This window comes from Paractinoplanes rishiriensis, assembly GCF_016862375.1.
In the GTDB taxonomy this organism is placed as follows: Bacteria; Actinomycetota; Actinomycetes; order Mycobacteriales; family Micromonosporaceae; genus Actinoplanes; species Actinoplanes rishiriensis.
The window spans coordinates 449,200-506,870 of sequence record NZ_BOMV01000007.1 but is presented as its reverse complement, the minus strand read 5'-3'; the positions used below and the strand labels follow the sequence as shown (position 1 = coordinate 506,870).

The following is a 57,671-nucleotide window of genomic DNA, read 5'->3' as shown; positions in this document are numbered from 1 at the left end:
GCAGCCTCGGCAGCAACGCGGTCCGCCTGCTGGAAAACCTGGAGAAGGCGAAATCCCAGCCGCTGTGGCGGGTGCTGGTGGCGCTCTCCATCCGGCACGTCGGCCCCACCGCGGCGCAGGCGCTGGCCCGGCAGTTCGGCTCGATGGACGCGATCGAGGAGATCGTGGCCCGGCCGGCACCGGCCCCGCCCGCCGAGCCGGCCGAGGACGAGGAGGCCACGAAACGCAGGCCCAAGGCCGAGCCCGACGTGCTGGCCTCGGTCGAGGGGGTCGGGCCGACCATCGCGGTGAGCCTGCGCGAGTGGTTCACCGTCGACTGGCACCGCGAGATCGTGCGTCGCTGGCGCGAGTCCGGGGTGCGGATGGCCGACGAGCGGGTCGACGACGGCCCGCGGCCGCTCGAGGGGATGACCCTGGTGGTCACCGGCACGCTGGCGACCCACTCGCGCGACCAGGCCACCGAGGCGATCACGTCACGCGGCGGCAAGGTGAGCGGCTCGGTGTCCAAAAAGACGGCGTTCGTGGTGGTGGGCGACAACCCCGGCAGCAAATACGACAAGGCGCTCGCGCTCAAGGTCCCGGTGCTCGACGACGGGGGCTTCGCGGTGTTGCTGGCCGACGGTCCCGAGGCGGCCCGTGCGGTGGCCGAGGTGGCCGGCGATGAGCCGGGCGACGAGAAGAGCGCCGAGTAGGACGCCGCGAAGCACGACGAAGGGGGCGTCGAAAAGGACGCCGAATTGCCGGAGTGACCCGGCGCCGACCCGGAGGGACCGGCGCTGAGCGGAGGGTCACCCATATGGCGTAATTTGCGGAGAATGAGCGTTTAAGGGCGTATGCCGATTTGATAACGCCGAAGCGGTTTCGCGATGACCGGACAATGCGGATCTATGGTGAAAAAGATCGGTTGATCCACCCCATTGTGGAGGTCGCATGGATGCCGCACGCCCCCGCAACCGCACGTCCGGCGGTCGTGTCCCGGGGGAGTCGGCGTCCGCGGAGCGGCTGGCCGGCCCGCGGCGGCGCCGGGCCGCGCTGTTCACGGCGCTGCCGGTCGCCGCGGCCGACGGGGTGCTGTGGGCCTGCTCGGCTCCGACCTTCGCCGCGCTGCCCACGGCGTACTGGCTGATGGCGGCGCTGGCCGTGGTGGTGGACGCCCGGCCGTACGTGCTGGCCGGTCGCCGGGCCAGCTCGGTGATCCTGCCGTCCATCTGCTTCACCTTCGCGATCGCGCTCGCCTGGGGCTTCGCCGCGGCGCTGGCGGTGCAGCTGGTCGCGGTCACGGTGGCCGGGATGCGGATGCGCCAGGCGGCCCGTCGCACCCTGCACCTCGCGCTGCAGCATGCGGTGGCGATCGGGGCGGCCGCCGTGGTGGCCGCGCTGGCCTCGCTGCGGATCGCCCCCGAGCCCGACTGGGACGACGCCCTGCTCACCGTGGCCGCGGCCAGCGCCTGGATTCTGGCCCGCTACGGCCTGGCCGCGATCGTGGCCCGGCTCGGCTCGCACCGCCGCCACGGGCCGGCTCGGCGCCGCAGCATCGAGGTGCTGGCCACCGCGGCCCTGCTCCTGCTCGGCCCGGTGGTGCTGGCCACCGCCCAGGTCGGGCTCGCCTTCGTGCCGCTGGTGCTGCTCGCGCTGCACGCCGTGCACCGGATGGTGCGCTCGGTCGGCGAATACGAGCGGGCCGCCCGGGTCGACTCACTCACCGGCCTGCCCAACCGGCGCGCGCTCAACGCCTCGGTGAGCGAGCCCGGCACCGGCCGCGCCCTGCTGCTGCTCGACCTCGACCGGTTCCGCACCGTGAACGACGCGCTCGGGCACAGCGTCGGCGACCGGCTGCTGATCGAGGTGGCCCGCCGGCTGGCCGCCGTGGTGCCGGCCCACGACCTGGTGGTGCGGCTCGGCGGCGACGAGTTCGCGGTGCTCGCCACCCGCGTCGACGGCGCACCCGAGGCCCGCCGGATCGCCTGCCACCTGGCCGAGGCGCTCAACCGGCCGTTCGCCCTGGACGGCACCCCGATCGACGTGACCGCGTCGATCGGCATCGCGCTCCAGCACGGCCCGGCCGCCGACAGCGCCACCCTGCTGCGCCAGGCCGAGGCCGCCATGTACGACGCCAAGCAGCGCGGCGACCAGGTCGCGGTCTACGGCCCGGACGCCGCCCACCACTCGCCGGACCGGCTCACCCTGCTCGCCGACCTGCGCCGGGCGCTGCGCGAGGACGCCGCCGACGACGGGATCGTGCTCTTCTACCAGCCGCAGATCGCCATCGCGACCGGCGAGGTGGTCGGCGTCGAGGCCCTGCTGCGCTGGCAGCACCCGGAGCGCGGGCTGGTCGGCCCCGAGGAGCTGATCCGGGTGGCCGAGCTGACGCCGGTGATGCGGCTGCTCACCGGCCGGGTGCTGCACGACGTGGTGGCCCAGCTCGCGGTCTGGCGGGACGCCGGCCGGCCGCTGCGCGCCGCGGTCAACGTGAGCGCCCGCGACCTGCACGCCGGCGACATCGCCGACCGGGTCGAGGCGCTGCTGCGCGACCACGGCGTGCCGGCCGACCTGCTCCAGCTGGAGATCACCGAGAGTGCACTGATGGCCGACCCGCACCGCGTCCTCAACACCATCACCCGGCTCGACCGGATGGGCGTGGCCATCTCGCTGGACGACTTCGGCACCGGCTACTCGTCGTTGCAGCATCTGCGCCGGCTGCCGCTGGCCGAGGTCAAGATCGACCGTTCGTTCGTGCTCGGCATGTCCACCGACCGCGGTGATGCCGCCATCGTGCGCTCGGTGATCGACCTGGCCGAGGCGCTCGGCCTGCGGGCGGTGGCCGAGGGCGTCGAGGACGAACGCACCTGGCGCCTGCTGGCCGCGTCCGGCTGCCACGCCGCACAGGGCTGGTTCCACGCCCGCCCGATGCCCACCGCGGAGCTGGCCACCTGGCTGTCCCGCTACCGCCCGGTGCGCCCCGGACCGGCGCCGATGGCCCTGCCCCTGCCGTAACGGGTGATGGCACCGTCCCGCCGGACGGCCCTTCCGCGGGGCGAAATAGACTCGTGCGGTCAGCGCACGACTCGAGAAAGTAGGGGCATGATGGCCGCCATCTCCCGCGAGGAGGTCGCGCATCTCGCGCGCCTGTCGCGGCTCGCCGTGACCGAGCAGGAATTGGATCAGTTCGCGGGGCAGCTCGACGTGATCCTCCAGTCGGTGGCGCGGGTCGGTGAGGTGGCCGCGGACGACATCCCGCCGACCTCGCACTCGGTGCCGCTGACCAACGTGTACCGCGACGACGTCCCGCTGCCGAGCCTCACGCAGGAGGAGGCGCTGTCCGGCGCGCCCGATGCGTTCGAGGGCCGCTTCCGGGTGCCGCGGATCCTGGACGAGGAGGACTGACCCGATGGCCGATCTCACCCGGATGTCGGCGGTCGAACTCGCCGCCAAGATCAAGAACAGGGAGGTCTCGGCGGTCGAGGTCGCCCAGGCCCACCTCGACCGGATCGAGGCCGTCGACCAGCGCGTCCACGCCTTCCTGCACGTCGACCGGGAGGGCGCGATCGCCGCGGCCGAGCGGGTCGACCGTGGCGAGGTCACCGGCCCGCTGGCCGGCGTGCCGGTCGCGGTCAAGGACGTGATCGCCACCAGGGGCGTGCCCACCACGGCCGCTTCCAAGATCCTCGAGGGCTGGCGCCCGCCGTACGACGCGACCATCGTGGAGCGGCTGCGCGCCGCCGGCACGGTCATGCTCGGCAAGACCAACATGGACGAGTTCGCGATGGGCTCCTCCACCGAATACAGCGCGTACGGCCCCACCAACAACCCGTGGGACCTCGGCCGCATCCCCGGTGGCTCCGGCGGCGGCAGCGCGGCGGCCATCGCGGCCTACGAGGCGCCGCTGGCCATCGGCACCGACACCGGCGGCTCGATCCGCCAGCCCGGCGCGGTCACCGGCACGGTCGGCGCCAAGCCCACCTACGGCGGCACCTCGCGCTACGGCCTCATCGCGTTCTCCTCCTCGCTGGACACCCCCGGCCCGTGCGCCCGCTCGGTCGAGGACGCGGCCCTGCTGCACGCCGCGATCGCCGGGCACGACGTCCGCGACTCCACCTCGATCCCGCAGGCCGTGCCCGACGTGGTGGCCGCGGCCCGGCTGGGCGCCGGCGGCGACCTCACCGGCGTCAAGCTCGGCCTGGTCAAGGAGTTCGCCGGCGACGGCTCCGAGCCCGGCGTGGCGGCCTCCTTCCGGGACAGCCTGGAGGCCCTGGTCAAGCTGGGCGCCGAGGTGGTCGAGGTGTCCTGCCCGCATTTCCAGTACGCGCTTCCGGCGTACTACCTGATCGCCCCCAGCGAGTGCACGTCCAACCTGGCCCGCTTCGACGGCGTGCGCTACGGCCTGCGGGTCGGCGACGACGGCAACCGCTCGCTCGAGGAGGTCATGTCGCTGACCCGCGACGCCGGCTTCGGGCCGGAGGTCAAGCGCCGCATCATCCTGGGGACGTACGCGCTGTCCAGCGGCTACTACGACGCGTACTACGGCCAGGCGCAAAAGGTCCGCACCCTGATCACCCGCGACTTCCAGCGGGCCTTCGACCAGGCCGACGTGCTGGTCTCGCCGACCACGCCGTTCGTGGCCTTCCCGTTCGGGTCGCGCACCTCGGACCCGTACCAGATGTACCTGGCCGACCTGTTCACCATCCCCACCAACCTGTACGGCGGCCCGGCCATCTCGGTGCCGTCCGGCCTGTCCGAGGGTCTGCCGGTCGGCTTCCAGATCATGGCGCCCACCATGGCCGACGACCGGATGTACCGGGTGGCCGCGGCCCTGGAGTCCGCAGTCGGCACGCTGACCCCGCCCGAGCTGTAACGGTCGCTGCCGGGAGAGGAGCGGGAGTGCTCACTCGGATCGAGATCGACGGGTTCAAGACGTTCCGCGATTTCGCCCTGGATCTGCCGCCGTTCCTGGTGGTGCTGGGACGGAACGGTGCCGGAAAGTCCAACCTGTTCGATGCGCTCCGCTTCCTCTCCCGGCTGGCGACCGAGCCGGTCCTGGAGGCGTCCCAGCACGCGCGCGGGCACCTGCTGGAGTTGTTCCACCGCGACGCCGACGGCCGGCTGGACCGGGAGATCACGGACGCCTTCGGCGAGACCCGGCGGGTGGCCGCGACCCGTCTCCGCTACGAACTGGCCATCGAGCTTCGTGAGGTGCCGGCCGGCTTCCGGCCGTTCGTCATTTCCGAGTCCGTACGCGCCCTGTCGCCGGCCGAGGACAAGTGGCGCGAGCGGTTCCCGATCTGGCCCACCGGCTGATCGGTGACCGGGCACGGTACGCCGGATTTCTGGACACCGGCCCTGGAGGCCTGATGCGGTATCTCCGATCGGCGCTGATCGCCGAGGGCGTTTCCGACGACCGGTTCCTGCCCTTCCTCAGGAGATTGCCGAGTCGATCTCCTTGGCCTGCTGCTCACCGTGCCGTCCTTTGCCGCTGTACGGGGAGCGCACCATCGAGGCTTTGACCGGCTTCGGTTACCGGCGGCGGTGAGCCGGTCAGGCCGGCGTCGTCGGTGAGTCCAGCCAGGCGTCGATCAGCGCCGTGAAATCCTCCCCGGTCTGCCGGTTCACGAACGTGGTGAACGACGCCCGGTCCTGCTGCGTGTTCCGCTGCGTCTGCACCCACGCCGTCGCCAGCGCGAAGAAGCGTCGATCGCCGAGCCGGTCGTGCACCTCCTTCAGCATCGCCGCCGGGCACAGATACACGTTGCTCTCCGCGAAGTACCCCGGTTTGGCCCAGGCCGGCGGTCCGAGCCGTTTCCGCGGCGCGGCGTCCCGCTCCCGGAGGCGTTTCTCGAGTTCGTCGTCGCTGTAGCCGTCGAGGGACTGGTCGTAGAGCAGCTGGGCGTACATCGCCCAGCCCTCGTTGAGCCACAGGTCGGCCCAGTGCGTCAGGGTGACCGAGTTGCCGAACCACTGGTGTGCGAACTCATGCAGCAGATCCTGGTCGAAGCGGTCCGCACGGACCCGGCCGCCCATCGTGATCATCTGCTGGGTCTCCATAGCCGAGGCCGAGTCGACCAGGACGACGCCGCCGGTCGGGAACGGATACGGCCCGAACCGCTCGACCAGGAACGACAGGTGGGACGGCGACTTCCGCAGGGCCGGCAGCAGCCGCTCGTCGACGCCGGGCCGGTACCAGTAGGTGAGTGGGACACCGCCGGGGCCGGTCGCGGTGAGCTTGCGGTAGCGGCCGACGGCCAGCGTCTGCAGGTAGGTCGCGACCGGGTCGGCGCTGGTGTAGCGGAATGTTCGTCCGTCAACGCCGGCCGGGGTGCCACCGGCGATCGCCGTCCAGCCGGCCGGGACGGTCACCGCGATGTCGTAGAGCGCCTCGTCGGACGGGTGGTCGTTGGCCGGGTACCAGGTGTAGGCCCCGTACGGCTCCTGCATGGTCCACAGCCCACCGTCGCGGGTGACGGTCAGGCCCAGCGGCTCGGTGTCGGTGCGGTGCGACGGCATCGGCGTGGTTCTCGGCCGGCCGCGGTAGCCGACCACGAGCGTGACCGGCCGATCCCTGGTCACCGCCACCGGCACCGTCAGCTTCTCGCCGGTCACGCCGGCCGGGACCGCAACACCGTCAACTTCAACTTCGATCATCTCGTACGGCTGGAAGTCGAGCCGGACGGATGCGGCGTCCACGGTGGGCCGGATCCGCAGCGTGGCGGTGCCGGTGAGCGTGCCCGCCCGCGGATCCCAGGCCAGGTCGAGGTCGTAGTGCAGCACGTCCAGCCCAGGATTGCCGTGCCCCGGATAGAGCGGATCGGCCACCGGGACCGACGTGCCGGGGTGCCGGGCCGGCACCGGGATAGCAGGCGCGGCCGGTGTCTCCGCGCAGCCGGTGAGCAGCGCGAGCACGGCCACTGCGGCGCGCAGCCATCGGTCCATGGCCGGACCGTACCCCGGGTCCGCGAAAAACCGTCGGTGCCGCCCACTACCCTGAACACCGTAAGAAATTCCGGGTCCAGTCTGGGAGCTCACCGCATGACCACCATCGCGCTGCCGACGTACGAGGACGCCATCTCCCGGTTCGAACCGGTGATCGGCCTCGAGACGCATGTCGAGCTGGGCACGCAGACCAAGATGTTCTGCGGCTGCCGCACCGACTTCGGCGCCGAGCCCAACACCCAGGTGTGCCCGGTCTGCCTGGGCCTGCCCGGCTCTCTCCCGGTGGCCAACCGCGCCGGCATCGAGGCGACCATCCGCATCGGCCTCGCGCTCAACTGCGACATCGCCGCCTGGTGCCGGATGGCCCGGAAAAACTACTTCTACCCCGACATGCCAAAAAACTTCCAGACTTCACAGTACGACGAGCCCCTGTGCATCGACGGCTACGTCGACGTCGAGGTCGACGGCACCACCTACCGCATCGGCATCGAGCGTGTCCACCTCGAGGAGGACACCGGTAAGACGCTGCACGTCGGCGGTGCGACCGGCCGCATCCACGGTGCCACCGAGTCCCTGGTCGACTACAACCGGGCCGGCATCCCCCTGGTCGAGATCGTGACCAAGCCGGTCCCCGGCCTGGGCGCGCTGGCTCCCGAGGTGGCCCGCGCCTACGTCACCGAGCTGCGTGACATCATCCGCTCGCTCGGCGTCTCCGACGTGCGGATGGAGCAGGGCTCGCTGCGCTGCGACGTGAACACCTCGCTCAACAAGCCCGGCGAGGAGTGGGGCACCCGCACCGAGACCAAGAACGTCAACTCGCTGCGCTCCGTCGAACGCGCCGTCCGCTCCGAGATCATCCGCCAGACCGCGGTCCTCGACGGCGGCGGCCGCATCGTCCAGGAGACCCGTCACTTCCACGAGGACCGTGGCGACACCAGCTCCGGCCGCTCCAAGGAGACCGCCACCGACTACCGCTACTTCCCCGAGCCCGACCTGGTCCCGATCGCCCCCGACAAGGCGTGGGTGGCCGAGCTCAAGGCCGCGCTCCCGGAGCGCCCGTCGGCCAAGCGGGCCCGCCTCCGCGAGGAGTGGGGCATCAGCGAAACCGACATGCAGTCGGTGGCCAACGCCGGCGCCGTCGAGTTGATCGAGCAGACCATCGCCGTCGGCGCCAGCCCCGCCGGCGCCCGCAAGTGGTGGATGGGCGAGCTGGCCCGCCGCGCCAACGAAACCGGCGTCGACCTGGCCGAGGTGGGCGCCACCCCCGTCCAGGTGGCCGAACTGCAAAAGCTGGTCGACGAGGGCAAGCTCAACGACAAGCTGGCCCGCGCAGTCCTCGAGGGCGTAGTGGCCGGCGAGGGCAACCCCACCGAGGTGATGGCCGCCCGAGGCCTGGAGGTGGTCTCCGACTCCGGTGCCATCGCCGCCGCCGTCGACGAAGCAATCGCCGCCAACCCCGAAATCGCCGCCAAAATCCGAGACGGCAAACACGCAGCCGCCGGCGCCCTGGTAGGCGCCGTCATGAAATCCACCCGAGGCCAGGCCGACGCCAAAACCGTCCGCGACCTGATCCTCGAGCGCCTCACCTAGCCACCCGGCAGGGCCTCAGCCCCTAAGCAGTCGCGCCGCCACCATCCGCCGCGCGCCCGGCCTTCAGCTGCGCGTCTGCGGCAGTCGTGCCGCGCCATCCGCGGCGCCCGCCGCCGCGTCGGCGCCCGCCACGCCCGCGCCCGCCACGCTGGGCGGCCCAGGCCGAGCTGTGGAACCAGGTCTCACATTCCGGCGTTGCTGGCCGGACATCGCGACAATGAGCGCGTTCTGCCGGCACGGAAAACGCGATCTTAAGGGGTCTGCTGCTTGCTGGGCTCGCTAACTCGACAACGTCGATGTCCGGCCTACCGGGATGACAAGGACGCTTGACATTTAGTCAAGGTGACTGGACTATCGGGAGCATGGCTAGCGGAGTTCGGGAACTGACCGGCAGGGAGTCGTTGCTGGTTTGGGCCGGCGTTGTCGTCTGGGTGGGTGGCATCTCGGGCGCGGTTTTGTTGGTGGTCCTGGCTGAGGCGGTGCCCACGTGGGCCGCTGCGACTCTCGCGGCCGTCGCCACCGGCGGGCTCATGCTCACCGCCGCGGTCGTGGGGCGTTCGGCACTGCGGCGGGACGGGCTGGAGCGCACCGTCAACGTCGAAGCCTCGGCGCTCGCGTTCTGGATCACGATGGGGGGCGTGCTCACCTACGGGATTGTCGACGCCTTTGCAGACGTACCGCGGCTCCTTGCTCCTTGGGTTTTGTTCTTCGGTCTTGTCTCGTGGAGTGTGGCGCAGGCCGCCCGCCTCAACCGGTACCGCTGATGGAGAACCGCCTCCGGGTGCTGCGGGCCGAACGCCGATGGACGCAGGAGCGGCTCGCCGGCGCGATCGGGGTGTCCCGGCAGACCATCAATTCCATTGAGAACGGGAAGTATGACCCCAGCCTTCAGGTCGCCTTCAACCTGGCCTTCGCGCTCGACTGCCGGATCGAGGACATCTTCATGCCGGAGCGGGCCTAAGAAGGCGAGGGCGAAACAGACGGCGGCTGCTCCGCGCCGATCACGTTTCGCTGCATCTCGATGTTGGACTCGCCGGTGCCGCCCACCTGGATGTCGTCGTAGGCCTTGAGCTGGCGATTCTCGTCGAAGTAGAGCACCGACAGCATGAGCGGCGTCGGGTCTTCCTTTTCCAGGCCGCGCAGGCCGGCGCCGCCCGTCGAACCCTCGACCATCAGGCGCGTCTGCACCGGCAGTTCATCCCCCGCGGGCGCGCTCGGGGTGGGCGAAGGCGACACCGGAACCGGCTCCGGCATGATGCTCACCTGCCGCTGGTGCATGTGCCCGGCCAGGACCAGCGGCACCACCCCGCTCAGCGGAGGCGCCATCGCCGGATCGTGTACCAGCGCGATGTCCACCGGCTTGTCCGAGCGCCGGATCGTCGTCGCCAGCTGGTCACCGGCCAGCAGCAGCGGCGAGGTCGCGTCCTCCTCGGTGGGCTCCTCGGACTTGTCGGGGGTGAACTCGGGGTCGCCGATGCCCGCGATCGTCAGGTTGCCCACCTGGGTGGTCGTGTTGTCCAGGACCACCGCGTTGCGCTGCCGGGCCACCGCCGCCTGGATGGCGCCCGAGTCGTGGTTGCCGCGCACGTAGAGGTACGGCACCCCGACCGACGGGATCGAGCTGGCGTAGTTGGTCTCGGCGCTGCTGCCCCAGTCGACCATGTCGCCGGTGTCGATCACCGCGTCGATGTCGAAGGTCTGCACCACCGTCCGGATCAGGCCCCACGAGCTCGGGTTCAGGTGCAGGTCGGAGACGTGCAGCAGGCGGGTGGTGTTGCCGGCCGGCTCGTACACCGGCAGCGAGCTGACCGTGGTGTAGAGGCGGCTCACGTTGCTGACGATCTGCTGGAGCTGGTCGGCGTAGCGGCCGTAGTTGTCCGCGATCCGGCGGGCGTCGCCGACCACCGCGGGCGCGTTGACCAGCAGTCCCTCGTAGCGGGGCTCGGCGATCGAGTCGGGGCGCAGGGTGCCGAACGCCAGGCCCAGGCTGCCCGCGGTGACCACCAGCGCGGTCACGCCGGCGGCCGCCACCCGGCGGACGTTGCGGAAGATCAAGGTGGACAGGATCAGGGCGCTGAGGACCGAAATTCCCAGGGTCCGTACGCCGAGGCGCATGACCCCCATGCGGACGTCGGCAACCGCGTTCTCGCCAGCCGAGCTGATCGCGGCCGGGTTGTCGATCAGCGCCTCGGTCCGGGACTGGTCCAGCGCGGCCAGGTTGACCGTCAGGTGCAGCGGGCCGTCGTGGCTGTCCAGGTGCAGCGACCCGAGCGGTGGCAGGTCGACCTCGGTGCCGCCCAGAACGGACGGGCTGATCGACATCTCGGCGCGGAACGGGCCGACGCTGACGCCCGCGTGCGCGAACAGCATGGTGCCGATGATCACCCCGCCGATGCTGACCAGGCCGACCGCGGCGGCGACCGCGCCCCGCCGGGTCCAGCGGTGGCGATAGAGGTCGGCGGCGGTCGCGGCGGCACGCCGCAGCCACGCCGGGTAGTCGAAGGTCATCAGCGGCTCACCTGCCCAGAGCCCGGAGTCGTCAAACGGATCAGCTGCGGCCGGCGCCGCCGTCCGAGAAGACCAGGCGGATGATGCGGTCGTCATCGGGGGTGGGGGAGCCGCCGTCCTCCTGGTTCGACGTGCTCGCCCACAGCGAGCCGTCGGGAGCCGCGACCAGGCCGCGCAGGCGGCCGTACTCGCCGTTCAGCAGGGCTTGGGGAGAGCCCAGCACGGTGCCGTTCTCGGTGATGTTGAGCAGCCAGAGCCGCTTGCCGAGCAGGCAAGCGGTGGCCAGGGTCTGCTCCAGGGCGGCCACGCCGGCGCAGTACGAGTCGGCGATCGGCCAGCTGTACAGCGGGTTGGTCAGTTTCGGATCGGTGCCCGCGCCGTCCGACCGGGCCCAGCCGTAGTTCTTGCCCTTGACGATCACGTTGAGCTCGCCGGATTTGGGCTGGCCGTTCTCCGTCGCGTACATGCGCTTGGTCTGATCCCAGGCGATGCCCTGCACGTTGCGGTGGCCGAGCGACCAGACCAGCGAGTTTTTGGTGGGGTTGCCGGGCGCCGGCTTGCCGGCCGTGGTCATCCGCAGGATCTTGCCGCCCAGGCTTTTCTGGTTTTGCGCCTGGGTGCCGTTGGTGCCGTCGCCGGTGCCGGCGTAGAGGAAGCCGTCCGGTCCGAACGCCAGCTGGCCGCCGTTGTCGTTGCGGGAGCGCGGGATGCCGGTGAGGATCGGCTGCAGCTTGCCCTTGAGCACCAGCTTGCCGATCCGGTTGTCCTTAGCCGTCGAGTAGTAGACGTAGACCGTCTTGTCGGTCTCGTATTTGGGCGAGACCGCGATGCCGAGCAGCCCGCCGTCGCCGGACGCCTGCACCTCCTCGAGCCGCTGCACCTCGGTGACCTTGAGACCCTTGGCGTCGGACTCGGGGCCGAGCTGCAGGATGCGGCCGGTGTCCCGCTCGGTGATCAGGGCACCGCCGTCCGGCAGGAACGCGATGCCCCACGGCACCTCGAGGCCCTTGGCCAGGATGGTGACGGCGACCTCCTGATCGCCCTGCGGCTCGGTGCCGGTCGACGCGTCCGCGGACGGGGTCGGGAGGTTGGGCGGTGCACCCTGCTGGTCGGCGTCCGGCGGGCCGAAGCTGCAGGCCGTCGTCAGCGCCAGCACGGCACCGAGCGACGCCGCCACGGCCCGGACCCGGCGGGACTGCTTGCGCACGCGACCTCCCTCGACGTTGACGCACCCCAGGGTAGCGGCGTCACCTGGGAAGCCCCCGATGATCACGTTACGGGTTGGTCGGGGTTTCGCCCATTTCCTGCTGGCCGGCGGCCAGCACCCGGGGCAGGTTGTCGCGGGTCACCCCGGTCAGCCGGATCACGTTGCCGTTGTCGAGCAGGGCGGAGATCTGACCGTTCGGGTCGGGGGCCAGTTCGGTGATCCGGGACCAGGGCACCGAGGTGCTGCCGAGCAGTGCCTTGACCCGCAACTCGTCGGGGTAGACGTCGGTGCCGGCCCGCCACGCCCAGACGAAGACCGCGACCGGGATCAGCAGCAGCGGCGTGAACGCCCACCGTGTCCCCGCGATCGGCGCCGCGCCGACGAACGCGATCACGGCGGCGACCAGGAGCGCGCCGCTCTTGCGGAGGCGCAGCAGGGGCTTCTGTCTCACCGGGGCATTGTCCCATCCGGCAGCTGTGCTGCTGCGTTCGGCCGGGTTACCCCCACATCCGTCCATACTCGACGATCTGCGGGTGCACAGCGGAACCGCTCGGCCGTAACCTGTTCGAGGGATGTTCGTTGATTCCAGGCAGCGCCCCCTAACAGCGCAGAGGATCCGTCGACGTGGCAGAGCCGTCCCCCGCGGCCGCCCGGCCCATTGACCGGGTGGTGCTGCTCAGTGTCCCCGTGGTCGCGGTCGTCGTGCTGCTTGCCGGCGTGCTCGGCTGGACCCCGCCGGCCCTCGCCCTCGCCATCGGGGTCGGCGGCACCGCGCTCTGGGCCGGCCTGCTGCTGATCCGCGCCGCGCTCGCCATCCACCACTCCGACGGCACCTTCGTGGCTTGCCGGGGCGCCGGCTTCGTGGGTCTGGCCGCGCTGGTCACCGGGCTCACCACGATGGTGCCCGCCTGGTCACCCCCGGGTGCGCAGGTCTGGGTCACCGCGGGGTTCGGCACGGCGGTGATCCTGTACGCGACCGGCACGCTGTTCCTGCCCGGCGGCTCCCCGGACTGGGCGACCCGGGTGCGGCGTGCCTTCGACGGCGCCGGGCTCGGGGTGAGTCTCGCCTTCGCGGGTTACCTGATCCCGCCGGTCAAGGCGGGCCAGCACCCGGACACCATGCCGATCACGCTGATCGGTGCGCTGGGCGTCTCGGTGGCGACCGTGGCGGTGCTGCGCGGCCGCCCGATGCGCCGGCCGACGGTCCGCTGCGGCGCCGGCGCGGTCACCGTGATCGTGGCGCTCGGCATCGTGGCCACCATGGTGGCGCTGGACCGGCCGGCCGGCGGCCCGGCTCTGCCGCTGCTCGGCCTGCTGGTCGTGGCCGGCCTGGCCGCGGTCGCCGAGGGCGGCAGCCGCCGCGGCCTGCCGACGCCGCCGCGCGAGCCGCGCCACCCCGACCAATACCTCGCGAGCTATCCGCTGCTCGCGATCCCGGCCGCGGTCGGCGTGCTGGCCGCGCTGTACCACCTGATCACCGTGCGCCACTTCGATCCCACCAGCATCGTGCTCGGCATCGCGATGGTCAGCGTGCTGGTGATGCGCGAGCTGCTGGTGGTCCGCGACATCCGCCGGTACGCCGGCCGGTTGCAGGCCGCCGAGGCGCACTTCCGCTCGCTGGTGGCCGGCGCCACCGACCTCACCCTGGTGCTCGACGACCGGCTGCGGATCAGCTGGCAGTCGCCGGCCGCGGCCCGGCTGTTCGGGCTCAGCGACGACGAGGTGCTGGGCCGGACGTTCCGCGACCTGATCCACCCCGACGACGTGCCGGCCGCCCAGGCGGTGATCGACGTGGTGCTGGCCGGTGAGCACGCCGACGGCCCGCCCGCGCTGGTCACCGCCCGGCTGCGGGACGGCGCGAAACTGTGGCGCGACACCGAGTCGACGATCTCCGACCAGCGCGCGGTGCCCGAGGTGGCGGCGCTCGTGGTGCACGTCCGCGACGTCGGCGAGCGCAAGCACCTGGAACGCACGCTGCACCGGATGTCGTACACCGACCAGCTCACCGGGCTGGCCAACCGCCGGGCGCTGATGCGCGACCTGCTGGCGTTCCGCCGGCGGGCCGGTCAGCAGGGCACTCTCCTGGTGATCGACCTGCACGGGCTGTCCACGATCAACGACAGCCGCGGCCGGGAGACCGGCGACGCCGTGCTGGTCGAGGTGGCCCGCCGGATCCGCACCCTGGCCGCCGCCGAGGATGTGCCGGCCCGGCTCGGCGGCGACGAGTTCGCGGTGCTCACCTCGGACGGCGCGGTGCTCGCGTACGCGCTGGCCACCCGGATCGCGATCGTGCTGGCCGAGCCCTATCAGCTGCCCGGCACCGTGGTCGACCTGCACACCAGCATCGGCCTTGCCGAGCTGGCCGGTGGTGCCGACTCGGACGAGGTGCTGCGGCACGCCGACCTGGCCCGCAAGCGCGCCCGGCAGCTCGGCTACGACCGGGTGGAGTGGTACGACCCGGATGTCGAGATGGCCCTCAACCGCCGCATGGAGCTGGAGAAACAGCTGCTCTCCGCGGCCGAGCGGGGCGAGCTCGACCTGGTTTTCCAGCCGGTCGTGGGGTTGCGTGACGAGCAGCCGGTAGGCGTCGAGGCGCTGCTGCGCTGGCGGCATCCCGAGCTCGGCACGATCCTGCCGGCCGAACTGCTGCCGATCGCCCGGGCCGTGGGCATCGCCGCCGAGCTGGACGAATGGTTGCTGGACGCCGCGTGCAGACACCTGGCGGCCTGGTCGGACGGCGACAACTCGTACTGGCTGTCGGTCAACGTGTCGCCGCGCGAGCTGCTCACCGCGCGTTTCCCGGACCGGGTGGCGGCCACTCTGCGCCGCTACGGCTTGGCGCCGGAACGCCTGGTGGTGGAGGTCGCCGAGGACTGGATCGCCGAGGACGTGCCGGCCATCGTGGCGTCCCTGTCCGGCCTGCGGAAGCTCGGCGTGCGCGCCGCGCTGGACGACTTCGGCGCCGGCCAGGCCTCGCTGTCGCACCTGCGGCGGCTGCCGGTGGACATGCTCAAGCTGGCGTCGTCGCTGGTCAACACGTCGTCCGAGGCGAGCACCGGCGGCGGTCCCGCGGTGATCGACGTGGTGGTGAGCCTGGGCCGCCGGCTGGGCCTGGAGATCGTGGCGAAGGGCCTGGAGACCCGCGAGCAGATCGAGCGGGCCGCCGCGGCCGGCTGCCCGCTCGGTCAGGGCTTCGCGCTGGGCCGCCCGGCGCCGGCCGAACGCATCGAGGCCTATCTGGAGACCCGCCGCGCCTAGGCAGCCGGGCCCGGCCTCGAGTGCTGGCGTTGCCCCGGCCCAGACAGATCTTGGTCCGGAAGCTGTCTAGTAGCGGGGCGGTGCGGTGCTGCCGCGCGGCGTCAGGTGGGCCGGTCCGGCCTCGACGTTGCCGACCTGCTTGCCGTCGATCGCGGCCAGCAGCTCGCGGGCCGCATGCGCGCCGTACTCGGCGATGTCGCGGGTCAGCGCGGTGAGCGGCGGGTGCACGAGACTGCACAGCGGAGAGTCGTCCCAGGCCACGATGGACAGATCGCCCGGCACCGCCAGGCCCATCTCCTGCGCCACCGCGAGTCCGGCCACCGCCATCACGTCGTTGTCGTAGATGATCGCGGTCGGCCGTTCCATGCCGATCAGCAGACGGCGGGTTGCCCGGCCGCCCTCCTCGCCGGTGTAGTCGGACGGGATGGTGACCGCCTCGAGCCCCACCGAGGCGCAGATGTCGTTGAACGCCCGGGTGCGCGTCTGGGTGTGCAGCAAGCCGGGCAGACCGCTGACCCGGGCGATCCGGCGGTGCCCGAGCGCTACCAGATAGCGCACCGCCTCGGTGATCGCGCCGGCGTCGTCCGACCAGATCTGCGGGATCTTGCCGGTCTCGCCGGGGCCGCCGATCACCACGGCCGGCAGCTGGAGCTGTTGCAGGACGTCGACGCGGGCGTCGTTCTCGCGGAGGTCGGTAACGATTACGCCGTCAATCCGGCGCTCGCCCCACCACCTTCGGTAGACCTCGACCTCGAGCTCGGGGGTGGCCACCACCTGCAGCGTGAGCGCGTATGAGCGGGCCGACAACTCGGCCTCGAAACCGCTGATCAGGCCCATGAACCAGGGCTCGATGCCGAGGATGCGGGCGGGCCGGCAGAGGGTGAGACCGACGGCCCGCGCGCTCGCGCCGGACAGGGCCCGGGCCGCGCTGTTCGGGTTGAACCCGATCTCCTGGGCGATGGCAACGATGCGTTGCCGGGTCGCCTCGGAGACGCCCGGCTGTCCGTTCAGCGCGTACGACACAGCGCCTTTGGACACACCAGCCCGCCGCGCGATGTCGGCGATCGTGGGCCGCTTCACTCGGACTCCTCTGTTCCCGCAGAGCTTACCGGCAGACGATTCGGTAGAGCGCTCTCACGCTACCGCGCGGCAAGATCGACTGACGGCGGGCGGAAGGCTTGATCGGTTAAGTGTTACGGGACACGTGGCCGTTTGTAAACTGCGATCGTCCGGAACGTCGTTTTCAACCCACTTATCCGTCGCTGACAACGTTAGGAAATCAACCATGTAACACGCTATTGACACTCGTCGAGGCCCGTCATAGCGTCTCCTGAACTTACCCGGTTCAGTAAATTCACTCCTCTGTGGAGGCGCAATGGAACGGCTTGGCAAACGGGGTCTGCGCGTCACTGTCGCAGCAGGCCTTGCAACGGCGCTGGCCCTGGCGGGCTGTAGCGGCCAGAGCCTTGAGGGCGACGGCGACAACAAGGCTGCTCAGGGCCAGATCACGCTCAAGATCGCCTTCTGGGGCGACATGGGCCTGGACGCGCTCAAGACGAAGTACGAGGCGGCCAACCCGAACATCAAGATCGAGCTCAACTCGGGCGAGTACAACGCCCAGCACGAGGACCTGCAGAAGAAGCTGGTGGCCGGCAACGGCGCGCCGGACATCTCGGCGGTCGACGAGGGCTTCATCGTGCAGATGCGGGCCCAGGCTGACAAGTTCGTCAACCTGCTGGACAAGGGCGGCGCCGAGTACGAGGCGAAGTACCTGCCCTGGAAGTACAACCTGGCGAAGTCCGCGGACGGCAAGCTGATCGGTCTCGGCACCGACGTCGGCGGCCTGGCCATGTGCTACCGCTCGGACCTGTTCGAGAAGGCCGGCCTGCCCAAGGACCGCGAGGCGGTCAGCAAGCTCTGGACGGACTGGGACCAGTTCATCGAGGTCGGCAAGCAGTACACCGCCAAGACCGGCAAGAAGTTCGTCGACTCCGGCACCAACCTGTTCAACCCGGTGCTCGCCCAGCAGCCGGTCGGCTTCTTTGACGAGTCCGAGAAGCTGCAGATGGAGGGTGGCCCGAAGGTCGCGTTCGACGTGGCTCTGAAGGCGATCGACGCCAAGATCTCGGCGAACCTGGCCAGCTTCCAGCCGAACTGGGACCAGGGCTTCAAGAAGGACCAGTTCGCCGTCCTCGCCTGCCCGGCGTGGATGCTCGGCCACATCCAGACCACCGCCCCCAACCAGAAGGGCAAGTGGGACATCGCCGCGATCCCGGGCGGTGGCGGTAACTGGGGTGGCTCGTGGTGGACCGTTCCGGCCCAGGGCAAGAACGTCGACGCCGCGGCCGACTTCGTGAAGTGGCTGGTCGCCCCCGAGCAGCAGATCGAGGTCTTCAAGACCGTCGGTAACCTGCCGTCGCAGCCGGCTCTGTACAAGGACACCAACGTGCTCGAGTTCAAGCACGAGTTCATGAGCAACGCTCCGACCGGCCAGATCTTCGCCGCCACCGCTGAGGCCCTCAAGCCGCAGTACCTGGGCAAGAAGAACGGCCCGACCCGCGTTGCCGTGGAGAACGTCATCACCCGCGTCCAGCAGGGTGGCCTCAAGTCCGACGCCGCGTGGGCCGAGGCAGTGAAGGCAGCTGAGAAGGCCGCCAACTCCTGATCTGAAGAACACCCCAGCAGCGGGGCGGCTGATGCCGCCCCGCTCTGGCCTTACTTAGGAGTGGCCGTGTCCCTCACTCAGCTCAGGCCCACGCCGCAACACGCGGCGCCCCCGAAGAAGCCGGGCTGGGCCAAGCTATGGCTCTATCGCTTCGACACCAAGCTGATCCCGTACATCTTCATCGCGCCGTTCTTCATCCTCTTCGCGATCTTCGGGTTGTTCCCGATCATCTTCAACGCGATCGTGTCCCTCCGGCACTGGCGACTGGACGACCCGGAGAAGACCGGCTGGGCGGGCGTCGAGAACTTCACGAAGCTGCTGACCGACTCCGACTTCTGGAACGCGCTCTACAACACGTTCGGCATCTTCATCCTGTCCAGCGTGCCGCAGCTGCTGGCCGCGCTGATCATCGCGAACCTGCTGAACCGCAAGCTGCGGGCGACCACCTGGTGGCGGATTGGCGTCCTGCTGCCGTACCTCACCCCCGTGGTGGCCTCGACCCTGGTCTTCGCCGTCTTCTTCTCGCGCGACAACGGCATGGCCAACTGGTTCCTCTCGCTGGTCGGCTTCGGCGAGGAGGCCCCGCTCGACTGGCGCGCCTTCAAGTGGAGCAGCTGGATCGCCATCGCCACGATGGTCAACTGGAAGTGGATCGGCTACAACGCGCTGCTCTACCTCTCGGCCATGCAGTCGATCCCCAAGGACGTGTACGAGGCGGCGGCCGTCGACGGCGCCAGCCCGTGGCGCCAGCTCTGGCAGATCACCGTGCCGATGATCCAGCCGGTCGTGGTGTTCACCGTGATCCTGTCGACCATCGGCGGACTCCAGCTGTTCAACGAGCCGATGATGTTCGACGAGAACCCGCAGTCGGCCTCCGGCGGCTCGAACGGCCAGTTCCAGACGATCGCGCAGCTGATCTACAAGGTCGGCTGGAAGGACCTCAACCTGGGTTACGCGGCCGCCATGTCCTGGGCGCTCTTCCTGATCATCCTGATCGTGGCCGGCGTCAACACCCTGCTCACCAAGCGCATCGGAGGAGACCGGTGAGGTCATACGTGAACCGGGCCCCGCAGGACACCCGGGGAACACCGGTCACCTACCTGGGCCTGATCGTCGTGATGCTCTTCTCGGCGTTCCCGGTGTACTGGATGTTCGTCATCGCGACGAGCACCGACGAGGCCGTGTCCAGCATCCCGCCGTCGGTGATCCCCGGCGGCGAGCTGATGACCAACCTGAACGAGGTCTTCACCCTCCAGAACGTCTACTTCACCGCGTCGCTGATCAACAGCTTCGTGGTGTCCAGCGTGATCACGGCGGCCACGCTGTTCTTCTGCTCGCTGGCCGGCTTCGCGTTCGCCAAGCTCCGGTTCAAGGGCCGTAACGCCCTCATGGTCGTGGTGATCCTGACCCTGACCGTGCCGAGCCAGCTGGGCGTCGTGGCGCTGTACATCCTGATGGGCGAACTGGGCTGGAACGGCACCCTGCTGGCGGTCATCGCCCCCGGCCTGGTGAGCGCGTTCGGCGTGTTCTACATGCGACAGTTCATCGCCCACGCGGTACCGGACGAGCTGGTCGAGTCGGCCCGCATCGACGGCGCTCTGACGATGCGTGTCTACTGGAGCATCGTGGTCCCGGCGATCCGGCCGGCTCTCGCGGTGCTCGGCCTGCTCACCTTCGTGATGGCCTGGAACGACTTCCAGTGGCCGCTCATCACGCTGAACGGCACCGACTTCCCCACCTCGATGGTGGCGCTCTCCGACCTGGCGAGCGGCAACTACGTGATCTACCGCCGGGTACTGGCCGGCGCGTTCGCGGCGACCCTGCCGCTGATCATCCTGCTGCTCATCGGCGGACGCCAGATCGTCCGGGGAATCATGGAAGGCGCCGTCAAGTCCTGACGGGCGTCCGACAAGGAGTGTCGTGACCGAGTACCACCCCCTGCACGACGGCTGGACGATCTCCGGCGCGGACGTGGCAGACCTGCCGGCGAAGGTGCCCGGCTGCGTGCACACCGACCTGCTCGCAGCCGGGCGGGTCGAGGACCCGTACCTGGACGAGAACGAGACCAAGCAGGCCTGGATCGGGCGTACCGACTGGACCTACCGCACCTCGTTCCGCACGGACCTCGACGCGCCGCGGATCGACCTCGTCTGCGCCGGGCTCGACACCGTCGCGGACGTCGAGGTGAACGGCGAGGCGGTGGGCCGCACCGCCAACATGCACCGGAGCTACCGGTTCGACGTGCGGCCCCTGCTGCGTCCGGGCGACAACGAATTGAAGATCAAATTCAGCAGCCCGTACGGGTACGCCGAGGCGTTGCAGCGCGAGCTGGGCGACCGGCCCAGCGCGTACGCCGAGCCGTTCAACTTCATCCGCAAGCAGGCCTGCAACTTCGGCTGGGACTGGGGGCCGACGCTGGTGACCGCCGGCGTCTGGCAGCCGATCGGCCTGCACTCGTGGCGGGTGGCCCGGCTCGCCGAGGTCCGGCCGCAGGTCACGGTGGCGCGCGGCGTGGGCCGGGTGGAACTGAGGGTCAGACTCGAGCGGGCGGCCGAGGAACCGGTGACGATCCGGGCTGTGCTGACCCGCGGCGGAAAACCCATGCAAATCGATGGGAGAGTCGCCGGCCGGGTCGCACAGGCCACAGTGGACGGCATCGAGGCCCTGCTGATCCTCACCGTCGACGAGCCCGAGCTGTGGTGGCCCCGCGGCTACGGCGAGCAGCACCTCTACGACCTGGAGCTGACGGTCGACTCGGCGGCGGGGGAGCGGCTGGACACCTGGTCCCGCCGGGTCGGCTTCCGCTCGGTCCGGATCGACACCGCGGACGACGCGTTCACCCTGGTGGTCAACGACGTGCCGGTGTTCGTGCGCGGCGTCAACTGGATCCCGGACGACGTGTTCGCCGACCGGATCACCCGCGACCGGCTGGCGACCCGGTTCCGGCAGGCCGCCGACGCCAACGTCAACTACCTGCGGGTGTGGGGCGGCGGCCGGTACGAGTCCGAGGACTTCTACGACCTGGCCGACGAGATGGGCTTCCTGGTCGGGCAGGACTTCCTCTTCGCCTGCGCGGCCTATCCCGAGGAGGAGCCGCTGGCCGGCGAGATCGAGGCCGAGGCGCGGGAGAACGTGGTGCGGCTGGCGGCCCGTCCCAGCCTGGTGATGTGGACCGGCAACAACGAAAACCTGTGGGGGTACGAGGACTGGGGCTGGAAACCGGTCCTCAACGGACGCACCTGGGGCTCCGGCTACTACCACCGGCTGCTGCCCCGGATCGTGGCCGAGCTGGACCCGTCCCGGCCGTACTGGCCCGGCAGCCCGTACGCCGGCACCCCGGACCGGCACCCGAACGACCCGGCGGCCGGCACCACGCACGTCTGGGACGTGTGGAACACCGACGACTACACGAAGTACGCCACCTACCGGCCGCGGTTCGTGGCGGAGTTCGGCTTCCAGGCCCCGCCCGCCTACGCGACGCTGCGGCGGGCCCTGTCCGACGACCCGCTCGCCCCGGACTCGCCCGGCATGGTGCACCACCAGAAGGCCGCCGACGGCGACGCGAAACTGGCCCGCGGCCTGGCCAACCACCTGCCGCCGCCGCGCGACTTCGACGACTGGCACTACCTCACCCAGCTCAACCAGGCGCGCGCCCTGGCGTTCGGGATCGAGCACTTCCGGTCGCTGCGCCCGCTGTGCATGGGCACCATCATGTGGCAGCTCAACGACTGCTGGCCGGTGACCTCGTGGGCCGCGGTCGACGGCGACGGCCGGAAGAAGCCGCTCTGGTTCGCGCTGCGCGACGCGTACGCCGACCGGCTTTTGACCTTGCAGCCGCGCAGCGGCCGGGAGATCACCCCGGGCGGACCGGACCGGCCGGTGGAACCCGGCGCGGTGGTCCCGCCGGACGGTCCACCGGCGCTGGTCGCGGTCAACGACGGCACCGGGCCGTGGACCGTGACGGCCATCGTGACCCGGCGCAACCTGGCCGGCGAGGTGCTGGCCGGCGCCGACCTGGCGGCCACCGTCGAGCCGGGCGGCGCGGTGACGTTGCCGCTGCCGGCCGAGGTGGCGACCGCGGACGACCCGGCGACCGAACTGATCGTTGCGGACTGCGGTGACGAACGAGCCTGGTGGTTCTTCGCCGCCGACAAGGACATCGCGTGGCCGGCCCCGGAGTTCCGCACCGAGGTCGGTGACTCGTCGGTAACCGTGACGGCCGGGACGATTCTGCGCGCGCTCACGCTCTATCCCGACCGGCTCGACCCCGGTGCCGAAGTGGACCGGGCCGGCGTCACGCTGCTGCCCGGCGAGTCGGTGACCTTCACGGTGCGTGGCGGGGACCCGCTCGACCTGGCGGCCTTGACCAGCCGGCCCGTTTTGCGCTGCGTGAATGACATCCTGAAGTAGTTCAGCAAGATCATCGAGCGGTTTCAGCCGGACCTCAGCCGGACGTGAGGCATCAGCGACAGGGTCCTCCCCGTTGCAGGTGCCGATCTAGGTTGGGGAGCTCGATGAGGAAATCGCTGGGACGTATGGCTTTCGGGCTGGGGGTGGCGTTCGCCATCGCCGGTCCACTGGCCGGGGTGGCGATCGCCGTCCCGGTCACACCCGCCACACCACGAACAGGACGGCTGGTGGAGGTCGGGCCGATCGCCGAGAACGGCTTCCCGGCCTGGTACCGGGACAGCAACGGCCTCCGGCTGGAGGCCTGTGTCACCGTCGAGGACCCGCTGTGCCCGGCGGCCGCCGACGAACTGCCCGACCCGGACGCTCCGGTCTCCTGGCCGGACAACTTCCCGGGCGAGTTCTTCTACCAACTGGCCGGCGCCGAGCTGACCATGACCAACGGGGTCGACGCCGGGATCGGGCTGGACCTCGAGGGCGCGTTCGCCGGTGAGGTCGCGGCGGAGGGCGACCAGATCGTCTTCGGCCGCGTCCGGATCCGGTTCGACGCCAACCAGGGCGAGCGGTACCGGATCACCCACCCGTACGGCATCGACGACATCGTGGCCGACGACCGCGGCGTCAACATGACCGAGGACATCGGCATCGCGGCCGGCAACTTCGGCCTCGCCATGAACAGCCGGGTGGGTCCATTCCTGCGCTGGGACCCGGCCGTTGCGCCGGCCGCGCCGGCCGGTTACACCGGCGACCCGGGCGTGGAGCACCGGATCGTCGGCAGCCCGTACGGCACCAACTTCATCCGGATCGAGCGGCTCAACCCGACGACCGGTGCGGTGCTCGCCCAGATGGGCTTCACCGACCTGTTCAGCGTCCAGGGCCGGCTCGCGGTGAACTCCGGCGTCGATCTGTCCCAGGCGACGTACTCGCTCAACCCGGACGGCACCGGCTCGCTCGACGTCTTCGCCACCAGCGAGGCAGGCCAGAGCATCGACGTCGTCGGCAACACCACCCTGGGGTACCGCTCCACCCGGCTGCGCAGCAGCGGGGCCCGGTACTACGGCCGCTTCCCGATCACCGGGCCGATGCCGAACGGGACCATGATCGAGGTGGTCAACACGGGTGACAACCCGGTGGCGCGCAAGACCAGGTCGGCCACCGACATGGTCTGGGTCGAGGAGGTCCGGTATGACTCGGACGCCCGGACCCTGCTCGTCCGGGCCCGTTCCAGCGACCGGCTGACCAACCCGGCGCTGACCGTGACCGGCTTCGGCGCGCTCACCAGCACCGCGTTCACCGGAGTGACCGCGCCGCCGCCGACCGTCACGGTCACCTCGGCCAAGGGCGGCTCGACCACGGTGCCGCTGGTCGGTGCCGGCGGTACGTTCGCGCCGGCCGCACCGGTGGCGGTCGCCGCCAGCCCGGACGCCGGCCCGATCGTGGGCCAGACCGTGCGGCTGGACGGTTCCGGCTCGACCGGTGAGATCGACACCTTTACCTGGACCCAGACCGGAGGCCCGGCGGTCACGCTGACCAACGCGAACCAGGCGAACGCCACGTTCGTCCCGTCCGTTACCGGCACGTACACGTTCCGCCTCGCGGTGTCCGGTCCGGGTGGCGCGGCCACTCCGGTCACGGTGAGCGTCACCGTGGTGGGCGCGGCCCTGCCCGGTGCGAACGCGGGCCCGGACCAGTCGGCGATCCGCGGCCGGGTGGTCAACCTGAACGGCAGCGCCACCACCGGTGCCGAGACCTACTCCTGGCGGCAGGTCTCCGGTCCGTTGGTGAGCATCACCGGCGCCACCACCTCGCGGCCGTCGTTCACCTTCCCGGTGCACGCCCTGCCGGCCGCACCCGGACCGAACGCCGGGTTCGTCTACAACAACGAGGCGGTCACCCTGGAGCTGACCACCACGAACCCGGCCGGTACCACTACCGACCGCGTGGTGATCACCCCGCAGCCGGACGCGTTCGCCGGCATGGCGGTCCGCTACCGCACCGGTAACAACGAATGGCGGATCTCCGGCAACACCACGCTGGTCGCCGGGCAGCGGGTCACCGCGGTGGTCGGCAACGCGCTGACCGGCCGGGTGATCGGCACCGCCAACACCGACGCCGCCGGTGCGTTCAGCATCCGGGTCACCGGACCACAGCCGGCCGGTGCCACCACGATCAGCCTGATCTCCACGACGGGTGCCCGGACGCTGGCCTTCCCGGTCAACGTCACCAACTGAATGAGTTAGGAGGCGGCCAGCCGGTCCCGTAAATGCCGGCTGGACGCTTCGGACACCTGGTCGGCCACCGCATCGCGAATGAGCGAGCTGCGGTGGCCGACTTCTCCGTTCTGGCCCTCGATCAGCAGGTGCGCGTGCACCAGGTGGTCGATCCAGGACAGCACGTCGGTCTGCGGATGCCCGGTCAGCGTGGCCAGATCGGCCGCGGTCAGTGGACCGAGCACCGCGCAGTAGCGCAGCACGTCCCAGGCCGGGTCCGGCATCCACCGGGTACGGCCGCGGGCCGTCTGCATGCCCACCCCCGAGGCGATCTCGTGCGGCCGGTGCGCCACCGCGACCAGCGCCGGGATCCCGCCGGTACGGATCAGCGCGGCCTCGTCGCCCAGCGGTGCCAGTTCGGTCTCGGTGAGCGGTTCCAGCCGCAGCACCACCGGGGTACCCAGGCCGGCCACCGGCTTGCTGGTGATCTCGGACGGGTAGCAGTAGGTCAGCACCAGGTACAGGTTGGGGCAGTGCCGGGACAGCCAGGCCAGCTCGGCCACGCTCGCCCGGTCCAGCTCGGCCGCGTCGTCCACCGCCAGGAAGACCGGATCGGGGCCGATCAGCGTGGTGCCGACCGCCTCGATGTCGGCCAGCCGCATGGGTGTGTCGGCCGGCGCGGCGTCGACCAGCGCGAGCACGTCCGGTCCGGCGCCGACCTGGACCAGTGCGGTCCGCAGCCAGCCGAGCCGGTGCACCCCGATCGCCAGGCCGGCGTAGCCGATGCCGACCGCACCGGGCATGTGCCGGGCGAGTTCGGCGAGGAACGCCGACTTCCCGGAGCCGTGCGGGCCGACGATGTGCACCACCTTGGGCGCGTCCGGTTCGAGCACGACGCGCAGCTGGGGAACCCGGCCGAGGAACCGCTCCGGCCGCCGGCCGGAGCCGGCCATCGGGGCCGGCTGCCGGGGCCCGGCCGACTCGGACTGCCGCTCGGCACGGATCTCGCGGTGCAGCCGCAGCAGGTCCGCCGACGGCGTAACGCCGAGCTCGTCGCTGAGCACCTTGCGGCAGCGCTCGAAGAACCGCAGCGCGTCGTCCGGCCGGCCCATGGCCACGGCCGCGTCCATGGCGGCCCGGTAGGCCGGCTCCAGGAACGGGTTGAGGTCGATCGCCTCCTGGGCCAGGCGCAGCGACCGGGTGGCGTCCCGCTCGAGCACCGCCGAGGCGATCTCCAGCCGGGCGTTGACCGCGGCGATCTGCACCTCGGTCCGCGCCGAGTCGGCCCAATCCGCGTACGGGTCCTCGGCGAACGGCAGGTCCAGGGCCAGCTGGAGGATGCACTCGTAGACGGCGACCCGCTCGGCGCTGCCGGGTGTGAGGCTGTCCAGGTCGCGCACCCTGCGGCGCAGGTCGGCCAGGTCGAGGTGGGCCCGAGTGGTGTCGAAAAGGTAACCGCCGCTGCGGGTCACGATGAAGTTGGTCGCCGCCGAGCCCTGCGGTTGCAGCCGCCGGCGGATCACCGAGACGTAGTGCTCCAGCGCGGCCACGTGGTTGCCCGGCAGGTCGTCGCCCCAGACCGCATCGGCCAGCGCGTCCTTGGACTGGATCCGGTCGTGCCGCGCGGCGAGCACGGCCAGCACCTGACGGGCGCGCCGGGGTAGTTCCCCGGCCGACAGCTCGGCACCGTCGTCGTCGGTAACCGTCAGCTGTCCCATGACCCTGACCCGCATCCCGGCCTCCCCTGAAGTTTCTCCCGGCCTGAATCGGCAGCGGAGACCGCGAGTTCAGGGGTTTCAGGTTTTGCTCAGGGATACGTCAGAGCGAACTCCTAGCGTCTGCCCCCACGAACGGGAGAGGACGGGGTTCATGGCACACGGAAATCTGAGCCGACGCAACCTGTTGAAGGGTGCTCTCGCCATGGGCGGCGGGGGCCTGATCGTGGCGACCGCCGGTGGGTCGGTCCGGGCGGCTTCGAGCAACCTGCCCGCCAAAAACATGCCGGTGCCGTACACGAATATGTTCCGGCGCCCGCCCGTCCTCATGCCGGTCGCCGAGGGTGTCGACGAAAAAGGCCCCTGGCAGCGTTACCGGGTGACGCAGAAGGCGGGGCTGGCGGCGATCGCGCCGGGGCTGACCACGACCGTCACCGGGTACAACGGGATCTTCCCGGGGCCGACCATCAAGGCGAAGCAGGGCACCCGGATCGAGCTGCGGGTCGCTAACGCGCTGACCATCCAGCGGCTCAACGGGCTGCCGTTCAACACGGTGACCCACCTGCACGGCTCGGCGTCGCTGCCGCAGTACGACGGGTACGCCAACGACTCGACCGCGCCGGGCTACTGCAAGAGCTACAAGTACCCGAACTGGCAGCCGGCCCGCACCCTCTGGTACCACGACCACGAGCATGGCATGACCGCCGAGAACGTGTACGCCGGCCTGGCCGCGATGTACACCCTCAGTGACCCGTACGAGCAGGCCCAGCTGCCGCAGGGCGAGTTCGACGTGCCGCTGGTGGTCAGCGACATCGCGTTCAACGCGAACGGCTCGCTCGCCTTCGACGACGACTCGCACGAGGGCGTGATGGGCGACATCATCCTGGTCAACGGCGTGCCGTGGCCCAAGATGAAGGTCAAGCCGCGGGTCTACCGGTTCCGGGTGCTGGCCGCCGCCATCTCGCGCTCCTGGCGGTTCACGCTGAGCAACGGCGAGCCGGTGCACATGGTCGCCACCGACGGCGGCCTGATGCCCAAGCCGGTGGCCCTGAAGTCGTGGCGGCACGGGGTGGCCGAGCGCTACGAGATCCTGATCGACTTCCGGAAGTACAAGCCGGGCACCAGGATCGAGCTGAGGAACCTGAGCAACAAGAACAACGTCGACTTCAAGAACACCGACAAGATCATGCAGTTCGAGGTGGTCGCCGGCTCCGGTCCGGCCGACCCGTACGTCATGCCGACGACGCTCGACTGCGGCCCGCAGCCGTACGCCAACCGCGGCGCCCTGCACGTCGACCAGCTCACCCCGGCGATGTCCAAGGCGCGCCGCAAGCTGAGCGTGGAGCGCAAGCACGGCCTCTGGACGATCAACGGGGAGACCTGGGAGGACGTCCAGCGCAGTGGCTTCAAGCGGGTGCTGGGCAACCCGCAGCCGTACGACGTGGAGATCTGGGACCTGGAGAACCGGTCCGGCGGCTGGTTCCATCCGCTGCACATCCACCTGATCGACGGCAAGATCATCGCCCGGGACAACACCTCCGACGGCAAGCCGTACGCGTGGGAGGAGGGCGCGAAGGACACGTTCTACCTCGGCGAGAACGAGACCGTCTCGGTGATCATGCAGTTCATCACCGGCGACGGCAACGACGGCGGCCGGTACATGACGCACTGCCACAACCTGGTGCACGAGGACAGCGACATGATGATCCAGTTCGCGGTCGGCGACGCCACCCTGAACGACCCGATCTCGTCGGACCGGCCGATCAGCGACGGCGAACTCGAGCAGCCGGTGACGTACGGCCCCAGCTACCCACTGGGCACCTGATGCGGGCCCGGGTCAAGCTGGCCGCCGGCCTGACCGCGATCCTGGCGGTGGCCGCGGGCGTGGACTGGTCGGCGGTGGCCGGGGTACCGGAACCGGTCGCCGAGGTCACCGCGATCCGCGGGGACAGCGGTGACGAACAGGTCGTGACCTCGTACGACGGGCCGATGGTGCGCAAGCGGGCGGCCATTGCGATCGTGCCGGCCAAGGGCGCCGACCCCGCGAACATCCGCAAGGAACTGCAGGCCGCGGCCAAGCGCGACGACGTCGGCACGCTGACCGAGGCAACGTTCGCGGTGTTCAGCGAACACATGCTGAACTACCTGGTGCCGGAGATGACCTTCGTGTTGCCGGAGGGCATGTCGGCGCACCGGGCCGAGGCGATGATGCGCGACAACCAGCCCGCCGACGTGGCGTTCTACCTGGTCGAGCCGGTGCTGGTGCACGACGTGACGTTTGCGGTGATCCCGTCCTTCGGCACCGAACCCGGCCAGGTCAAGGCGCGGATGGACGCCGAGGGCATCGTGACCGACGCGCTCACCGGTTACCGGGCCGAGGTGCAGAAGGCCGGCGTCACCGTGCGGTACTTCGGCGGGGTTCTCAGCGACGCCACCGTCGAGGCGGTGCGGGAGGCCATGGGCGAGGCCGCGCAGGTGCCGGCCGACCGGGTCCAGGTCTCCGCGAATCTGCCCGGTCCGGGCGTCGACCTCAGCAACGGCCTGCCCGATCTGGCCGACACATCGTCCGGTCACCACTAAGAAGTCCCTTTCAGGGCCGCCCCGGATCGCCGGGGCGGCCCATTTGCATGGCTTAAGGCCGCCTCAGCTACCCCTCAGGTCGGCGAGAGCTAGACCACACCCGACTTGCCCAAGATGTACGAAATTCCGGGTTTTCCTAGCTCCCAAGGAGAAGGCCTATGAGGCTCCGGTCCGTCGCCCTAGTGAGCGCGCTGCTCGCCACCGTTCTGGTGGCCACGCCCGCGCACGCGGCGCCCATCGGAAGTGGGTTCACCGTCACCGCGGCTGATCTCGCTTACATTCTGAAGCAGATCAAGATCGCCGAGGCGCACGTCGCCAACACCACGAGCGAGACCGGCCCCTGCGGCGCCCTGCTGGGCACCGGCGCCGACCAGCTGGGCAGCCCCCTGCTCTCGATGGGTCTGCGAACCGTCGACGGCTCCTGCAACAACCTCACCCCCGGCCAGGAGCACTACGGCGCCGTCGACCAGGTCTTCCCCCGCCTCGGCGGCAAGACCTACGCGGCCGCCGAGACCGCGCCGCCCGGCATGTTCGGCGCCGGCAGCCCGTCGTTCCCGACCACCTACGCGAGCAAGACCGCCAACAACTACGTGGTCGACTCGCAGCCCCGGATGATCAGCAACCTGATCGCCGACCAGACCGCGAACAACCCGGCCGCCGTGGCCGCCGCCGGCAACCCGGTCCGCAGCCAGAACGGCGGCGCCGAGCCGGAGACGGACGGCAGCACGGTGGTCATCCCGAACGTCACTACCGACGTCGGCCTGTCCGCCCCGTACAACTCCTGGTTCACGCTCTTCGGGCAGTTCTTCGACCACGGCATCGACCTCACGGTCAAGGGCGGCGGCACGGTCGTGGTCCCGCTGCGCGCCGACGACCCGCTGATCGCCGGCCCGGACCGCGTCCCCGGCAACGCCGACGACCCCAAGCCGGGCGACGCCCGGTACGTCCCGCCGTCGATGCGCTTCATGGCGATGACCCGGGCCGCCAACCAGCCTGGCCCGGACGGCCGCCTCGGCACCGCCGACGACGTCCAGGAAGCCAAGAACATCGACACCCCGTTCGTCGACAACTCGCAGACCTACACGTCGCACGCCACCCACCAGGTCTTCCTGCGGGAGTACGCGAACGACGCGAGCGGTCGACCGGTGGCCACCGGCGCCATGCTCAACGGTGCCGCCGGCGGCCTGCCGACCTGGGCCGAGACCAAGAAGCAGGCCCGTGAGCTGCTCGGTCTCGACCTGGTCGACGCCGACGTGCTGGCCGTCCCGGTGGTGCTCGCCGACGCGTACGGCAAGTTCGTGCCCGGCCCGGCCCGCGGCCTGCCGCAGTACGTGACCGCCACCGGCCTGATCGAGGGCGACGTCGCGGCTCCGGTCAAGGTGCCCGCGGACGCGCTGCGCGCCACCGTGCCGTTCCTGTCCGACATCGCGCACCACGCGGACCCGACGCCGGAGGACCACGACCACAACCCGGCCACCCCGCCGGCCGCGCCGCGGCCCGACGACGACCTGGTCGCCAGCGCCGACTTCGCGGCGCAGCCGGCCGGCACCTACGACGACGAGATGCTCGACGCCCACTACATCGCCGGTGACGGCCGGGTCAACGAGAACATCGGTCTCACCGCGGTGCACCAGGTCTTCCACGCCGAGCACAACCGGCTGATCTACGACATCCAGCGGGTGCTCACCGAGGACGGCGACGCGCTGGCCGAGTGGCAGCTGACCGGCGGCGCCTGGAACGGCGAGCGGCTCTTCCAGGCCGCCAAGTTCGTCAACGAGATGGAGTACCAGCACCTCGTCTTCGAGGAGTTCGCCCGCAAGATCGCGCCGTCGATCAACCCGTTCCAGCCGTTCGCGTTCACCCAGACCGACCTGAACCCGGCGATCTTCGCCGAGTTCGCCCACGCGGTCTACCGGTTCGGGCACTCGATGCTCACCGAGACCATCACCCGGACCCGCGAGGACGGCTCGGACGCGTCGATGTCGCTGCTCGAGGGCTTCCTCAACCCGCCGGCCTACACCGACGGGGGCACGCTGAGCCCGGAGCAGGCAGCCGCCCAGGTCATCACCGGCATGTCCGACCAGGTCGGCAGCGAGCTCGACGAGTTCATGACCGACACGCTGCGCAACAACCTGCTCGGCCTGCCGATGGACCTGGCGTCGCTGAACCTCGCCCGGGGCCGGTCCGAAGGGGTGCCGTCGCTGAACGTGCTGCGCCGCACCCTGCACGACAAGACCAACGACGGCCGGCTCAAGCCGTACACGAGCTGGGTCGACTTCGGTGAGCACCTCAAGCACCCCGAGTCGCTGATCAACTTCGTGGCCGCGTACGGCAAGCACCCGACCGTGATCGCCGCGACCACCGTGGCCGCCAAGCGGGACGCGGCCCGGGCCCTGGTGGACCCGGAGGTCGGCGACACCCAGCCGGCCGACGCCGCGGCGTTCCTGAACGCCACCAGCGGCTGGACTGCGGCGAGTTCCGGACTGGACAACGTGGACCTGTGGATCGGTGGCCTCGCCGAGGTCAGCGACCCGTTCGGCGGCCTGCTCGGCAGCACCTTCAACTACGTCTTCGAGGAGCAGCTGACCCGGCTGCAGAACGGTGACCGGTTCTACTACCTGGCCCGCACCACCGGCATGAACCTGCGCACCAACCTCGAGGGCAACTCGTTCGCCGAGCTGATCGGCCGGACCACCGGCACCCAGAACCTGCGGGCCGACGTGTTCTCCACCGCCGACTGCAAGTTCGACCTGGCCACCCTGGCCGGCACCGAGGAGGGCTTCGAGCAGTTCGGCAACACGGTCGCCGACAACCCGGCCACCGAGTGCGACGAGCACGCCATGCTGATCCGGATGCCGGACGGCACCATCAAGTACCGCGCCCGGAACTCGGTCGACAAGCCGGGCCTGAACGCGCAGACCGTCTACTCCGGAACCGACAACCGGGACCGGGTGTACGCCGGCAACGACAACGACACCCTGTGGGGTGGCGAGGGCGACGACGTCCTCGAGGGCGGCGCCGGCAACGACGTGGCGCTCGGCGGCGAGGGCGACGACATCATCACCGACCTCGGCGGCGACGACATGCCGCGCGGTGGTCCCGGCAACGACGCCGTCGACGGCGGCCCGGGCCTGGACATCGTCAACGGCGGCACCGGCAAGGACTTCCTGAACGGCGGCGCCAACGCCAATGTCACGTTCTCCGGTGAGGGCGACGACCTGGTGATCGCCGGCGACGGCGAGGACCTGTCCTGGGGCGACTCCGGCAACGACTGGATGGAGGGCGGCAACGGGCCCGACCTGCTCCAGGGCGACAGCGGCAACCTGTTCTTCCTGGACGACTCCAACCGGCCCGGCCACGACGTGCTGGTCGGCCAGGGCGGCGACGACGACTACGACATGGAGGGCGGCGACGACGTCGGCGTCCAGGGCCCCGGCATCGAGAAGAACGCCGGCGGCTCGGGCTGGGACTGGTCCATCGCGGCCACTCCCGAGCAGGGCGGCGACGACCAGGCCATGGACTCCGACCTGGACCTGCCGCTGCTGCCGCTGGACGTGCTCGACGTCGGTGTCCGCGACCGCTACAACGAGGTCGAGGCGCTCTCCGGCGGTGCGCACAACGACATCCTGCGCGGCGACGACCGGATTCCGTCCACCCTGGGCGGTGCGGGCATGATCGGCTGCAACGCTCTGGACGCCCGGGGCGTGGCCCGGATCGCGGGCCTCGACCAGGTGGTCACCCTGCTGCCCACGCCGGTCTCGGCCGTCGGCAACGCCTCGGGTCGCCCCTGTGACCTGCAGGGCAACGTGTGGGGCGAGGGCAACATCCTGCTCGGCGGTGCCGGCGACGACACCATCGAGGGTCGCCTCGGCGACGACATCCTGGACGGCGACCGCTACCTGAATGTCCGGCTCAGCGTCCGCGACGAGGCGGGCAACGAGATCCGGTCCGCGCGCTCCATGACCGATCTCCAGGCGGACGTGTTCGCCGGCAAGATCAACCCCAAGGACATCTTCGTCGTACGGGAGATCAAGTCCTCGGCGACGCCGGGTAACGACGTCGCGGTGTACGCCGGTGTCCGGTTCGACTACGCGATCACGCCGATCGTCGGCGGCCTGCTGATCTCCGGCCCGGACGGCAACGACACGGTGCGCAACGTCGAGAAGATCCAGTTCGCCGACGAGACGGTGGACGTGGCCGGCCTGTCGGCCGTGCTCGGTGTCACCGCGTTCGCCGGTGACGGCCAGGCCACCGTGCTGCTGACCGTGCCGCCGGCGCTGACCTCGGGCACCATCACCGGGCTCACGCTGGAGCAGAACAACGGCCTGGACGGTGCGAGCCCGATCCTGACCGAGCTGTCGGTGGACACCGCCAGCCTGATCGTCACCGGTCTCCCCAACGGCACCCCGGTCTGGTTCCGGGTGCGGGCCAACACCGCCGGCGGACCCGGCGCCTGGTCGCCGCCGTCCGTCCCGGTGACCCCGGTCGCCACCACCACCAACCCGCCGGGCGACGACGGCCCGGAGGACCCCGAGGGCGAGGAAGAGGGCGACGACGACCCGCCGGTCATCCCGAACCCGCCGGTCGACCCGACGACGCCGCCGGTGACCCCGACGACCCCGCCGGTCGACCCGACCACCCCGGTTCCGACCCCGACCGTCGAGCCGACCGTGCCCAACACCCCCGTGGTGCCGGGCGCACCCACCATCGGCCTGGCCACCGCCGGCGACGAGTCGGCCACGGTCCGCTGGACCGCACCGGGCTTCAACGGAGGTAGCGAGATCTACGGGTACGAGATCCAGGTGCTCGACCCCGAGACCGGGATCGCGGTGGGCGTCGACGCGGCTGCCCCCGACGCCACCGAAATGCTGATGTACGGACTGAGCAACGGCGTGCCCTACACCTTCTGGGTGCGGGCCGTGAACGCCGCCGGCGCCAGCGTGTTCTCCGCGATGTCCAACGTTGTGGTGCCCGCCGCGGTCACCACCCCGACCGAGGAGCCCACCACCCCGCCCACCACCCCGCCGACCACGACGCCGACGACGACGCCGACCGACGGGCCGACCACGACCCCGACCACGACGCCGACCGACGTACCGACCACCACGCCGACCACGCCGGCTCCCGGTGGCACCACGCCGGCTCCGGGCGGGACGACCCCCGCTCCGGGTGGCACGACGCCGACCACCCCGCCGACCACCACCCCGACCACGGCGCCGACCAACCCGTCGCCCGGTCCGACCACGCCGAACCCCGGTCCGACGAACCCCAACCCGGGTCCCACCGACCCGGCGCCGGGCACGCCGACCGCTCCGGACGCCCCGATCATCGGCCAGGCGACCGTCGGCAACGGTCTCGCGGTGGTGCGCTGGACGGCACCGGCCGACAACGGCGGCTCGCCGATCCTGCGCTACGAGGTCGAGGTCACGAACGCGCAGACCGGCGCCCGCATCGGAGCGGTACGCACCGCGGCGGCCACGGCGTCGCAGCTGACCGTCACCGGCCTGGCGAACGGCACCTCGTACCGGTTCCGGGTCCGCGCGGTCAACGAGGCCGGCAGCAGTGACCGGTCGACCGCCACCAAGCCGGCCACGCCGCGGACGGTGGCGAGCGCCCCCGCCAAGGTCACGGTCAAGCCGGGTCCGGCCGGCGGCAAGCTCACCGCCACGGTGAGCTGGACGGCTCCGTCGAACACCGGCGGCACCGCGGTCACCGGCTACCGGGTCACCTGGCAGCGGCTGAACGCGAGCGGCAAGGCCCTCGGCTCGCCGGTGGTCATGCTGGTCCGGGCGAACGTCCGCAGCGCGGCGTTCACCGCACCGGCCGGCGTCAAGAAGGGCAGCCGGTACCGGGTCTCGGTGCAGGCCGTGAACGCGGTCGGCACCGGCAGCGGCCGGACGGTGTTCACCGCACCGAAGTGACAACCGCATAGCGAACGGCCCGGGTCTGGTGACCCGGGCCGTTTCGTGTGTCAGGCGATCAGTTCGGCACCAGGCGGTAGGCGCCGTCGCTGGCGCTGGTGGCCATCGAGGCGTAGGCGCGCAGCGCTGCCGAAACCGGGCGGTCGCGGTTGACCGGGGTGTAGGGCTTCGGGCGGGCTTCCTGTTCGGCGTGGCGCTTGGCCAGTATCTCCTCGGCCACGTTGAGCGTGATGCTCCGGCCCGGGATGTCGATGGTGATCTCGTCGCCGGTCTCGACCAGGGCGATCAGGCCGCCGCCGGCCGCCTCGGGCGACACGTGGCCGATCGACAGGCCGCTGGTGCCGCCGGAGAACCGGCCGTCGGTGATCAGCGCGCACGCCTTACCGAGGCCGCGGCCCTTGAGGAAGCTCGTGGGGTAGAGCATCTCCTGCATGCCGGGGCCGCCCTTGGGGCCTTCGTACCGGATCACCACGACGTCGCCCTCGACCACCTGCTTGCCGAGGATGCCCTCGACCGCCGCGTCCTGGCTCTCGAAGACCCGGGCCGGGCCGGTGAACTTCCACAGCGACTCGTCGACGCCGGCGGTCTTGACCACGCAGCCGTCCGGGGCGAGGTTGCCGAACAGGATCGCCAGGCCGCCGTCGGCGGTGTAGGCGTGCTCGACCGAGCGGATGCAGCCGCCCTCGGCGTCGGTGTCCAGCGAGGCCCACCGGTTGGTGGTGCTGAACGGCTGGGTGGTGCGCACCCCGCCGGGGGCCGCGTGGAACAGCTCGAGCGCCTCGGGGCTGGGCGAGCCGCCGCGGATGTCCCAGGCGCTCAGCCAGCTGGTGAGGTCGGGGGAGTGCACCGCACGCACGTTGGTGTGCAGCGCGCCGCCGCGGTGCAGCTCGCCGAGGAGGGCGGGGATGCCACCGGCCCGGTGCACGTCCTCCATGTGGTACTTCTGACTGTTCGGGGCGACCTTGCTCAAACACGGCACCCGGCGCGAGACCGCGTCGATCTCGGTCACGCTGAAGTCCAGCTCGGCCTCGCGGGCCGCGGCCAGCAGGTGCAGCACCGTGTTGGTGGAGCCGCCCATAGCCACGTCCAGGGCCACCGCGTTCTCGAACGCGTCCCGGCTGGCGATGCTGCGCGGGAGCACCGAGGCGTCGTCGTTCTCGTAGTACTCCTTGGCGATCCGCACGATCAGCTCGCCGGCCTGCTCGAACAGCTGCCGGCGGGAGGCGTGCGTGGCCAGGGTCGAGCCGTTGCCGGGCAGGGCCAGGCCGATCGCCTCGGTGAGGCAGTTCATCGAGTTGGCGGTGAACATGCCGGAGCACGAGCCGCAGGTCGGGCACGCCGAGCGCTCGATCTCGCCGAGCTGCTGGTCGGTCACGTTGTCGTTGGCGCTGGCGGTCATCGCGTCGATCAGGTCGAGCTTCTCGTGCACGATGCCCTCGATGGCGACCGTCTTACCGGCCTCCATGGGCCCGCCCGAGACGAAGACCGTGGGGATGTTCAGCCGCAGCGCGGCGATCAGCATGCCCGGGGTGATCTTGTCGCAGTTCGAGATGCAGACCAGGGCGTCGGCGCAGTGCGCGTTCACCATGTATTCCACCGCGTCGGCGATCAGCTCGCGGCTGGGCAGCGAGTAGAGCATGCCGCCGTGGCCCATCGCGATGCCGTCGTCGACCGCGATGGTGTTGAACTCCCGGCCGACGCCGCCGGCCCCGGCGATCGCGTCGGCGACGATCCCGCCGAGGTCCTTGAGGTGCACGTGACCGGGTACGAACTGGGTGTAGCTGTTGGCAATCGCCACGATGGGCTTGCCGAAGTCGTCGTCGGTCATCCCGGTGGCGCGCCACAGGGCACGCGCGCCGGCCATGGTCCGCCCGTGGGTCGAGGTCCGGGAACGCAGCTCAGGCATCCCCTCATAGTGCCACCGCGGTAAGGGGTGGTTGCCAGCGACGTCCACAGCTCGGGATTTCCGCACCCCGACAGGGCTCCCGAAACGGTGCGAGATCCGGCACAGTGTTCCCGTGCAATCACCGTCCGGCGTGGAGCTGGCCGGGCTCGCGGGTCTTCTGGTCGCGGTCCCGGCCGTCGCACTGCTGGGGAGGTCGGGACGCCAGCACACCGGCGCCGCTCGGCGGGCCCACCTGCTGGTGGCGCTGGGCAGCGCGATCGCCGCCGCGGCCGCCCTCGCCGGCGTGGTCAGCGTGCTGCTCAACCCGGCACCGCCGCCGCGGATCAGCCTGGGCTCGGCGGTGGCCTACGGCGCCGCGCTCGGCACCCTGATCCTGCTGATCGGCACCGCGCTGCTGCCCGGCGCCGCGGAGCGTCCCGGCGCGGCGGTGCGGCACCTGCTGGACGGCCTGGTGATCGCGGCGGCGCTCTGGTTCGTCGGCTGGGTGCTGTTCTCGCACCCGACCCACCTCCTCGGCGACGCCACCCCGATGGCCTGCCCGTCGGTGCTGATCCCGGCCGGGCTCGCGGTCATCTCGCTGGGCCTGCTGATCGCGCTGGCGCTGCACGCGCACCGGCCCCGGCTGATCACCGTGCGGGTGGCCGGCGGGGTGGCCATGGTGGCGGTTGCGGCCGTCGCGGTGGCCGGCGGCATCTGCCAGGACCGCGACGTCGACCTGCTGGTCGGCGCGCTGCTGCTGCCCGGCGGCCTGTTCGTGATCGCGCGCGCGGTCAAGGCGGCCGACCAGCCGGTCGAGGTGGTCGGTGACGTGAGCGAGCGCGGCACCGCGTACGCGGTGGTCCCGATGGTGGCCACGGTGGGCGCGCTCGGCTTTCACCTCCGGTCCGGCGGCACCTTCGACGTGTACGGGTTCCTCGGCGTCAGCGTCGAGGGCCTGGCCCTGGTCGGCCGGCAGGTGCTGGCCCTGCGCGACGTCCGGCGGTACACGCTCCAGCTGCGGCAGAGCGAGGCGCACTTCCGCGAGCTGGCACACACCGACCCGCTCACCGGCCTGGCCAACCGGCGCGGCCTGCAGCGGGCGCTGCGCGACGCGGCCGAGCCCGGCGAGCCGCTGGTGCTGGTCGGCATCGACCTGGACGGCTTCAAGACGGTCAACGACATGCGCGGCCACGACGTGGGCGACGCGGTGCTGGCCGAGGTCGGCGAGCGGCTGCGGCGCAATTTGCTGGACGGCGACGTGGCGGCCCGCCTCGGCGGCGACGAGTTCGCGGTGCTGATGCGCGGCACGGCCGACGAGGCGATGCTCACCGCGCACCGGCTGCTGGCCGTTCTCGGCGAGCCGTACGAGGTGGACGGCGGCTCGGTGTTCCTGTCCGCCAGTCTGGGCGTGGCCGACACCGGCGAGCTGATCCGGGACGCCGACCTGGCGCTGCGCTACGCCAAGCAGCGCGGGAAAAACCGCGTCGAGCGCTACCAGGCCCGCTACGACGAGCTGCTGCGCCGCCGCGGCACGCTGGAGGCCGAGTTGCGGCACGCGATCGACCGCGAGCAGCTGCGCCTGGTCTTCCAGCCGGTGGTGGCGCTGCCCTCGATGCGCCCGGTCGGCGCCGAGGCGCTGCTCCGCTGGCACCACCCCACCCTCGGCGCGGTCCGGCCGGACGAGTTCATCCCGGTGGCCGAGGAGTCCGGGCTGATCAACCGGATCGGGTCCTGGGTGCTCGTCCAGGCCTGCAAGCAGCTCTCCGACTGGCTGGCCAAGGGGCACGACGTCTGGGTGTCGGTCAACCTGTCACCCAAGGAGCTGCACGCCGCCGACTACGCCGGTCAGGTCGCCGACGCGCTGGCCGAGCACGGCGTACCGGCCCAGCGGCTGGTGCTCGAGGTCACCGAGCACGCCGTGGCGACCGATATGGAGGAACTGGTCAGCCGGCTGGCCGAGCTGCGCGCCACCGGGGTCCGGGTGGCACTCGACGACTTCGGCGCCGGCTATTCCTCGCTCGGCCAGCTGCGCACGCTGCCGGTCGACATCCTCAAGATCGACCATGCCCTGGTGGCCGAGCCGGAATCCAAGACCGGCCCGGCCGCGCCGCTGGTCGACGTCGTGGTCCGGCTCGGACACCGGCTCGGTCTCGAGGTGCTGGCCGAGGGCATCGGCACCCCGGCACAGCGGGCCGCGGTCGAGGAGGCGGGCTGCCGGCTCGGGCAGGGCTCGCTGTTCGGCTGGGGCGTGCCGGCCGAGCACCTCGAGGCGCAGTTGCACAGCCTGCGCACCGGCACCCGGCCGGTGCCGAAGGCGCGCACCGAGCCACCCAAGGGGGCCGCGGCACGCAGTCAGGTGGTGATGCTCGGCCCAGGGATGCGGCAGCTCAGAGCCCTGTTGCCGACCGATCCCGCGTTCGAGCCCCTGGCGGGTGATCAAAATGTGGGATCAGTTGACTCGCCGAGTGAGATGGGGCAGTCTTAGTCCCATGTGCTTCGCGTCCCGAGTACTTATCTGAGCGCACTCCTGCCGATGATCTGAGGATCAGCCCGGCGAGAGTGCGCTAGGTCCCGTGCTTCCCGCACGAGGGCCTTTTTTGTTGCGCGAAAAGTACTGGACGACCATCGAAGAGAAGGTTCGATCTTCCATGACGAGACCCACGCCTGAGACTCTCGCCCACCGAGCCAACCCGGCCACCGTCGCGGCGGCCGCCACCACGGCCGCCGTAGCCGCCCCGGTGCCCACCTCGGGCGCGGGTTCGCTCGTCCGGTCCCTCGAGGCGCTCGGTGTCGAGGTCGCGTTCGGCATCCCCGGCGGGGCGATCCTGCCGGCGTACGACCCGCTGTACGACTCCAAGGTGCGCCACATCCTGGTGCGTCACGAGCAGGGCGCGGGCCACGCGGCCACCGGGTACGCGCAGGCCACCGGCAAGGTCGGCGTCTGCATCGCGACCAGCGGCCCGGGCGCCACCAACCTGGTCACCCCGATCGCGGACGCGTACATGGACTCGGTGCCGATCGTCGCGATCACCGGCCAGGTGCCGCGGCCCGCGATCGGCACGGACGCCTTCCAGGAGGCGGACATCCAGGGCATCACGCTGCCGATCACCAAGCACAACTTCCTGGTGCAGTCGGCCGAGGAGATCCCGCGGGTGCTGGCCGAGGCGTTCCACCTGGCGGCCACCGGCCGGCCCGGCCCGGTCCTGGTCGACATCCCCAAGGACGTGCTCCAGGCGCAGACCACGTTCGCCTGGCCGCCGGTGCTCGATCTGCCCGGCTACCGGCCCACCCTGCACCCGCACGGCAAGCAGATCCGCGAGGCGGCCCGGCTGATAGCCGCGGCGAGGCGCCCGGTGCTGTACGTCGGCGGCGGCGTGCTCAAGGCCGGCGCCACCGACGGGCTGCGCAAGCTGGCCGAGCTGACCGGCATCCCGGTCATCACCACGCTGATGGGTCTCGGCGCGTTCCCCGACTCGCACCCGCAGCACCTGGGCATGCCCGGCATGCACGGCACCGTCCCGGCGGTGTACGCGCTGCAGAAGTCCGACCTGCTGATCACCCTGGGCGCGCGCTTCGACGACCGGGTCACCGGCAAGCTGGACTCGTTCGCGCCGGACGCCAAGGTGGTGCACGCCGACATCGACCCGGCCGAGATCGGCAAGAACCGGCACGCCGACGTCCCGATCGTCGGCGACGCCCGGCACGTCATCGACGAGCTGATCGCCGCGGTCTCCGCTTCGGCCGGCGGCACCGAGCAGTACAAGACCTGGTGGGCCACGCTCAACGAGCTGCGGCAGCGGTACCCGCTGGGCTACGAGGAGCCGACCGACGGCGCGCTCGCCCCGCAGTACGTGATCGAACGGATCGGCGAGCTGGTCGGCTCGGACGCGGTCTACGTGGCCGGCGTCGGCCAGCACCAGATGTGGGCCTCCCAGTTCATCAAGTTCGAGAAGCCGGGCACCTGGCTCAACTCCGGCGGCGCCGGCACCATGGGCTACGCGGTCCCGGCCGCGATGGGCGCCAAGGTCGGCAAGCCGGACACCGCGGTGTGGGCGATCGACGGCGACGGCTGCTTCCAGATGACCAATCAGGAGCTGGCCACCTGCGCGCTGGAGGGCATCCCGATCAAGGTCGCCGTCATCAACAACGGCAACCTGGGCATGGTCCGGCAGTGGCAGACCCTGTTCTACGAGGGCCGCTACTCCAACACCGACCTGGGCACCCACAAGCACCGGATCCCGGACTTCGTGAAGCTGGCCGAGGCGCTCGGCTGCATCGGCCTGCGCTGCGAGTCGAAGGACGACGTCGACAAGATCATCAAGCAGGCCATGGAGATCAACGACGCGCCCGTGGTGATCGACTTCACGGTCGGCAAGGACGCCATGGTGTGGCCCATGGTCGCGGCCGGCACCAGCAACGACGAGATCATGTTCGCTAGGGACGTGCGTCCCAACTTCGACGAGGACGACCTCTGATGAACAAGCACACCCTGTCCGTGCTGGTCGAGAACAAGCCGGGTGTGCTGGCCCGGGTCAGCGGCCTGTTCTCCCGGCGCAGCTTCAACATCGACTCGCTGGCGGTGGGCGAGACGGAGAACCCGGACGTCTCCCGCATCACGATCGTGGTCAACGCCGACTCCTCACCACTGGAGCAGGTGACCAAGCAGCTCAACAAGCTGGTGAACGTCCTGAAGATCGTCGAGCTGGACCCGCAGCAGTCGGTCCAGCGCGAGCTCTTGCTGGTCAAGGTGCGCGCCGACCGTGCGCAGCGCGGCCAGGTCCTCGAGACGGTGGAACTGTTCCGGGCCAAGGTGATCGACGTCGCCCCGGACACCCTCACCATCGAGGCGACGGGTAACCCCGACAAACTTGACGCGTTGCTTCGCGACCTCGAGCCGTACGGCATCAAGGAAATGGTCCAGTCCGGCCTGGTGGCCATCGGCCGAGGTTCCCGCTCCATCACGACCGGCCCGGCGCTGCGCGCCGCCTGACACAGAAGGCTTAGGAATACACATGACCGCGGAAGTTTTCTACGACGACGACGCCGACCTGGCCATCATCCAGGGGCGCAAGGTCGCCGTGATCGGCTACGGCAGCCAGGGCCACGCCCACTCGCTGTCGCTGCGTGACTCCGGCGTCGAGGTGGTGGTCGGTCTCCAGGAGGGTTCCAAGAGCCGGGCGAAGGCCGAGGAGCAGGGCCTCACCGTCAAGACCCCCGCCGAGGCCTCGGCCTGGGCCGACGTGATCATGGTGCTGGCGCCGGACACCGCGCAGCGCAAGATCTACGCCGAGTCGATCGCCCCCAACCTCAGCGCGGGCAAGGCGCTGTTCTTCGGCCACGGCCTCAACATCCGGTTCGAGCTGATCAAGCCCCCGGCCGACGTGACCGTGGCGATGGTCGCCCCCAAGGGCCCCGGCCACCTGGTGCGCCGCCAGTACGTCGACGGCAAGGGCGTGCCCTGCCTGGTCGCCGTCGAGCAGGACCCGACCGGCGAGGGCCTGGCGCTCGCCCTCTCCTACGCGAAGGCGATCGGTGGCGCCCGGGCCGGCGTCATCAGGACCACCTTCAAGGAGGAGACCGAGACCGACCTGTTCGGCGAGCAGGCGGTGCTCTGCGGCGGCACCGCGGCGCTGGTGCAGACCGGCTTCGAGGTGCTCACCGAGGCCGGCTACGCCCCCGAGATCGCGTACTTCGAGTGCCTGCACGAGCTCAAGCTGATCGTCGACCTGATGTACGAGGGCGGCATCTCCCGGATGCGCTACAGCGTCTCGGACACCGCCGAGTTCGGCGACTACGTCAGCGGCCCGCGGGTCATCAACGCCGACACCAAGGCCGAGATGAAGAAGATCCTCGCCGAGATCCAGTCCGGCGAGTTCACCCGGCAGCTGATCGAGGACGACGACAACGGCCGCCCGCTGCTCACCAAGTACCGCCAGCAGGGCGCCGAGCACCCCATCGAGGTCACCGGCAAGAAGCTGCGCGACATGATGAGCTGGGTCGACCGGCCGATCACCGAGACCGCCTGACGCCCACCCGCACGGGTACGCCCGGCATTTCCTCGACGTCGAGGGAATGCCGGGCGTTTCGGTTTCCGAAGTGTATTAGTCGAAACGTCTACGTTACGTGTTCCTAACCCGCCGGGCGTCGAAATAGAATTGTCGCTGTTCGGGCGCTTACCAGTACCTTCTTACGGGTAGCCTCGCCGCATGCGACTGGCTGAGTCTTTTCGGAGTGAGCGCTTCGGCGCGGTCCGGATTCATGAGCTGCAGCGGGTGATTGAGCTGGACTCGGGCACTACTGCCGGTGCCGGCAGTCGAATCGTGCCCGCCGACGCACTGCACGCTGTCGAATCGCAAATGGTAATCGTCGTGCCGTGCATGAATGAGCCCCGCGGCGTCATCGAGGGAGTGCTTTCCGGCATTCCCCACGACTGCCTCATAGTGCTGGTCTCGAACAGCGACCGGACACCGGTCGACCGTTACGAGATCGAGGTGCAGACCGTCGAGCAGTACTGCCGGCTGGCCGGCCGCTCGGCCATCACCCTGCACCAGCGCGATCCGGGTGTGGCCGGAGCGTTCAAGGCCGCCGGAATGCCCGATCTGATCGACGACGACGGGCTCATCCGGGCCGGCAAGGGCGAGGCCATGCTGCTCGGGATGGCGCTGGCCGCGATGACCGGCCGCCGCTACCTCGGCTACGTGGACGCGGACAACTATGTACCCGGCTCGGTGCATGAATATTGCAAGGCTTACGCCGCCGGGCTGCACCTGGCGAACTCGCCGTACGCGATGGTCCGGATCTCCTGGCACTCGAAACCGAAGCTGCGCGACGGCCGGCTGTTCTTCAGCCGGCGCGGGCGCAGCTCGCAGATCACGAACGAGTGGCTGAACCGGTTCCTCGCGGAGTATTCCGGCTTCGGTACCGAGGTCATCGCCACCGGCAATGCCGGCGAGCACGCGATGACCCTCGACCTTGGTCTCAAGCTCCGGCTGGCCGGCGGTTTCGCGGTCGAACCGTACGAATACCTGGACCTGTTCGAACAGTTCGGCGGGGTGCTCGAGAGCACCAGCAGCGACGTGATGGCCAATTCCGTTCCGGTGCTCCAGATCGAGACCCGCAACCCGCACTTCCACGACAACAAGGGCGAGGAACACGTGCAGGGGATGCGGATGCAGGCCCTGAACGTCATCTACCACTCGCCGGTCACGCTGCCCGCGGTGCGCCAGGCCATCGTCGAGTTCATGGTGTCGCAGGGCGCGCTCACCATCGGCCAGGAGCCGCCCCGGGAGCGGACCTATCCGCCGGTCGGCACGCTCGACCTGGACCTGCTCTACGACGCGCTGGACGCCGAGGCGCTCAGCTTCCGGCAGCCGGACGGCCGGGCCGAGGCCGGGCTGTCCCCGGCGCCGCCGATCGACCGCAACGCCATCCCGCGGAAGGTCGGCTGACCCCGGGGCGATGTTTCGGGTTTGTGTGAGGTCGGTCACATAGAAATGACCGACCTCACACATACGATCGCGGAACATCGCGAGCCCGGATGGAGAGCGCATGACTCCCGTCGTCCTGATCGCCGAAGAACTTGCCCCGTCCGCCATCGACGTGCTGGCCTACGACTTCGACGTCCGGCATGTCGACGGGACCGACCGCCCCGCCCTGCTCCGCGAGGTCGTCGACGCCGACGCTCTCATCGTGCGCAGCGCCACCAAGGTCGACGCCGACGTGTTCGCGGCCGGCCACCGGCTCAAGGTGGTGGCCCGGGCCGGCGTCGGTCTCGACAACGTCGAGGTGCCCTGCGCGACCGCCCGCGGCGTCATGGTGGTCAACGCACCGACCAGCAACATCGTCTCGGCCGCCGAGCAGGCCATCGCGCTGCTGCTCGCGGTGGCCCGGCACACCGCCAGCGCCAGCACCGCCCTCAAGAACGGCCAGTGGAAGCGCTCCCGCTACACCGGCGTCGAGGTGCAGGGCAAGACCGTGGGCGTGGTCGGGCTGGGCCGGATCGGGGTGCTGTTCGCGCAGCGGATGGCCTCCTTCGGCACCCGGCTGATCGCGTACGACCCCTACATCCAGCCGGCCCGCGCCGCCCAGCTGGGGGTGCGGCTGGTCGGGCTCGAGGAACTGCTCCGGGAGAGCGACTTCATCTCGGTGCACCTGCCGCGTACCCCCGAGACCTTCGGTCTGATCGGCGAGAAGGAGCTCGGCATGGTCAAGCCGGGCGTGCGGATCGTGAACGCGGCCCGCGGCGGGCTGATCGACGAGCAGGCGCTCGCGGTGGCTCTGAGCGAGGGCCGGGTGGCCGGCGCCGGGCTGGACGTGTTCGTCACCGAGCCGATCACCGAGTCACCGCTGTTCGGGTTCGACAACGTGGTGGTCACCCCGCACCTGGGCGCCTCGACCGCCGAGGCGCAGGACAAGGCCGGCCTGTCGGTGGCCCGCAGCGTCAAGCTCGCGCTCCAGGGCGAGTTCGTCCCGGACGCGGTCAACGTGCAGGCCGGCGGTGTGGTCGACGAGGACGTGCGGCCGCTGCTCGCGCTCGCCGAGAAGCTCGGCCGGGTGTTCACCGCGGTGGCCGGTGGGGTGGCCGCCAGCGTCACGGTCGAGGTCCGCGGCGAGATCGTCACGCACGACGTCGCCGTGCTCCGCCTGGCCGCCACCAAGGGCCTGTTCGCCTCGGTGGTCGACGAGCGGGTCACGTACGTCAACGCGCCCCAGCTCGCCGCCGACCGCGGGGTCGAGGTGGAGCTGCTGGTCAGCGACGAGCCCGCAGAACATCAAAACCTGGTGACCGTACGCGGCGCGCTGCCGGACGGGCGCACCGTGAGCGTGGCCGGCACGCTCACGGTGACCACCACCCGCGAGATCAGCAAGCTCACCGAGGTCGACGACTTCGACCTCGACCTCACCGCCGACGGGGTGCTGCTGTTCCTGAGCTACAGCGACCGGCCCGGCGTGATCGGCGCCATCGGCACCCTGCTCGGCGAGTCGGGGGTCAACATCGCGGCCATGCAGGTGGCGCGCCGGGAGGCCGGTGGCGAGGCGCTGATGACGCTGCGGCTGGACTCGTCGGTCGATCCCGAGCTGCTCTCCGCGGTGGCCGAATCGATCGGCTGTGCCCGGTGCAGCGTGGTCGACCTGCGTAGCGAGTAAGCCTCAGCCGGTCAGCGCGTGCGCGCTGGTGGTGGGTAGACCGTTCCGTCCTGGAGGTCGAGCAGATCGAGGTTCAGTTCGCCGGCCAGCCGCTCGATCGTCTCCAGCACGACATCTGGGCAGTTCTCGTCCAGCCGCATCTGGATGTGGTCGGCGGCGGCGTGCAGCGGAGGGTGGGCCCATGGCGAGCCGGGCGCCGATGCATGCGGACCGCGGTCCGGATAATCGCTGGTCAAGGCGTCATAAAAGGCGACGACGCGGGGGTCGGCCGGGCGCTGCGGGTGTTCACCACGCGCGCATCGTGCGTTGGCGGCCCGCACGGCGTCCGGCAGGGACGTCTGGTCCATCGCCCACACCACTAGGTCGAAACTCACCGGCGCATGGTGCCATCACCGCGGGCGACACGCCGGAACAAGACGGCCGACACGCGGGGGATGCGTCTTGCGCGTCTTTAGTCCGCATCGCTAGCGTTGTCCCTGCCGCACGTCTTGCCGGTGGGTTCGTCTTCGGGTGACGCCTCCACCGCGGCGGGGCAGCGGCTGTGTATCCCGGCGGGACCGAGCCACGCGTACTCGTCGCAGCAGCCCCCGAGCCGTTTGCCGCGGCTCGGGGGCTGTTCGTGTCCGTCCCGTCTCTCGGATTGGGACCGGCGTACCGAAGATCGGGACGCAGGGCTAGCCTGGGTGGCATTCGTCGTGCGGAAAGCAGCAGGGGGCAGTCGTGAGCGTGGCGCGGATCGCGGTGGTGGCCGGCGACGGCATCGGGACCGAGGTGACCGCGCAGGCCCGCAAGGTGATCGAGGCGGTGCTCCCGGGCACCGAGTTCCACGACTACGACCTGGGCGCCCGCTTCTACAACCGCACCGGCGAGGTGCTGCCGCCGACCGTCCAGGACGAGTTGGCCGGCCACGACGCCATCCTGCTGGGCGCGATCGGCGACCCGAGCGTGCCGCCCGGCGTGCTCGAGCGCGGCCTGCTGCTCAAGCTGCGGTTCGACTTCGACCAGTACGTGAACCTGCGCCCGTCGAAGCTCTGGCCCGGCACCACCAGTCCGCTGGCCGGCATCAAGCCCGGCGAGATCGACATGGTCGTCGTCCGCGAGGGTGTCGAGGGCCTCTACGTCGGCGCCGGCGGCGTCCTGCACAAGGACACCCCCGCCGAGATCGCCACCGAGGAGAGCCTGAACACGCGGCACGGCGTCGAGCGGGTCATCCGGGACGCGTTCGGCCGGGCCCAGCGCCGCGAGCGCCGCCACCTGACGATGGTCCACAAGACCAACGTGCTGACCAAGGCCGGCGGCCTGTGGGCGCGCACGTTCGCGGCCGTCGCGGCCGAGTTCCCCGAGGTCACCACCGAATACCAGCACATCGACGCGGCCAGCATGTTCATGGTCAGCAACCCGCAACGGTACGACGTGGTGGTGACCGACAACCTCTTCGGTGACATCCTCACCGACATCGCCGCGGCCGTCACCGGCGGCATCGGCATGGCGGCCAGCGGCTCCGTCAACCCGGAGCGCAAATACCCGTCGACGTTCGAGCCGGTACACGGCTCCGCGCCGGACATCGCCGGTCAGGGCATCGCCGACCCGGCGGCCGCCATCCTGTCCGGCGCCCTGCTGCTCGAGCACCTGGGCCACCATGACGAGGCCCGCCGAGTATCCGAGGCGGTCGCGGCCGAGGTCGCGTCCCGCACCGCGGGCACCCCGCTGCGGACCGCCGAGGTCGGCGACCGGGTCGCCGCCGCGCTCTGAGGCGACCCCGCCCCGCACCCCCGTCGCGGCCGTTGTCTTAACGGCCGTTCGGGGTAGATTCATGGAGCACTGCGGGTGCCGCGTGCCCAAATTCTTGAGAAAAGGCAGGTCCATCCGTTATGAGCGGTGGTGACAACCTCGAGTTCGAGATCCGTCCGAATCCGGCGCCCGTAGCCGCCTCGGAACGGGCCGCCCTGCTTGCCAACCCCGGCTTCGGCCGGATCTTCACCGATCACATGGTCACGGTGCGGTACGCGGACGGCAAGGGCTGGTACGACGCGCGGGTCGAGCCGCGGGCGCCGATCCCGATGGATCCGGCCGCCGCCGTGCTGCACTACGCGCAGGAGATCTTCGAGGGCCTCAAGGCGTACAAGATGGCCGACGGCGGGGTCGCGATGTTCCGGCCGGACGCCAACGCGCTGCGGTTCGTCAAGTCCGCCGAGCGGATGGCCATGCCGCCGCTGGCGCCGGCCGCGTTCCTGCAGTCGCTGCGCGAGATCATCCGGATCGACCAGGACTGGATCCCGCAGAGCGACGAGGGCAGCCTCTACCTGCGCCCGTACGCGTTCGCGAGCGAGGTCTTCCTGGGTGTGCGGCCGGCCCTCGAATACCTGTACCTGGTGATCGCGTCCCCGGTCGGCGCGTACTTCTCCGGCGGCATCAAGCCGGTCTCGGTGTGGGCCACCCCCGACTACACCCGGGCGGCCCCCGGCGGCACCGGCGCGGCCAAGTGCGGCGGCAACTACGCGGCCGGCCTCTCGGCTCAGGCCGACGCCATCGAGCACGGCTGCGACCAGGTCGTCTACCTGGACGCCGTGGAACGCAAGTACGTCGACGAACTGGGCGGCATGAACGTCTTCTTCGTCCTCGACGACGGCAGCCTGGCCACCCCGCCGCTGACCGGCACGATCCTGCCCGGCATCACCCGCGACTCGGTGATCAAGCTGGCCGAGCGGGCCGGCCACCAGGTCGTCGAGCGCCCGGTGAGCCTCGACGAGTGGCGCGAGGGTGCCGCCTCCGGCCGGATCCGTGAGGCGTTCGCCTGCGGCACCGCCGCGGTGATCACCCCGATCGGCACGATCAAGTCGCTGGACGGCGAGTTCACCGTCGCCGACGGCGGCTCCGGCGAGGTCACCATGGCGCTGCGCAAGCAACTGGTCGACATCCAGCGCGGCCGGGCCGCCGACCCGTTCGGCTGGGTGCACCGGGTGCTCTAACCCTCCCGGATCAGCCGTACGAACTCGTCGACCAGCCGATCCTGCTGGTCGAGCGTCGCGTCGGTGAGGCGCAGCGTCTTGTCGCCGACGGTCATCTCCACCGTGCGCGGGTGGGCCCGGCCACGGCCCACCCACGCCTGCAGCGCGGCTACCAGCTGCGTGATCGCCTCGGCCGAGCCGCCCAGCGAGACCACGAACGCCGCGGTGGCCGCGAGGTCGATACCCCGCGACCCCGGGGGAGCGGCGCCGGCCGGCACCGGGCGAACGTCGTCCACGTCGAGGTCGCGCAGTTCGGCGCGGAGCGGCCCGGACAGTTCCTCGAGGCGCTCCGGCTCGGCGCCGGGTTCGTCGATGGTCACGTACACCTGCATGCGGCACCTCGCTCTTGAGAGTTCTCCCAGCATGACGGGTACGCGGCGGCCGTGTGGATACCGCACTGACGGATCCCCGACCGTCGAGCGACAGGTGGCGGCCGGCGGCGGATCCTGATCGGCATGACGGACCGGCGCCTGGCCCTGGTCGTGGCGGTGGACAGCTACGACCATCCCGCGCTGCACCGCCTGGCCGCCCCCGCCGCCGACGCGGCCGCGCTGGCCGACATCCTGGGCGACGACAGCTTGGGCGGCTTCGAGGTCGACACCCTGCACAACCCGACGTCGTGGACCGCCGCCGAACGCGTCGAGGCCACGCTCGCCGACCGCCACTCGACCGACCTGGTGCTGCTGCACTTCTCCTGCCACGGTTTGAAGGACGACGCCGGCGAGCTGTACCTGGCCGCCACCAACACCCGCCCCGACCTGCTGGGCTCCACCGCGATCGACGCCGCCTGGGTCAACCGGGTGATCCAGCGCAGCCGGGCCCAGCGCGTGGTGCTGCTGCTGGACTGCTGCTACGGCGGTGCTTTCGAACGCGGCGTGGTTGCCCGCGCGGCCGGCTCGGTCGACGTGGGCGACCAGTTCCGCCAGCGCCAGCTGGGCCAGGGCCGCGGCCGCGTGGTCATCACCGCCTCGACCGCGATGGAGTACGCCTTCGAGGGCGCCCAGCTGGCCGACGGCTCCGCGGCGTCCCCGTCCATCTTCACCGGCGCACTGGTCGAAGGAATCCGAACCGGCGACGCCGACCGAGACCAGGACGGCCACGTGGCGCTGGGCGAGCTGTACGACTACGTCTACGACCGGGTCCGCGAACGCACCCCCAACCAGACCCCGAGCAAGTGGGAGTTCGGCCTGCGCGGCGAGCTGTACGTGGCCCGCAACCCGAACCGCCGGGTCCCGGCCACGAGGCTGGCTCCCGAGTTGCTCGACCTGATCCGCCACCCGGTAGCCGCGGTCCGCCTGGCCGCGGTCCACGAACTGGCGGGGGTGGCCGCCGACGACGACCCGGCCCGAGCGGCCGAGGCCCACCAAGCCCTGCAGCGCCTGACCGACGACGACAGCCGCCAGGTAAGCGCCGCAGCCACAGCCGCCCTCACCCCAACCGCGCCGGTCGTGCCCCCCGACCCATCTCCCACCGGCCCCCGACCGGACGTACCTCCCGCCGGCTCTCGACCGGACGTACCTCCCGCCGGCTCTCGACCGGACGTACCTCCCGCCGGCTCTCGACCGGACCCACCGTCCACCGATCCCCGGCCGGACCCACCGTCCACCGATCCCCGGCCGGACCTACCCTCCATCAACCCTCCAACCGACCTACCCACCGCCAACGTGCGACCAGACGCGCCTTCCACCGGCACCCAACCCGGACCGCCCGCCGGCCCCGCCGTGCCAGACAAATCGGATTCGTCTGGACGGCTGCCCGTCCGGAGGTCGGTCGCTGCGCAGCGGCTTCGTTACGGGCTTCGGATCGGGGCGATCATGGCGCTGCTCGGCGTCATCGGCGTGGTGCTCATCTGGGTCGGCAACCGGGCTACCCGGACGGACGGCAACCCGGGTGACACCGGTGCGGCTCGGGACTATGCGGGTCTGCTGACGATGCTGCCGGAGGCGATTCGGGGCAGCTGCCGACCCGGGCAGATCGATCCCGGCAGCAGTGCGGCCGCCGGGTGTCAGCCCGGTGCCTACGAACTGTGGGACACCAAGGAAGCCATGGACCAGGATCAGGTGGCGTCGGCCGGTTTCGGGGGCACCTGCACCACCGCGCCCACCGTGGAGCAACCGGCCGCCGTGCCGCTCGCGGATGTCAGCGACCGGGGCGGCCGGCTCTCCTGCGTCCGCAATGATCCGCACAAGTCGCCAGGATCTGCTTACTACGTGGTGGCCTGGGCGGTGGACGGGCTGTTGCTGACTGGCACCTTCATCTCGACCTCGGGCGCCAGCGAGCAGGACTACCAGCAGCTCTATGAGAAGGCCCTGGACATGCTCGGCCAGTTGCCCTAATCGGTCAGCAGGTGGCCGCGCAGCGCGGTGATCTCGGCGTCGGTCAGGCCGATCTCGCGGACGTAGTCCTCCACCGAGCCGTAATTCGCCCGCAGGTCGGCCAGGAACATCAGCATGGCACCGGGCGGCGACTCGAACATGTGCTCGTTGCCGAGCACCGCCGACGGGTGCTTCTCCATCAGGTAGGCGGTGAGCGGCCGCATCGCGTCGGTGGTCAGCGCGTAATCGGCCGCGATGTCCTCGTCGGACACACCGAGCAGGCTCAGGGTCAGCGCGCACACCGTGCCGGTGCGGTCCTTGCCGGCCATGCAGTGCACGATCACCGGTGCCCGGGAAGGTTCGGCGATCACCTGCAGCGCGGACCGGATCGCCTCGGTGCCGTCCTCCAGGAAGTTCACGTACCGGTCGGCCAGCCAGCGCTCGTGCACCACGTCGTCCGGCCGCTCGACCTCTTCCCAGTCGATGTGCTTGAGCACCAGGTTGCGGTAGTCCAGGCCGTGCCGTTCGGCCACCCGGCCGTACCTCTCGATCTCGAGCGGCCGGCGCAGGTCGATCACCGTACGCACCCCGAGCGCGGCGAACGCCTCGGCGTCGGCGTCGCCGATGCGGTGCAGCGCGTCCGCCCGATAGAGCCGTTGCCAGCGGACCGTGCGGCCGGAAAGGCCCAGGTAACCGCCGATGTCGCGGAAGTTGTAAGTACCGGAGAAGCGGAGATGCCGGGGGTTCGCGCCGTTCACCACGATCTCAACCTAGTCCCGAAAGGTGGAACAACGCTTCCCGCGAGGGCCGATAGTGGCATGCTTCATGTCGTGACCCACCTCGTGCTCATTATTGGCACCTAGCGCGCCGGCTGACTCTTCGCCGACGCGCAGACCTCCCGCGACCGCGGGGGGTCTTTTTGTTGGGCCACTCAAACTCTCTCCGGAAGGACAGGCGCGCCATGGACTACCAGGTCTTCGACACCACGCTGCGGGACGGCGGCCAGCGCGAGGGGATCAGCTACTCGGTCGCCGACAAGCTCGCGGTCGCGCGCCTGCTGGACGAGTTCGGCGTGGGTTTCATCGAGGGCGGCTGGCCCGGCGCCATGCCCAAGGACACCGAATTCTTCGCACGCGCGAAGACCGAACTGGACCTGAAGAACGCGGTGCTGGTCGCGTTCGGGGCGACCCGCAAGGCCGGCGTCGACGTCGCCGCGGACCCGCAGGTGCAGGCGCTGCTGGACGCCGGCACCCCGGTGGTCTGCGTGGTGGCCAAGTCGGACATCCGGCACGTGGAGCGGGCGCTGCGCACCACCGGCGACGAGAACCTGGCGATGGTCCGCGACACGGTGCGCCATCTGATCGCGAACGGCCGCCGCGCGTTCGTGGACTGCGAGCACTTCTTCGACGGCTTCCGCTACGACCCGGAGTACACCGCGTCGGTGGTCCAGGCCGCGCTCGAGGCCGGCGCCGAGCGGGTCGTCATGTGCGACACCAACGGCGGCATGCTCCCGTCCATGGTCACCAAGGCGATCACCGAGGTGGTGGCGCGCACCGGGGTGCGCGCCGACCGGCTCGGCATCCACTGCCAGAACGACACCTCGTGTGCGGTCGCGAACACCGTGGCCGCGGTCGAGGCCGGCGTCAAGCACTTCCAATGCACCGCGAACGGGTACGGCGAGCGCCCCGGCAACGCCGACCTGTTCGCCACCGTCAGCAACCTCCAGCTCAAGCTCGGGCTCAAGGTCCTACCGGACGGATGCCTGGAGAAGGCGACGCGGGTGTCCACCGCGCTCGCCGAGATCGCCAACATCGCCCCCGACACCCACCAGGCCTACGTCGGGGCCGCTGCCTTCGCTCACAAGGCGGGGTTGCACGCGAGCGCGATCAAGGTGGATCCGCTGCTCTACAACCACGTCGACCCGTCGGTTGTCGGCAACGACATGCGGATCCTGGTGACCGAGATGGCCGGCCGGGCCAGCATCGAGCTCAAGAGTCGTGAGCTCGGGCTGGACCTGGCCGGCCACCCGGACACGCTGACCACCGTGACCCGCAAGGTCAAGGACCTGGAGGCCGGTGGCTGGTCGTTCGAGGCCGCCGACGCGTCGTTCGAGCTGCTGGTCCGCGGAGAGCTGCCGGGCGAGGGCTTCGTCCGCCCGTTCACCCTGGAGTCGTACCGGGTGCTGGTCGAGCACCGCGAGGACGGCGCGGTGGTCTCCGAGGCCACCGTCAAGGTCCGGGTACGCGGCGAGCGGGTGATCGCCACGGCCGAGGGCAACGGCCCGGTCAACGCCCTCGACGAGGCCCTGCGGGTGGCACTGTCGCAGCACTACCCGCAGCTCAAGAACGTCGAGCTGACCGACTACAAGGTCCGCATCCTGGAGGGCAGCCACGGCACCAACGCGGTCACCCGGGTGCTGCTGGAGACCGGTGACGGCCACCGCGAGTGGACCACGGTCGGCGTCCACGAGAACATCGTCGAGGCCAGCTGGGTCGCCCTGGTGGACTCGCTGACCTACGGCTTGGCGCGGACGACGGCCCCCGCCTGATCGGGCGGCAGAAGTTCGTCCACGTCAGCCTTTAGTCCGGTCAAGGGTGGCGGCGGGGCGGTTGGAAGGGGGAGGCGACCGACGCGACCAGCGCGATCGCCTCCGCGGCCGGTCTCGGCGGGAGTTGCCGGCCGTCCCGCAGCCGCAGCGCGACCGAACCGTCGGCCACCTCCCGGGCGCCGAGCACCGCGACGTACGGGACCTTCCGCTCGGCCGCCGCCCGGATCCGGGCCCCGATCGAGCCGTCGTGGTGCACCTCGGCCCGCAACCCGGCCCGGATCGCCTCGGCCGCGAACGCCGAGGCCGCGGCGGACTGATCCGCTCCGATCGGCAGCACGTCCAGCTGCACCGGCGCGTACCAGACCGGAAATGCCCCGCCGTGCACCTCGATGAGGTGGCCGAAAAGCCGTTCCATGGAGCCGGCCAGGCTCCGGTGCACCATCACCGGGCGGTGCCGCCCGCCGTCCGCGGCCGAGTACTCCAGGCCGAACCGTTCCGGCATGAGGAAGTCCACCTGAATGGTGGCGAGGCTCCACTCCCGGCCGGCCGGGTCGACGATCTGCACGTCGATCTTCGGACCGTAGAACGCCGCCTCACCTCGTACCTCCTCGAACGGAATCCCGGCCAGCGCGGCGCGCAGCAGCGCCTCGGCCCGCTCCCACATCGCGTCGCCGCCGCCGTATTTGCCACCCTCGCCGCGCAGGGACAGCCGGAACGCGGTGGGACTCAGCCCGAGGGCCGCGTGCGCCTCGTCCATCAGCCGCAGCACCGCGGCCACCTCGTCGCCCACCTGGTCGAGCGCGCAGAAGATGTGGGCGTCGTTCAACTGAATCGATCGGACCCGGGCCAGGCCGCCCAGCACGCCGGAACGCTCGGCCCGGTACATCGGGCCCAGCTCGGCGATCCGCAGCGGCAGCTCGCGGTACGAGCGTTGCCGGGACTTGACCAGCAGCGCGTGGTGCGGGCACAGGCTGGGCCGGAGCACGAGTTCGTCGCCGCCCAGCCGCATCGGCGGGAACATGTCGTCGGCGAAGTTCTGCCAGTGTCCGGAGATCTCGTACATCTGGCGTTTGCCCAGCGCGGGCGAGTAGACATGCCGGTAGCCGTGCCGGCGTTCCAGTTCGTACAGGTAGGACTCCACCTCGTGCCGGGCCGCGGCACCGGCCGGCAGCCAGAACGGCAGTCCGGCGCCGATCAGCGGATCGGAGTCGAAGAGGTCGAGTTCGCGGCCGAGTTTGCGATGGTCGATGTGCATGCCGGGGTCTCCTTGATCGGGTGGCGAGACCCCGGGCGACAGAAACGGCCTCGGGCATCTCGCCCGGGGCCGTTGCGTCGCAGTTGGTCAGCGCGAAGCATCGCCGGGACATCCCGGCGTCGTCGTCGCGAACCTGCGCATCATGGGAACCGATGCTAGGCGGGTGGGGCGCCGCGGGCAGCCCAATTACCCTGGTGCCGTGACGACGCGCCAGCCCCGGGTGGAAATCGAGTACTGCACGCAGTGCCGCTGGCTGCTGCGCGCCGCGTGGACCGCGCAGGAGCTGCTCACCACGTTCACCCGCGACCTCGGCGAGGTGGCGCTGGTGCCCGGCGTGGGCGGCGTCTTCGAGGTGCGGCTGGACGGCGAGACGCTGTGGTCCCGGAAGGAGAGCGGCTTTCCCGACCTGGCCGAGCTCAAGCGGCTGGTGCGCGACCGGGTGGCGCCCGGCCGCGACCTCGGCCACAGCGACCGGAAGGATCAGTCGGCGAGCAGCTGATACAGGATGTGGTCCTGCCACTCGCCGGCGATCCGCAGGTAGCGTGGCGCCAGCCCGTACCGCTGGAAGCCGTTGCGTTCCAGCACCCGCTGCGACCCGAGGTTGTGGACCAGCGTGCCGGCTTCGAGCCGGTGCAGCCCGAGGTCGTCGAACGCGGTCCGGGCCGTCCGCGCCACCGCGGCCGTCGCCACCCCGCGGCCGTTCGCGTCCTGCGCCACCCAGTAGCCCAGGTTGGCCGACTGGAACGGGCCGCGGACGACGTTGCTGAGGTTGACCCGGCCGACGATCCGGCCGTCGTCGAGGATCACCTGCGGCAGCGCGGTGCCGGTCGCCCACAGGCGCAGCACCTCCTCGAGGTGGGCGCGCTGGCCCTCGGCGGTGTAGTAGTCGTCGCCGCGGACCGGGTCCCAGGGAGCGAGGAACTCCCGGTTGGCGGTGAGCACGGCGGCCAGTTCGGGGGCGTCGGCGACGGCGACGAGGCGGGTGGTCACGCCGGTCATGATGCCGGGACGGTCAGCTCCGCGACCACCGCGCGGTGGTCACTGCGCGGGATCGGGTGCACGCTGACGTCGCGTACGCCGATGCGTTCGTCGACCAGGATGTGGTCGATGGTCACCTTGGGGATCGCCCGGCCGCCCTCGTAGGGCCAGGTGCCGATCAGGCCCTTGCCGGCCGCGTCGGCGGCGTCCCGGTAACCGGTCGCGATCAGCTCGCGCAACGGTCCGTGGTCGAGTGTCGCGTTGAAGTCGCCCAGCAGGATGCGCGGCGTGCCGTCCGGGTCGGCCGGTGGCTGGGCCAGCAGGTCGCTGCGCCAGTCCTCGTTCACCCGCACCGACCAGGGCGCGAGCGGGTGCACCGACTCGACCACCACCGGCCCGGCGCCGGGGGCCACGACCGTGCCGTACGCCTGCCGGAAGCCCCCGCCGTTACGTTTGTCGCCCTTGTCGGCCAGCGGGTACCGCGAGTAGAGCCCGGAGCCGGACGCGGCGATCTCGTCGGCCAGCGAGTTGTACGGCATCAGCTCGCCCAGCCCCGCGGCGGCCAGCGCGTCCCGGCCCTCCGCGGTGAACTCCTGCACCGCCAGCACATCGATCCGCAGATCGCGGACCAGCCCCACGACGGTGGCCGGATCGGCACCGCCGAACAGCATGTTGCTGGTCATCACCCGCAGGGTGACGCCGGTCGCCGGGCCGCGTTCGCCGCTCAGCGCGCGCGGCGCCACCAGCGCGGTCAGCGTGATCGCCACGGCCAGCGCCACGGCGCCGGCGGTCCAGCGCCGGGTGGCCAGGGTGAGCACGGCGGGCAACCAGGACCAGGCGGCCACGTACGGCGTGAAAGCGAACAATTGCACCAGCGGCCCGCGCTCCCATCCGCCTAGCCGGACGATCGCCCACACCAGGCCGGGCAGCACCAGAAACCAGAACAGCACGGTCAGCGTCACCTTTCGTCGGCCACGGACGGCGTCGGCCGGCGGTGTCTCGACCGGGGCGCGCATGATCGTCATGGCGGCGAGGTTAGCCGCCTTTTGCTACCAGCGTCTTCCCTGCTCACGAGGTCTTCACCACTTTTGCTTAGGTCGCCGGCAGGGCCAGAACGGCGATGATCGATCGGTGGTCGCTGCGGGGCACCGGCCGCACATCGACATCCGTTACGCCGATCCGGCGGTCGACCAGGACGTGGTCGAGGGTGACCGGGCCGAGGGTGGGCTCCAGCCCGTCGCCGACCGCGTCGGCCGCGTCCCGGTAGCCGCCGGCCACCAGGTCGCGCAGCGGCGCGTGGTCGAGGGTGGCGTTGAAGTCACCCAGCAGGATGCGTGGCACGCCGCCGGGCTCACCGGCCGGATCGGCCCGCCGGCCCCAGTGCGCCGACTCCACGCCGACCGGCCCGGCACCCGGCGGCTGGACGGTCGCGTACGCCTCCAGATTGCCGCCCGGCCCTCGCTCGGCGCCGGTAGCGGTCACCGGAAACCGCGAATAGAGCCCCGACCCCGTCGCGCCCGGCTCGGCCGCCAGCGTCCGGTGCGGCAGCA

General features: G+C 70.7%; 42 protein-coding genes (2 of these 42 only partly in view). 28 read left to right on the top strand and 14 right to left on the bottom strand.

What is annotated here, in order from left to right:
• The 5 genes from ligA to Ari01nite_RS06175 all read left to right on the top strand — a co-directional run.
• Window positions 1-692, top strand: the final stretch of a protein-coding gene (ligA, locus tag Ari01nite_RS06195; RefSeq protein WP_239162543.1) for an NAD-dependent DNA ligase LigA. Its footprint begins 1,534 nt before the window's first position; the window shows 692 of its 2,226 coding nt (coding positions 1,535-2,226); the start codon falls outside the window, past its left edge; its stop codon occupies window positions 690-692.
• A 238-nt stretch (window positions 693-930) separates the two neighbouring features.
• Window positions 931-2,994, top strand: a complete 2,064-nt coding sequence (locus Ari01nite_RS06190; RefSeq protein WP_438872135.1) for a putative bifunctional diguanylate cyclase/phosphodiesterase — start codon at window positions 931-933, stop codon at window positions 2,992-2,994.
• Between the two features lie 90 nt (window positions 2,995-3,084).
• Window positions 3,085-3,384: an Asp-tRNA(Asn)/Glu-tRNA(Gln) amidotransferase subunit GatC gene (gene gatC, locus Ari01nite_RS06185; protein WP_203780331.1), complete on the top strand. Its 300-nt coding sequence runs from the start codon at window positions 3,085-3,087 to the stop codon at window positions 3,382-3,384.
• 4 nt (window positions 3,385-3,388) lie between these two features.
• The gene (gene gatA, locus Ari01nite_RS06180; protein ID WP_203780066.1) at window positions 3,389-4,852 is read left to right on the top strand and encodes an Asp-tRNA(Asn)/Glu-tRNA(Gln) amidotransferase subunit GatA; all 1,464 of its coding nucleotides are present in this window, start codon (window positions 3,389-3,391) and stop codon (window positions 4,850-4,852) included.
• 26 nt (window positions 4,853-4,878) lie between these two features.
• A complete protein-coding gene (locus tag Ari01nite_RS06175; protein WP_203780065.1) occupies window positions 4,879-5,295 on the top strand; it encodes an AAA family ATPase in 417 nt (138 codons plus the stop codon).
• A 237-nt stretch (window positions 5,296-5,532) separates the two neighbouring features.
• On the opposite strand, the gene Ari01nite_RS06170 is transcribed toward Ari01nite_RS06175, so the two are convergent.
• Window positions 5,533-6,924 carry a M1 family metallopeptidase gene (locus Ari01nite_RS06170; protein ID WP_203780064.1) on the bottom strand — a complete coding sequence of 464 codons (1,392 nt, stop codon included), beginning with the start codon at window positions 6,922-6,924 and terminating at the stop codon, window positions 5,533-5,535.
• 96 nt (window positions 6,925-7,020) lie between these two features.
• Here Ari01nite_RS06170 and gatB point away from each other — a divergent pair, with 96 nt between their 5' ends.
• The 3 genes from gatB (at window position 7,021) to Ari01nite_RS06155 (ending at window position 9,475) form a co-directional block, all read left to right on the top strand.
• Complete coding sequence (gatB, locus tag Ari01nite_RS06165; RefSeq protein WP_203780063.1) at window positions 7,021-8,514, top strand: Asp-tRNA(Asn)/Glu-tRNA(Gln) amidotransferase subunit GatB; 1,494 nt, start codon at window positions 7,021-7,023, stop codon at window positions 8,512-8,514.
• 362 nt (window positions 8,515-8,876) lie between these two features.
• Window positions 8,877-9,278, top strand: coding sequence for a hypothetical protein (locus Ari01nite_RS06160; RefSeq protein WP_203780062.1), 402 nt, complete (start codon window positions 8,877-8,879; stop codon window positions 9,276-9,278).
• Window positions 9,278-9,475 (top strand): helix-turn-helix transcriptional regulator, encoded by a 198-nt coding sequence (locus Ari01nite_RS06155; protein WP_203780061.1) that lies wholly within the window; start codon window positions 9,278-9,280, stop codon window positions 9,473-9,475. Before Ari01nite_RS06160 ends, Ari01nite_RS06155 begins: the two co-directional genes overlap by 1 nt.
• On the opposite strand, the gene Ari01nite_RS06150 is transcribed toward Ari01nite_RS06155, so the two are convergent.
• The 3 genes from Ari01nite_RS06150 to Ari01nite_RS06140 form a co-directional block, all read right to left on the bottom strand.
• Entirely contained in the window at window positions 9,472-11,022 is a 1,551-nt protein-coding gene (locus Ari01nite_RS06150; protein WP_203780060.1) for a metallophosphoesterase family protein, read from the bottom strand. The genes Ari01nite_RS06155 and Ari01nite_RS06150 overlap by 4 nt on opposite strands.
• Before the next feature lie 40 nt (window positions 11,023-11,062).
• Complete coding sequence (locus Ari01nite_RS06145; protein ID WP_203780059.1) at window positions 11,063-12,229, bottom strand: PQQ-dependent sugar dehydrogenase; 1,167 nt, start codon at window positions 12,227-12,229, stop codon at window positions 11,063-11,065.
• 67 nt (window positions 12,230-12,296) lie between these two features.
• Complete coding sequence (locus Ari01nite_RS06140) at window positions 12,297-12,680, bottom strand: PH domain-containing protein (protein ID WP_239162501.1); 384 nt, start codon at window positions 12,678-12,680, stop codon at window positions 12,297-12,299.
• Window positions 12,681-12,853: 173 nt separating this feature from the next.
• Here Ari01nite_RS06140 and Ari01nite_RS06135 point away from each other — a divergent pair, with 173 nt between their 5' ends.
• On the top strand, window positions 12,854-15,487 hold the full coding sequence (locus tag Ari01nite_RS06135; protein WP_203780057.1) for a putative bifunctional diguanylate cyclase/phosphodiesterase: 2,634 nt from the start codon (window positions 12,854-12,856) through the stop codon (window positions 15,485-15,487).
• 66 nt (window positions 15,488-15,553) lie between these two features.
• Here the strand turns inward: Ari01nite_RS06135 and Ari01nite_RS06130 are convergent, their stop codons facing one another.
• Window positions 15,554-16,567 carry a LacI family DNA-binding transcriptional regulator gene (locus tag Ari01nite_RS06130; RefSeq protein ID WP_203780056.1) on the bottom strand — a complete coding sequence of 338 codons (1,014 nt, stop codon included), beginning with the start codon at window positions 16,565-16,567 and terminating at the stop codon, window positions 15,554-15,556.
• A gap of 295 nt (window positions 16,568-16,862) precedes the next feature.
• Between Ari01nite_RS06130 and Ari01nite_RS06125 the strand changes: the two genes are divergently transcribed.
• The 5 genes from Ari01nite_RS06125 (at window position 16,863) to Ari01nite_RS06105 (ending at window position 24,790) form a co-directional block, all read left to right on the top strand.
• Window positions 16,863-18,152, top strand: coding sequence for an ABC transporter substrate-binding protein (locus tag Ari01nite_RS06125; protein WP_203780055.1), 1,290 nt, complete (start codon window positions 16,863-16,865; stop codon window positions 18,150-18,152).
• 66 nt (window positions 18,153-18,218) lie between these two features.
• Entirely contained in the window at window positions 18,219-19,199 is a 981-nt protein-coding gene (locus tag Ari01nite_RS06120) for a carbohydrate ABC transporter permease (protein ID WP_203780054.1), read from the top strand.
• Window positions 19,196-20,050 carry a carbohydrate ABC transporter permease gene (locus tag Ari01nite_RS06115; protein WP_203780053.1) on the top strand — a complete coding sequence of 285 codons (855 nt, stop codon included), beginning with the start codon at window positions 19,196-19,198 and terminating at the stop codon, window positions 20,048-20,050. Before Ari01nite_RS06120 ends, Ari01nite_RS06115 begins: the two co-directional genes overlap by 4 nt.
• Window positions 20,051-20,072: 22 nt before the next feature.
• Window positions 20,073-22,562 carry a glycoside hydrolase family 2 protein gene (locus Ari01nite_RS06110; RefSeq protein WP_203780052.1) on the top strand — a complete coding sequence of 830 codons (2,490 nt, stop codon included), beginning with the start codon at window positions 20,073-20,075 and terminating at the stop codon, window positions 22,560-22,562.
• A 104-nt stretch (window positions 22,563-22,666) separates the two neighbouring features.
• Window positions 22,667-24,790 (top strand): PKD domain-containing protein, encoded by a 2,124-nt coding sequence (locus Ari01nite_RS06105; RefSeq protein ID WP_203780051.1) that lies wholly within the window; start codon window positions 22,667-22,669, stop codon window positions 24,788-24,790.
• Between the two features lie 5 nt (window positions 24,791-24,795).
• Here Ari01nite_RS06105 and Ari01nite_RS06100 read toward each other — a convergent pair whose 3' ends face one another.
• Window positions 24,796-26,502 carry an AfsR/SARP family transcriptional regulator gene (locus tag Ari01nite_RS06100; protein WP_203780050.1) on the bottom strand — a complete coding sequence of 569 codons (1,707 nt, stop codon included), beginning with the start codon at window positions 26,500-26,502 and terminating at the stop codon, window positions 24,796-24,798.
• A gap of 136 nt (window positions 26,503-26,638) precedes the next feature.
• Here Ari01nite_RS06100 and Ari01nite_RS06095 point away from each other — a divergent pair, with 136 nt between their 5' ends.
• From Ari01nite_RS06095 to Ari01nite_RS06085, 3 genes are all read left to right on the top strand, one after another.
• Entirely contained in the window at window positions 26,639-28,309 is a 1,671-nt protein-coding gene (locus Ari01nite_RS06095; protein WP_203780049.1) for a multicopper oxidase family protein, read from the top strand.
• Window positions 28,309-29,064 carry a hypothetical protein gene (locus Ari01nite_RS06090; RefSeq protein WP_203780048.1) on the top strand — a complete coding sequence of 252 codons (756 nt, stop codon included), beginning with the start codon at window positions 28,309-28,311 and terminating at the stop codon, window positions 29,062-29,064. Before Ari01nite_RS06095 ends, Ari01nite_RS06090 begins: the two co-directional genes overlap by 1 nt.
• 158 nt (window positions 29,065-29,222) lie before the next feature.
• Window positions 29,223-34,985: a peroxidase family protein gene (locus Ari01nite_RS06085; RefSeq protein WP_203780047.1), complete on the top strand. Its 5,763-nt coding sequence runs from the start codon at window positions 29,223-29,225 to the stop codon at window positions 34,983-34,985.
• A 58-nt stretch (window positions 34,986-35,043) separates the two neighbouring features.
• On the opposite strand, the gene ilvD is transcribed toward Ari01nite_RS06085, so the two are convergent.
• The gene (gene ilvD / locus Ari01nite_RS06080) at window positions 35,044-36,891 is read right to left on the bottom strand and encodes a dihydroxy-acid dehydratase (protein ID WP_203780046.1); all 1,848 of its coding nucleotides are present in this window, start codon (window positions 36,889-36,891) and stop codon (window positions 35,044-35,046) included.
• A gap of 112 nt (window positions 36,892-37,003) precedes the next feature.
• Here ilvD and Ari01nite_RS06075 point away from each other — a divergent pair, with 112 nt between their 5' ends.
• The 6 genes from Ari01nite_RS06075 to serA all read left to right on the top strand — a co-directional run bounded on the left by Ari01nite_RS06075 (window position 37,004) and on the right by serA (window position 46,017).
• The gene (locus tag Ari01nite_RS06075; RefSeq protein ID WP_239162500.1) at window positions 37,004-39,355 is read left to right on the top strand and encodes a putative bifunctional diguanylate cyclase/phosphodiesterase; all 2,352 of its coding nucleotides are present in this window, start codon (window positions 37,004-37,006) and stop codon (window positions 39,353-39,355) included.
• 163 nt (window positions 39,356-39,518) lie between these two features.
• Window positions 39,519-41,345, top strand: coding sequence for an acetolactate synthase large subunit (locus Ari01nite_RS06070; protein ID WP_203780045.1), 1,827 nt, complete (start codon window positions 39,519-39,521; stop codon window positions 41,343-41,345).
• A complete protein-coding gene (gene ilvN / locus Ari01nite_RS06065) occupies window positions 41,345-41,860 on the top strand; it encodes an acetolactate synthase small subunit (RefSeq protein ID WP_020518072.1) in 516 nt (171 codons plus the stop codon). Before Ari01nite_RS06070 ends, ilvN begins: the two co-directional genes overlap by 1 nt.
• Before the next feature lie 22 nt (window positions 41,861-41,882).
• Window positions 41,883-42,896 (top strand): ketol-acid reductoisomerase, encoded by a 1,014-nt coding sequence (gene ilvC, locus Ari01nite_RS06060; RefSeq protein WP_203780044.1) that lies wholly within the window; start codon window positions 41,883-41,885, stop codon window positions 42,894-42,896.
• Window positions 42,897-43,076: 180 nt separating this feature from the next.
• Window positions 43,077-44,318: a mannosyl-3-phosphoglycerate synthase gene (gene mpgS / locus Ari01nite_RS06055; protein ID WP_203780043.1), complete on the top strand. Its 1,242-nt coding sequence runs from the start codon at window positions 43,077-43,079 to the stop codon at window positions 44,316-44,318.
• Between the two features lie 100 nt (window positions 44,319-44,418).
• Window positions 44,419-46,017 carry a phosphoglycerate dehydrogenase gene (gene serA, locus Ari01nite_RS06050; protein ID WP_203780042.1) on the top strand — a complete coding sequence of 533 codons (1,599 nt, stop codon included), beginning with the start codon at window positions 44,419-44,421 and terminating at the stop codon, window positions 46,015-46,017.
• An 11-nt stretch (window positions 46,018-46,028) separates the two neighbouring features.
• Here the strand turns inward: serA and Ari01nite_RS06045 are convergent, their stop codons facing one another.
• Window positions 46,029-46,364, bottom strand: a complete 336-nt coding sequence (locus Ari01nite_RS06045) for a hypothetical protein (protein WP_239162499.1) — start codon at window positions 46,362-46,364, stop codon at window positions 46,029-46,031.
• A gap of 373 nt (window positions 46,365-46,737) precedes the next feature.
• On the opposite strand from Ari01nite_RS06045, the gene Ari01nite_RS06040 reads away from it, so the two are divergent.
• Together Ari01nite_RS06040 and Ari01nite_RS06035 are read left to right on the top strand one after the other, a co-directional pair.
• Entirely contained in the window at window positions 46,738-47,769 is a 1,032-nt protein-coding gene (locus tag Ari01nite_RS06040; RefSeq protein ID WP_203780040.1) for a 3-isopropylmalate dehydrogenase, read from the top strand.
• Between the two features lie 119 nt (window positions 47,770-47,888).
• Window positions 47,889-48,986, top strand: a complete 1,098-nt coding sequence (locus Ari01nite_RS06035) for a branched-chain amino acid aminotransferase (RefSeq protein WP_203780039.1) — start codon at window positions 47,889-47,891, stop codon at window positions 48,984-48,986.
• Here the strand turns inward: Ari01nite_RS06035 and Ari01nite_RS06030 are convergent.
• Complete coding sequence (locus Ari01nite_RS06030) at window positions 48,983-49,357, bottom strand: effector-associated constant component EACC1 (protein WP_203780038.1); 375 nt, start codon at window positions 49,355-49,357, stop codon at window positions 48,983-48,985. The two genes, Ari01nite_RS06035 and Ari01nite_RS06030, sit on opposite strands and share 4 nt — an antisense overlap.
• A 123-nt stretch (window positions 49,358-49,480) precedes the next feature.
• Between Ari01nite_RS06030 and Ari01nite_RS06025 the strand changes: the two genes are divergently transcribed.
• Window positions 49,481-51,361, top strand: a complete 1,881-nt coding sequence (locus Ari01nite_RS06025) for a caspase family protein (protein ID WP_203780037.1) — start codon at window positions 49,481-49,483, stop codon at window positions 51,359-51,361.
• Here Ari01nite_RS06025 and Ari01nite_RS06020 read toward each other — a convergent pair.
• Window positions 51,358-52,101, bottom strand: coding sequence for a tyrosine-protein phosphatase (locus Ari01nite_RS06020; protein WP_203780036.1), 744 nt, complete (start codon window positions 52,099-52,101; stop codon window positions 51,358-51,360). The genes Ari01nite_RS06025 and Ari01nite_RS06020 overlap by 4 nt on opposite strands.
• Window positions 52,102-52,301: 200 nt before the next feature.
• Between Ari01nite_RS06020 and cimA the strand changes: the two genes are divergently transcribed.
• The gene (gene cimA / locus Ari01nite_RS06015) at window positions 52,302-53,888 is read left to right on the top strand and encodes a citramalate synthase (RefSeq protein ID WP_203780035.1); all 1,587 of its coding nucleotides are present in this window, start codon (window positions 52,302-52,304) and stop codon (window positions 53,886-53,888) included.
• Window positions 53,889-53,928: 40 nt separating this feature from the next.
• On the opposite strand, the gene thrS is transcribed toward cimA, so the two are convergent.
• A complete protein-coding gene (thrS, locus tag Ari01nite_RS06010) occupies window positions 53,929-55,143 on the bottom strand; it encodes a threonine--tRNA ligase (protein WP_203780034.1) in 1,215 nt (404 codons plus the stop codon).
• A 199-nt stretch (window positions 55,144-55,342) separates the two neighbouring features.
• On the opposite strand from thrS, the gene Ari01nite_RS06005 reads away from it, so the two are divergent.
• The gene (locus Ari01nite_RS06005) at window positions 55,343-55,642 is read left to right on the top strand and encodes an Rdx family protein (RefSeq protein WP_203780033.1); all 300 of its coding nucleotides are present in this window, start codon (window positions 55,343-55,345) and stop codon (window positions 55,640-55,642) included.
• Here the strand turns inward: Ari01nite_RS06005 and Ari01nite_RS06000 are convergent.
• The 3 genes from Ari01nite_RS06000 to Ari01nite_RS05990 all read right to left on the bottom strand — a co-directional run.
• Window positions 55,624-56,142: a GNAT family N-acetyltransferase gene (locus Ari01nite_RS06000; RefSeq protein ID WP_203780032.1), complete on the bottom strand. Its 519-nt coding sequence runs from the start codon at window positions 56,140-56,142 to the stop codon at window positions 55,624-55,626. The two genes, Ari01nite_RS06005 and Ari01nite_RS06000, sit on opposite strands and share 19 nt — an antisense overlap.
• Window positions 56,139-57,137, bottom strand: coding sequence for an endonuclease/exonuclease/phosphatase family protein (locus tag Ari01nite_RS05995; protein WP_239162542.1), 999 nt, complete (start codon window positions 57,135-57,137; stop codon window positions 56,139-56,141). The genes Ari01nite_RS06000 and Ari01nite_RS05995 overlap by 4 nt, the downstream gene beginning before the upstream one ends.
• Before the next feature lie 76 nt (window positions 57,138-57,213).
• Window positions 57,214-57,671, bottom strand: partial view of an endonuclease/exonuclease/phosphatase family protein gene (locus Ari01nite_RS05990; RefSeq protein WP_203780030.1) — the final stretch only. The gene runs 460 nt beyond the window's last position; 458 of the gene's 918 nt are visible here — the last part of the coding sequence; its start codon lies beyond the right edge, outside the window; it ends in the stop codon at window positions 57,214-57,216.

What these genes read in the sequence shown, in the direction of transcription:
- ilvD (WP_203780046.1), bottom strand. Translation starts at nt 36,891, where the DNA reads ATGCCTGAGCTGCGTTCCCGGACCTCGACCCACGGGCGGACCATGGCC.
- Ari01nite_RS06090 (WP_203780048.1), top strand. Translation starts at nt 28,309, where the DNA reads ATGCGGGCCCGGGTCAAGCTGGCCGCCGGCCTGACCGCGATCCTGGCG.
- Ari01nite_RS06150 (WP_203780060.1), bottom strand. Translation starts at nt 11,022, where the DNA reads ATGACCTTCGACTACCCGGCGTGGCTGCGGCGTGCCGCCGCGACCGCC.
- Ari01nite_RS06190 (WP_438872135.1), top strand. Translation starts at nt 931, where the DNA reads ATGGATGCCGCACGCCCCCGCAACCGCACGTCCGGCGGTCGTGTCCCG.
- gatB (WP_203780063.1), top strand. Translation starts at nt 7,021, where the DNA reads ATGACCACCATCGCGCTGCCGACGTACGAGGACGCCATCTCCCGGTTC.
- Ari01nite_RS06160 (WP_203780062.1), top strand. Translation starts at nt 8,877, where the DNA reads ATGGCTAGCGGAGTTCGGGAACTGACCGGCAGGGAGTCGTTGCTGGTT.
- Ari01nite_RS06070 (WP_203780045.1), top strand. Translation starts at nt 39,519, where the DNA reads ATGACGAGACCCACGCCTGAGACTCTCGCCCACCGAGCCAACCCGGCC.
- Ari01nite_RS06045 (WP_239162499.1), bottom strand. Translation starts at nt 46,364, where the DNA reads ATGGACCAGACGTCCCTGCCGGACGCCGTGCGGGCCGCCAACGCACGA.
- Ari01nite_RS06085 (WP_203780047.1), top strand. Translation starts at nt 29,223, where the DNA reads ATGAGGCTCCGGTCCGTCGCCCTAGTGAGCGCGCTGCTCGCCACCGTT.
- gatA (WP_203780066.1), top strand. Translation starts at nt 3,389, where the DNA reads ATGGCCGATCTCACCCGGATGTCGGCGGTCGAACTCGCCGCCAAGATC.
- Ari01nite_RS06095 (WP_203780049.1), top strand. Translation starts at nt 26,639, where the DNA reads ATGGCACACGGAAATCTGAGCCGACGCAACCTGTTGAAGGGTGCTCTC.
- Ari01nite_RS06125 (WP_203780055.1), top strand. Translation starts at nt 16,863, where the DNA reads ATGGAACGGCTTGGCAAACGGGGTCTGCGCGTCACTGTCGCAGCAGGC.
- Ari01nite_RS06000 (WP_203780032.1), bottom strand. Translation starts at nt 56,142, where the DNA reads ATGACCGGCGTGACCACCCGCCTCGTCGCCGTCGCCGACGCCCCCGAA.
- cimA (WP_203780035.1), top strand. Translation starts at nt 52,302, where the DNA reads ATGGACTACCAGGTCTTCGACACCACGCTGCGGGACGGCGGCCAGCGC.
- Ari01nite_RS06100 (WP_203780050.1), bottom strand. Translation starts at nt 26,502, where the DNA reads ATGCGGGTCAGGGTCATGGGACAGCTGACGGTTACCGACGACGACGGT.
- Ari01nite_RS06170 (WP_203780064.1), bottom strand. Translation starts at nt 6,924, where the DNA reads ATGGACCGATGGCTGCGCGCCGCAGTGGCCGTGCTCGCGCTGCTCACC.
- thrS (WP_203780034.1), bottom strand. Translation starts at nt 55,143, where the DNA reads ATGCACATCGACCATCGCAAACTCGGCCGCGAACTCGACCTCTTCGAC.
- Ari01nite_RS06155 (WP_203780061.1), top strand. Translation starts at nt 9,278, where the DNA reads ATGGAGAACCGCCTCCGGGTGCTGCGGGCCGAACGCCGATGGACGCAG.
- Ari01nite_RS06025 (WP_203780037.1), top strand. Translation starts at nt 49,481, where the DNA reads ATGACGGACCGGCGCCTGGCCCTGGTCGTGGCGGTGGACAGCTACGAC.
- ilvC (WP_203780044.1), top strand. Translation starts at nt 41,883, where the DNA reads ATGACCGCGGAAGTTTTCTACGACGACGACGCCGACCTGGCCATCATC.
- gatC (WP_203780331.1), top strand. Translation starts at nt 3,085, where the DNA reads ATGGCCGCCATCTCCCGCGAGGAGGTCGCGCATCTCGCGCGCCTGTCG.
- Ari01nite_RS06035 (WP_203780039.1), top strand. Translation starts at nt 47,889, where the DNA reads ATGAGCGGTGGTGACAACCTCGAGTTCGAGATCCGTCCGAATCCGGCG.
- serA (WP_203780042.1), top strand. Translation starts at nt 44,419, where the DNA reads ATGACTCCCGTCGTCCTGATCGCCGAAGAACTTGCCCCGTCCGCCATC.
- mpgS (WP_203780043.1), top strand. Translation starts at nt 43,077, where the DNA reads ATGCGACTGGCTGAGTCTTTTCGGAGTGAGCGCTTCGGCGCGGTCCGG.
- ilvN (WP_020518072.1), top strand. Translation starts at nt 41,345, where the DNA reads ATGAACAAGCACACCCTGTCCGTGCTGGTCGAGAACAAGCCGGGTGTG.
- Ari01nite_RS06105 (WP_203780051.1), top strand. Translation starts at nt 22,667, where the DNA reads ATGAGGAAATCGCTGGGACGTATGGCTTTCGGGCTGGGGGTGGCGTTC.
- Ari01nite_RS05995 (WP_239162542.1), bottom strand. Translation starts at nt 57,137, where the DNA reads ATGCGCGCCCCGGTCGAGACACCGCCGGCCGACGCCGTCCGTGGCCGA.
- Ari01nite_RS06030 (WP_203780038.1), bottom strand. Translation starts at nt 49,357, where the DNA reads ATGCAGGTGTACGTGACCATCGACGAACCCGGCGCCGAGCCGGAGCGC.